The sequence below is a fragment of the Streptomyces rectiviolaceus genome (assembly GCF_039533825.1).
GTDB lineage: Bacteria > Actinomycetota > Actinomycetes > Streptomycetales > Streptomycetaceae > Streptomyces > Streptomyces rectiviolaceus.
This window is the reverse complement of the sequence record NZ_BAAAUG010000022.1, coordinates 348,936-403,745: the sequence shown is the minus strand read 5'-3', so window position 1 is coordinate 403,745 and position 54,810 is coordinate 348,936. Positions and strand designations below refer to the sequence as shown.

The 54,810-nt window shown below is 70.5% G+C and carries 54 protein-coding genes, 3 pseudogenes and 1 riboswitch (2 of these 58 running past the window's edge); of the genes and pseudogenes, 24 read left to right on the top strand and 33 right to left on the bottom strand.

Annotated features, from left to right (window positions below):
* The 7 genes from ABD378_RS07640 to ABD378_RS07610 form a co-directional block, all read right to left on the bottom strand.
* On the bottom strand, nt 1-215 hold the 5' end (the start) of the coding sequence (locus ABD378_RS07640; RefSeq protein WP_425583818.1) for an ABC transporter substrate-binding protein. It extends 865 nt beyond the left edge of the window; only the first 215 of its 1,080 coding nucleotides appear in the window; it begins with the start codon at nt 213-215; its stop codon lies beyond the left edge, outside the window.
* Nucleotides 216-304: 89 nt separating this feature from the next.
* A complete protein-coding gene (locus ABD378_RS07635) occupies nt 305-1,102 on the bottom strand; it encodes a bestrophin-like domain (RefSeq protein WP_344519685.1) in 798 nt (265 codons plus the stop codon).
* Nucleotides 1,103-1,281: 179 nt separating this feature from the next.
* On the bottom strand, nt 1,282-1,824 hold the full coding sequence (locus ABD378_RS07630) for a GNAT family N-acetyltransferase (protein ID WP_344519684.1): 543 nt from the start codon (nt 1,822-1,824) through the stop codon (nt 1,282-1,284).
* Nucleotides 1,825-1,849: 25 nt separating this feature from the next.
* Complete coding sequence (locus ABD378_RS07625) at nt 1,850-2,983, bottom strand: winged helix DNA-binding domain-containing protein (RefSeq protein WP_344519683.1); 1,134 nt, start codon at nt 2,981-2,983, stop codon at nt 1,850-1,852.
* Nucleotides 2,984-3,128: 145 nt separating this feature from the next.
* A complete protein-coding gene (locus tag ABD378_RS07620) occupies nt 3,129-3,815 on the bottom strand; it encodes a GNAT family N-acetyltransferase (RefSeq protein WP_344519682.1) in 687 nt (228 codons plus the stop codon).
* The gene (locus ABD378_RS07615; protein WP_344519681.1) at nt 3,812-4,675 is read right to left on the bottom strand and encodes a class I SAM-dependent methyltransferase; all 864 of its coding nucleotides are present in this window, start codon (nt 4,673-4,675) and stop codon (nt 3,812-3,814) included. Before ABD378_RS07615 ends, ABD378_RS07620 begins: the two co-directional genes overlap by 4 nt.
* Before the next feature lie 63 nt (nt 4,676-4,738).
* A complete protein-coding gene (locus ABD378_RS07610) occupies nt 4,739-5,779 on the bottom strand; it encodes an amidase family protein (RefSeq protein ID WP_386546533.1) in 1,041 nt (346 codons plus the stop codon).
* 114 nt (nt 5,780-5,893) lie between these two features.
* Between ABD378_RS07610 and ABD378_RS07605 the strand changes: the two are divergent.
* Nucleotides 5,894-6,235 (top strand): annotated as a pseudogene (locus tag ABD378_RS07605) (TetR family transcriptional regulator); the annotation flags it as partial.
* Here the strand turns inward: ABD378_RS07605 and ABD378_RS07600 are convergent.
* Nucleotides 6,190-7,824 carry an MFS transporter gene (locus ABD378_RS07600; RefSeq protein WP_344519680.1) on the bottom strand — a complete coding sequence of 545 codons (1,635 nt, stop codon included), beginning with the start codon at nt 7,822-7,824 and terminating at the stop codon, nt 6,190-6,192. The pseudogene ABD378_RS07605 and the gene ABD378_RS07600 overlap by 46 nt on opposite strands.
* Nucleotides 7,825-7,912: 88 nt before the next feature.
* Nucleotides 7,913-8,935, bottom strand: coding sequence for an NAD(P)/FAD-dependent oxidoreductase (locus tag ABD378_RS07595; RefSeq protein ID WP_344519679.1), 1,023 nt, complete (start codon nt 8,933-8,935; stop codon nt 7,913-7,915).
* 97 nt (nt 8,936-9,032) lie between these two features.
* On the opposite strand from ABD378_RS07595, the gene ABD378_RS07590 reads away from it, so the two are divergent.
* The 3 genes from ABD378_RS07590 to ABD378_RS07580 all read left to right on the top strand — a co-directional run bounded on the left by ABD378_RS07590 (nt 9,033) and on the right by ABD378_RS07580 (nt 11,043).
* Nucleotides 9,033-9,641: a helix-turn-helix domain-containing protein gene (locus ABD378_RS07590; RefSeq protein WP_344519678.1), complete on the top strand. Its 609-nt coding sequence runs from the start codon at nt 9,033-9,035 to the stop codon at nt 9,639-9,641.
* Between the two features lie 146 nt (nt 9,642-9,787).
* Nucleotides 9,788-10,657, top strand: coding sequence for a class I SAM-dependent methyltransferase (locus tag ABD378_RS07585; RefSeq protein ID WP_344519677.1), 870 nt, complete (start codon nt 9,788-9,790; stop codon nt 10,655-10,657).
* Nucleotides 10,658-10,839: 182 nt separating this feature from the next.
* A complete protein-coding gene (locus ABD378_RS07580; RefSeq protein ID WP_344519676.1) occupies nt 10,840-11,043 on the top strand; it encodes a hypothetical protein in 204 nt (67 codons plus the stop codon).
* A 132-nt stretch (nt 11,044-11,175) separates the two neighbouring features.
* Here the strand turns inward: ABD378_RS07580 and ABD378_RS07575 are convergent, their stop codons facing one another.
* Nucleotides 11,176-11,841 carry a histidine phosphatase family protein gene (locus tag ABD378_RS07575; protein WP_344519675.1) on the bottom strand — a complete coding sequence of 222 codons (666 nt, stop codon included), beginning with the start codon at nt 11,839-11,841 and terminating at the stop codon, nt 11,176-11,178.
* 124 nt (nt 11,842-11,965) lie between these two features.
* Nucleotides 11,966-12,397: a VOC family protein gene (locus tag ABD378_RS07570; protein ID WP_344519674.1), complete on the bottom strand. Its 432-nt coding sequence runs from the start codon at nt 12,395-12,397 to the stop codon at nt 11,966-11,968.
* A gap of 483 nt (nt 12,398-12,880) precedes the next feature.
* Between ABD378_RS07570 and ABD378_RS07565 the strand changes: the two genes are divergently transcribed.
* Nucleotides 12,881-14,173, top strand: coding sequence for a phosphatase PAP2 family protein (locus ABD378_RS07565; RefSeq protein ID WP_386542871.1), 1,293 nt, complete (start codon nt 12,881-12,883; stop codon nt 14,171-14,173).
* 75 nt (nt 14,174-14,248) lie between these two features.
* On the opposite strand, the gene ku is transcribed toward ABD378_RS07565, so the two are convergent.
* From ku to ABD378_RS07540, 5 genes are all read right to left on the bottom strand, one after another.
* A complete protein-coding gene (ku, locus tag ABD378_RS07560; protein ID WP_344519672.1) occupies nt 14,249-15,220 on the bottom strand; it encodes a non-homologous end joining protein Ku in 972 nt (323 codons plus the stop codon).
* 84 nt (nt 15,221-15,304) lie between these two features.
* Nucleotides 15,305-15,568: a GlsB/YeaQ/YmgE family stress response membrane protein gene (locus ABD378_RS07555; protein ID WP_344519671.1), complete on the bottom strand. Its 264-nt coding sequence runs from the start codon at nt 15,566-15,568 to the stop codon at nt 15,305-15,307.
* 87 nt (nt 15,569-15,655) lie between these two features.
* Nucleotides 15,656-16,909: a cation:proton antiporter gene (locus ABD378_RS07550; protein WP_344519670.1), complete on the bottom strand. Its 1,254-nt coding sequence runs from the start codon at nt 16,907-16,909 to the stop codon at nt 15,656-15,658.
* Between the two features lie 309 nt (nt 16,910-17,218).
* Nucleotides 17,219-18,427 carry an FUSC family protein gene (locus tag ABD378_RS07545; protein WP_344519669.1) on the bottom strand — a complete coding sequence of 403 codons (1,209 nt, stop codon included), beginning with the start codon at nt 18,425-18,427 and terminating at the stop codon, nt 17,219-17,221.
* A gap of 185 nt (nt 18,428-18,612) precedes the next feature.
* On the bottom strand, nt 18,613-18,768 hold the full coding sequence (locus ABD378_RS07540; protein WP_344519668.1) for a DUF6131 family protein: 156 nt from the start codon (nt 18,766-18,768) through the stop codon (nt 18,613-18,615).
* Nucleotides 18,769-19,071: 303 nt separating this feature from the next.
* Between ABD378_RS07540 and ABD378_RS07535 the strand changes: the two genes are divergently transcribed.
* Nucleotides 19,072-19,725 carry a YceI family protein gene (locus ABD378_RS07535; RefSeq protein ID WP_344519667.1) on the top strand — a complete coding sequence of 218 codons (654 nt, stop codon included), beginning with the start codon at nt 19,072-19,074 and terminating at the stop codon, nt 19,723-19,725.
* 90 nt (nt 19,726-19,815) lie between these two features.
* On the opposite strand, the gene cobN is transcribed toward ABD378_RS07535, so the two are convergent.
* Nucleotides 19,816-23,412, bottom strand: coding sequence for a cobaltochelatase subunit CobN (cobN, locus tag ABD378_RS07530; RefSeq protein ID WP_344519771.1), 3,597 nt, complete (start codon nt 23,410-23,412; stop codon nt 19,816-19,818).
* A gap of 69 nt (nt 23,413-23,481) precedes the next feature.
* Nucleotides 23,482-23,633: riboswitch (cobalamin riboswitch) on the bottom strand.
* 48 nt (nt 23,634-23,681) lie between these two features.
* Here cobN and ABD378_RS07525 point away from each other — a divergent pair.
* The 3 genes from ABD378_RS07525 (at nt 23,682) to ABD378_RS07515 (ending at nt 27,198) form a co-directional block, all read left to right on the top strand.
* The gene (locus ABD378_RS07525; protein WP_344519666.1) at nt 23,682-24,992 is read left to right on the top strand and encodes a precorrin-3B synthase; all 1,311 of its coding nucleotides are present in this window, start codon (nt 23,682-23,684) and stop codon (nt 24,990-24,992) included.
* 71 nt (nt 24,993-25,063) lie between these two features.
* On the top strand, nt 25,064-25,690 hold the full coding sequence (locus ABD378_RS07520; protein ID WP_344519770.1) for a precorrin-8X methylmutase: 627 nt from the start codon (nt 25,064-25,066) through the stop codon (nt 25,688-25,690).
* Entirely contained in the window at nt 25,687-27,198 is a 1,512-nt protein-coding gene (locus ABD378_RS07515) for a precorrin-2 C(20)-methyltransferase (RefSeq protein ID WP_344519665.1), read from the top strand. The genes ABD378_RS07520 and ABD378_RS07515 overlap by 4 nt, the downstream gene beginning before the upstream one ends.
* A 13-nt stretch (nt 27,199-27,211) precedes the next feature.
* On the opposite strand, the gene ABD378_RS07510 is transcribed toward ABD378_RS07515, so the two are convergent.
* The gene (locus ABD378_RS07510) at nt 27,212-27,967 is read right to left on the bottom strand and encodes a cobalt-precorrin-6A reductase (protein ID WP_344519664.1); all 756 of its coding nucleotides are present in this window, start codon (nt 27,965-27,967) and stop codon (nt 27,212-27,214) included.
* A gap of 11 nt (nt 27,968-27,978) precedes the next feature.
* On the opposite strand from ABD378_RS07510, the gene ABD378_RS07505 reads away from it, so the two are divergent.
* Complete coding sequence (locus ABD378_RS07505; protein WP_344519663.1) at nt 27,979-29,094, top strand: cobalt-precorrin-5B (C(1))-methyltransferase; 1,116 nt, start codon at nt 27,979-27,981, stop codon at nt 29,092-29,094.
* Between the two features lie 121 nt (nt 29,095-29,215).
* On the opposite strand, the gene cobM is transcribed toward ABD378_RS07505, so the two are convergent.
* Together cobM and cbiE are read right to left on the bottom strand one after the other, a co-directional pair.
* Complete coding sequence (gene cobM, locus ABD378_RS07500) at nt 29,216-29,965, bottom strand: precorrin-4 C(11)-methyltransferase (RefSeq protein WP_344519662.1); 750 nt, start codon at nt 29,963-29,965, stop codon at nt 29,216-29,218.
* On the bottom strand, nt 29,962-31,263 hold the full coding sequence (gene cbiE / locus ABD378_RS07495) for a precorrin-6y C5,15-methyltransferase (decarboxylating) subunit CbiE (RefSeq protein WP_344519661.1): 1,302 nt from the start codon (nt 31,261-31,263) through the stop codon (nt 29,962-29,964). Before cbiE ends, cobM begins: the two co-directional genes overlap by 4 nt.
* A 151-nt stretch (nt 31,264-31,414) precedes the next feature.
* On the opposite strand from cbiE, the gene tsaD reads away from it, so the two are divergent.
* A complete protein-coding gene (gene tsaD, locus ABD378_RS07490; RefSeq protein ID WP_344519660.1) occupies nt 31,415-32,512 on the top strand; it encodes a tRNA (adenosine(37)-N6)-threonylcarbamoyltransferase complex transferase subunit TsaD in 1,098 nt (365 codons plus the stop codon).
* A gap of 94 nt (nt 32,513-32,606) precedes the next feature.
* Nucleotides 32,607-33,263, top strand: coding sequence for a maleylpyruvate isomerase N-terminal domain-containing protein (locus tag ABD378_RS07485; RefSeq protein ID WP_344519659.1), 657 nt, complete (start codon nt 32,607-32,609; stop codon nt 33,261-33,263).
* A 58-nt stretch (nt 33,264-33,321) separates the two neighbouring features.
* Here ABD378_RS07485 and ABD378_RS07480 read toward each other — a convergent pair whose 3' ends face one another.
* Nucleotides 33,322-35,112, bottom strand: coding sequence for an alpha-L-fucosidase (locus ABD378_RS07480; RefSeq protein WP_344519658.1), 1,791 nt, complete (start codon nt 35,110-35,112; stop codon nt 33,322-33,324).
* Nucleotides 35,113-35,428: 316 nt separating this feature from the next.
* On the opposite strand from ABD378_RS07480, the gene ABD378_RS07475 reads away from it, so the two are divergent.
* Complete coding sequence (locus ABD378_RS07475; RefSeq protein ID WP_344519657.1) at nt 35,429-36,139, top strand: polysaccharide lyase family protein; 711 nt, start codon at nt 35,429-35,431, stop codon at nt 36,137-36,139.
* A 26-nt stretch (nt 36,140-36,165) separates the two neighbouring features.
* Here ABD378_RS07475 and ABD378_RS07470 read toward each other — a convergent pair whose 3' ends face one another.
* From ABD378_RS07470 to ABD378_RS07440, 7 genes and pseudogenes are all read right to left on the bottom strand, one after another.
* Nucleotides 36,166-37,908: an ABC-F family ATP-binding cassette domain-containing protein gene (locus ABD378_RS07470; protein ID WP_344519656.1), complete on the bottom strand. Its 1,743-nt coding sequence runs from the start codon at nt 37,906-37,908 to the stop codon at nt 36,166-36,168.
* A complete protein-coding gene (locus tag ABD378_RS07465) occupies nt 37,901-38,383 on the bottom strand; it encodes a cupin domain-containing protein (RefSeq protein WP_344519654.1) in 483 nt (160 codons plus the stop codon). The genes ABD378_RS07470 and ABD378_RS07465 overlap by 8 nt, the downstream gene beginning before the upstream one ends.
* Before the next feature lie 34 nt (nt 38,384-38,417).
* Nucleotides 38,418-38,537: pseudogene (locus ABD378_RS07460) on the bottom strand.
* 157 nt (nt 38,538-38,694) lie between these two features.
* Nucleotides 38,695-39,264, bottom strand: coding sequence for a DinB family protein (locus ABD378_RS07455; protein ID WP_344519653.1), 570 nt, complete (start codon nt 39,262-39,264; stop codon nt 38,695-38,697).
* A gap of 65 nt (nt 39,265-39,329) precedes the next feature.
* Complete coding sequence (locus ABD378_RS07450) at nt 39,330-39,716, bottom strand: VOC family protein (RefSeq protein WP_344519652.1); 387 nt, start codon at nt 39,714-39,716, stop codon at nt 39,330-39,332.
* Nucleotides 39,713-40,006 (bottom strand): ArsR/SmtB family transcription factor, encoded by a 294-nt coding sequence (locus ABD378_RS07445; RefSeq protein WP_344519651.1) that lies wholly within the window; start codon nt 40,004-40,006, stop codon nt 39,713-39,715. Before ABD378_RS07445 ends, ABD378_RS07450 begins: the two co-directional genes overlap by 4 nt.
* A gap of 77 nt (nt 40,007-40,083) precedes the next feature.
* Entirely contained in the window at nt 40,084-40,893 is an 810-nt protein-coding gene (locus tag ABD378_RS07440; protein WP_344519650.1) for an IclR family transcriptional regulator, read from the bottom strand.
* 130 nt (nt 40,894-41,023) lie between these two features.
* On the opposite strand from ABD378_RS07440, the gene ABD378_RS07435 reads away from it, so the two are divergent.
* The 8 genes from ABD378_RS07435 (at nt 41,024) to ABD378_RS07400 (ending at nt 49,160) form a co-directional block, all read left to right on the top strand.
* The gene (locus ABD378_RS07435; protein ID WP_344519649.1) at nt 41,024-41,983 is read left to right on the top strand and encodes a 5-dehydro-4-deoxyglucarate dehydratase; all 960 of its coding nucleotides are present in this window, start codon (nt 41,024-41,026) and stop codon (nt 41,981-41,983) included.
* 117 nt (nt 41,984-42,100) lie between these two features.
* Nucleotides 42,101-43,438 carry a gluconate:H+ symporter gene (locus ABD378_RS07430; RefSeq protein ID WP_344519647.1) on the top strand — a complete coding sequence of 446 codons (1,338 nt, stop codon included), beginning with the start codon at nt 42,101-42,103 and terminating at the stop codon, nt 43,436-43,438.
* A 118-nt stretch (nt 43,439-43,556) separates the two neighbouring features.
* Complete coding sequence (locus tag ABD378_RS07425; RefSeq protein WP_344519769.1) at nt 43,557-44,828, top strand: enolase C-terminal domain-like protein; 1,272 nt, start codon at nt 43,557-43,559, stop codon at nt 44,826-44,828.
* A gap of 238 nt (nt 44,829-45,066) precedes the next feature.
* Nucleotides 45,067-45,582, top strand: a complete 516-nt coding sequence (locus ABD378_RS07420; RefSeq protein ID WP_344519646.1) for a GtrA family protein — start codon at nt 45,067-45,069, stop codon at nt 45,580-45,582.
* Between the two features lie 247 nt (nt 45,583-45,829).
* A complete protein-coding gene (locus tag ABD378_RS07415; protein WP_344519645.1) occupies nt 45,830-46,402 on the top strand; it encodes an HPP family protein in 573 nt (190 codons plus the stop codon).
* 128 nt (nt 46,403-46,530) lie between these two features.
* Nucleotides 46,531-47,364, top strand: coding sequence for an aldo/keto reductase (locus ABD378_RS07410; protein WP_344519644.1), 834 nt, complete (start codon nt 46,531-46,533; stop codon nt 47,362-47,364).
* 174 nt (nt 47,365-47,538) lie between these two features.
* Nucleotides 47,539-47,727, top strand: coding sequence for a DUF6479 family protein (locus tag ABD378_RS07405; protein ID WP_344519643.1), 189 nt, complete (start codon nt 47,539-47,541; stop codon nt 47,725-47,727).
* Nucleotides 47,728-47,747: 20 nt separating this feature from the next.
* A complete protein-coding gene (locus tag ABD378_RS07400; RefSeq protein WP_344519642.1) occupies nt 47,748-49,160 on the top strand; it encodes an NADP-dependent succinic semialdehyde dehydrogenase in 1,413 nt (470 codons plus the stop codon).
* Here the strand turns inward: ABD378_RS07400 and ABD378_RS07395 are convergent, their stop codons facing one another.
* Nucleotides 49,161-49,565 (bottom strand): hypothetical protein, encoded by a 405-nt coding sequence (locus ABD378_RS07395; RefSeq protein WP_386546940.1) that lies wholly within the window; start codon nt 49,563-49,565, stop codon nt 49,161-49,163.
* Here ABD378_RS07395 and ABD378_RS07390 point away from each other — a divergent pair.
* Nucleotides 49,543-49,760 (top strand): annotated as a pseudogene (locus tag ABD378_RS07390) (FAD-dependent oxidoreductase); the annotation flags it as partial. The gene ABD378_RS07395 and the pseudogene ABD378_RS07390 sit on opposite strands and share 23 nt — an antisense overlap.
* A gap of 55 nt (nt 49,761-49,815) precedes the next feature.
* Here the strand turns inward: ABD378_RS07390 and ABD378_RS07385 are convergent.
* The 3 genes from ABD378_RS07385 to ABD378_RS07375 all read right to left on the bottom strand — a co-directional run bounded on the left by ABD378_RS07385 (nt 49,816) and on the right by ABD378_RS07375 (nt 52,332).
* Complete coding sequence (locus ABD378_RS07385; RefSeq protein WP_344519641.1) at nt 49,816-50,238, bottom strand: hypothetical protein; 423 nt, start codon at nt 50,236-50,238, stop codon at nt 49,816-49,818.
* A 120-nt stretch (nt 50,239-50,358) separates the two neighbouring features.
* Entirely contained in the window at nt 50,359-51,324 is a 966-nt protein-coding gene (locus tag ABD378_RS07380) for an LLM class F420-dependent oxidoreductase (RefSeq protein ID WP_344519640.1), read from the bottom strand.
* Nucleotides 51,325-51,426: 102 nt separating this feature from the next.
* Nucleotides 51,427-52,332 (bottom strand): glycoside hydrolase family 16 protein, encoded by a 906-nt coding sequence (locus ABD378_RS07375; RefSeq protein ID WP_344519639.1) that lies wholly within the window; start codon nt 52,330-52,332, stop codon nt 51,427-51,429.
* A 262-nt stretch (nt 52,333-52,594) separates the two neighbouring features.
* Here ABD378_RS07375 and ABD378_RS07370 point away from each other — a divergent pair, with 262 nt between their 5' ends.
* Nucleotides 52,595-53,410, top strand: a complete 816-nt coding sequence (locus tag ABD378_RS07370; RefSeq protein WP_344519638.1) for an SAM-dependent methyltransferase — start codon at nt 52,595-52,597, stop codon at nt 53,408-53,410.
* Between the two features lie 12 nt (nt 53,411-53,422).
* Here ABD378_RS07370 and ABD378_RS07365 read toward each other — a convergent pair whose 3' ends face one another.
* Entirely contained in the window at nt 53,423-54,130 is a 708-nt protein-coding gene (locus tag ABD378_RS07365; RefSeq protein WP_344519637.1) for an SDR family NAD(P)-dependent oxidoreductase, read from the bottom strand.
* A gap of 102 nt (nt 54,131-54,232) precedes the next feature.
* Between ABD378_RS07365 and ABD378_RS07360 the strand changes: the two genes are divergently transcribed.
* Nucleotides 54,233-54,810, top strand: the 5' portion of a protein-coding gene (locus ABD378_RS07360; protein ID WP_344519636.1) for a helix-turn-helix transcriptional regulator. 256 nt of this gene lie beyond the right edge of the window; only the first 578 of its 834 coding nucleotides appear in the window; it begins with the start codon at nt 54,233-54,235; the stop codon falls past the right edge of the window.

Sequence of the window (54,810 nt, the reverse complement as noted above, 5' to 3'; positions counted from 1 at the left end):
GCAGCCAATTCGTCCACGGCCGCCGCGGCCCTCTGTGGATCGGCCGCGGTGTCTCGGACGACGAGCTCGAGTGGTCTTCCCGCGATCCCGCCGGCGTCATTGACCTCGCGAACGGCCAGCTCGAGTCCGGCGAGCAAGTGCCGGCCCGCCTCGACCCAGCCGGGCCGAGTCAGCGGAACGAGAGCGCCGATCCGTGGGCGCACCTGGGTGACCATGCCGGACATTGGATCGGCCACCATCGCCGGCAGGCAACCGATTATTCGTTCACTGAGCTGCCAGGCTTCGAGCAACCTTCCCTTGGGGGTTACGTGGCCCGCCGGTTGCCGCTGTCGTCGCAAGGCAGGTCGGCTGCCTCGTGGTGCGCGAGGAAGTCTCGGGTGGCTTGCCGTTCGACCTCTGCGATCGCGGTGGGTTCGACACTGATGATGCCGCCGAAGGGCCGGTCGACGTCACGGATGATGCACAGGGTCACCGTCAGGAGGGCGGTGATCACAGTGAGCACGATGAGCTGGCCGCGGTTGTTCTTGCGGGGCAGGCAGATGGCGAGAGCAACGACGGTGATGGCGAGGGTGGCGAGCAGGAACCAGAAAATGGCGCTGGGGATGCTGGCGGTGGCCTGGGTGAGGCGTTCCTCGCGTTCGTCGGACCGTTTGTTGTCGGCGGCGATCAGCATGCCGAAGACAGGCTTGCCTTCCAGATCCCCGAAGGAGCGGCGGACGTCGGTCGACCACACGCTGGGTGCGTCCGAGCCGCTGCCTTCGGCCATGGCGGACCATTCCTGGGTGCGTACGGCACGGGCGTAGCAGACGGCGTCCGCCTGGATCCGTCCCCGCTCTGCCATCGGCGTGTATTCGCCGATCTCGGTGAGCTGGTCAAGTGCGCGGGCCTCGCCGCGCGATGCGACCTCGGCCTTGCCGTAGGACCCGGAGGCGGTGACCAGCACGAAGGCCAGCAGGAGGACGGTCAGGGTCAGCAACGGACCGACGAGGTCTTTGACGGCCATGCCGGTGTCGTCGTCGGGCATCAGGCGGGGCCGCAGGAATCGGTTCGCCGCAAGCCCTGCGAGCAGAGCGAGTACGGCGACGACGATGACTAGGACCACAGCAACCTCCTGAGCAGGCGAAAGACCCCGCCAGTTGCGAGAATCCGCCGTGATCATGACCGGTTCCGCGACGCCCGAAAGCGCGAAACGTCCGCTCGCCCTCGAACGAGCGAAGCACTTGCGCCGGAAGCCTCACCGCCGCGGGACGCCGTCGCGCGAGAGCAAGGGCTCAAGGTTGCTCAGAGCGGCGAAAGCACCATGAGGATCTCGTCGCGATCGTCGCCCGCGGCGAGCCGGAGGGCACCGGGCCACCGGCCGACTTCCTTCCACCCGAGCCGCCCGTAGAAGTCCTCCAGGCCAACGCCGCCGCGTGCGGCCAGGTGCAGCTGTTCCAGACCCATCTCGTCCCTGGCGACCCTGCGCACTTCCCGCATGAGGTCACGGCCGACACCACGCCCACGTACGGAGGTGCGGGTCTGGACGTGGTGCAGCGTGCCCCAGTGCGCGATCAACTCGAACCGGTCGCGACGGACGTTGAGCCAGCCTGCGAGTTCGCCGTCCACGGTCGCCGTGAGGAGTCGACTGGTGTCAGGGGACAGCAGGTCGACGATGCGATCGAGGGCCGGAACCGCCGTGGCGGCATCTACAGGGGGAAAGGGGAAACCGGCCGCCCCGCCCGCGTTGGTGACCTCGACCCAGCACTCGGCGAGTGCGTATCGGAGCCGGGAGGTGACGTCGCTCGGCGAGGTGAGCTGTTGGAAGGCGAGTGCGTCTGCGGCCATTCCGAGATCATGACACCCTCCTCGGCTACAGAACCCGGACCTCGGCCTCGGGGAGCTTCGCCCACCAGTGGTTGTACCGGCTGTAGACCGCCGCCTCGCGGTCGTCGAGGAGGGCCTTCAAGGACTGGGCCTCCGCGCCGAGTCCGTCCCAGGTTGCGGGTGTCAGGGGGTGGAAGGCCGTGGCCTCTATACCGGCGTCCACCGGGCGCCACACACCGGCGACATGACCGTCCACCAACAAGGTGGGCAGTACGTCGCCGTTGCGCCGGATCACCCAAGGCCGGTACGCCGGGGGTATCACCCGGCCGCGGTCGGCGTACGCCAGCAGAATGCTGTCCCACATGGCCATCAGTCGAGGAGGAGCGGGAGTTTCGGCGGGCGGCCGCGGAGCGCCCGGGAGGTCGAACAGCACGCCCCCGTCCGGACCTTGGAGCTGCTCAACGGCGTCGCCCAGGGCAAGGAGCGCCGCGCGGGCGGATGTCCGCTGCACCATGGAGAACTGCGCCACGTCCGCGACCGACGCGGGCCCGAACCCTGCCAGGTAGCGCAGGATCAGAGTCCGCAACGCAGGGGGGTCCACAGCCCTCCCCACAGGCACGGGGCCGCTCGGGGCCGCGACGAAGGACGGTCGGAGGCCGAAGGACCAAGGCGCGTCCGTCGGGGCATGGTGCAACGCCGCGTACGCCTTCAGCCCCCACCACGCCCCGTCCTTCTTCTCGGCTCCGAGCCGCTCCTCGACCCATGCCTGCATCTGTGCCGAGGTCCGCGGCCGCCGGGCGAAGTCCAGCAGCTCCGGCACCAGTTCGTCGGCGTCCGCAGGGCTCAGCCCCGTGGCGGCGAAGCGGTCGCCGAGCCGGGAGGCGTACAGCGTGGGCTGCATCGCTGCGCGAAAGGCGGGGTAGTCCTCGGCGTGCACCGCGTGCAGCGTGATCCGCATCAGGGTCGCCTTGACCACTGACCGCGCGGTGAACGCGGCGTCGAGATCGGCGGCAGCGAAACCGGTGAGCCGGTTCCACAGGGCGATGTACGGCGAGGCCGGGTGCTGCGCCTGGAGCGCGACCACGCGTCTTACCCCGTCCTGGACGGTCAATGGCTCACGTTCCAGGAGCAGTTGGCGGCCGAGTGTTGCGCGGTTGAGTTCGCGTGCGGTGATCATCACAGTTCAGGATTCTGCCCTCCCCGCACTCGTCGGACGTCGCACTCAGCCCATCAGGCGGATGCCCGCCGACCAGACGTCGGGCCAAGCGCGGCGCCCGGATCGGTGAACTGGCTCTACTCCGGGGCGACTTGACGACCAAGACCGCTCAAGCGCCGCGCAGAGCCTTCCAGTCGTCCTCGAGAATGGAGTACTGGACGATGTCATGCCACACACCGTCCACATGGCCGTAGTGTCGCAGCCGCCCCTCCCGCACCATGCCGGCCTTCTCGATGGCCCGCTGCGCAGCGATGTTGGACGGCATGAACCCCGACCAGACGCGGTGCAGTCCTAGCCGGTCGAAGCCCAGGACGCCCAGCAGGAAGCCGATCTCGACGCTGTGGCCCACGCTCACCCGGTCGGCGCGCAGAGCCAGACCCACCTCTGCGCTGCGGTAGCCGACGCGGACCATCCCGCCCTCGGCCGACTGGTCCTCGACGATCAGCTTCGCCGAGCCGATCAACTCGCCCGTGGCGATCTCGCTGACGCCAAGTCGGTAGTGCGTCCGAGGTGTCCGCCTGGCACCCGCCCTGGCCTGCTCGACCAGCGCCGCGGCGTCGGGGCGCCGAAAGGGCGGCATACCGAACTCGCGGGTCGTACGGGAGTCGCCGAAGATGCCGAGCACCCCCTCCACGTCGCTGGGCAGGAACTCCCGCAGTCGCAGCGTGGCGCCTTCGATGAGTACGGCACGCTGCTCCGACTCCCGCGGTGGACGTTCGTCGACCCGCGTCCGGCGCGGCTCTCGCGGAGCCCACAGGTGGGCTTGCGCCCGCTCGGCTTCCAGGCGGTCCGTCATCTGTTGACTCCTTGGTGATGGTCTGTCGGGCCGAACGACACGCGCGTGACCCAGAGTGGTTTGCGCGAGCGGATCGCAGGAAGAACGTTGGCCAGTGGCAGGACCCACCCGCAGAGGAAACCCCGGCCCCGTGGTTCGCGAACTGCTCGCACGGCGACGATGTTCGGGTGCACCGTGCGCAGCTTCCGCTGTTCGGCCGGTGTCATCCCCCAGAGCATCGGCGGCGGCCGGTACCCGGCGGGGTAGCGCCACCGGCCCCGTGCGGTGCGGGCGACCATCCAGGCGGGCGGGGTGTCGAAGACCAGCTCCGCTCCCGGGAAGTGAGCGGCGCACTGCTCGATGAGCCGGTGGACCACGTCCCGCGGGAGATACATCAGCATCCCCTGGGCGAGGATCAGCACCCCGCGCGAGGCGTCGACCTCGTCCATCCACCGCATGTCGGTGGCCGAACAGGACAGCGTGCGGTGGCGCGGCGCGTCCGGCAGCAGCCGCTGCCGCAGCGCCGCGACCTCGGGCAGATCGACCCCGAGCCAGCGCACCCTGCCGTTGTCCACCCGCCAGAACTGGGTCTCCAGACCCTCCCCGAGCGAAACGACCGTGCCGTCCGGGTGGTCGCTGAGGAAGCGGCGCACCTCTCGGTCGTAGCACCGTGCCCGTACCGCCATCCCTTGTGCCAGGCCCCAGTTGCCGGTGCCGAACCGCCGTTCAAAGGGGTAGTCGACGGCGTCGATCACCTCGATCGCCTTCGGGTCAAGCAGTGCCGAGCCAGGGTTCTTCGCGGCCAGAGCGCGGTGGTGCAACGTCCATAGCGTCGTCTCGGCGACGCCGTCCAACTCGGCCTTCCGCTTCTGTCCGTCCATCCGGCGATGGTCACAACACCGGCGGCGGCCCAGCAAGGAGCGTCACTCCTGCGAGCGTATAGATCACTCCTTCAGTTGGGATTTCTTATCGTGGAGGAACGTTCCCGGCCTTGAGCGCTCCGCTGCGGCGCGCTGTTGACCCGCGTCACACCGGCCCGTGTGGTTCCCTGCACAGACCGTGGGGGTTCGCTCCGACCATGGGCTTGCATCGCGGGCGTGCCCGCGACATTGAACGCCATGGTGAACGGCGAGCGGTCGTTGAGGCGTTCGACCCAGCCGTGGCCGTCCAGCGCCTCCCCGCCCGCCCTCGCCATAGGCGCCCAAGGGCATGGGAAGCTCCGGCAAGGTCGTCGAACCGAGGCCGTGAGATTCGCCGTCATCAGACGGGCGTTGGCCAGGACGAACTCCTGCCGGTCGACCCCGAGGCCGACCTTGGCCTCCTCCACCTGGTGGCCGAGGGATTCGAGCAGACGCACCGTACAAGAGAGAGCCTCGGCCACCGGTGTGGTGGTGCGGCGTCCGCCCCATGCCTGGGTGAGGACGCCGATCCGCAGCGTGCCCGGGTGGCGGGTGACTTCCTCCGCGTACGGCCGGGACGGCTCCGGGACGGCTCCGGGACGGCTCCGGGACGAAGTAGGGATCACCCGGTTCGGGGCCGCGGATCTGGTCGAGCAGGGCCGCGCTGTCGCGCACTGTGCGGCTGACGCTGCCGTGCACGGCCAGGCCGTTGAAGATTTCGTCGATGTCAGGGCCCATGGAGACGCGTCCGCGAGTGGGCTTCAACCCGAAGAGGCCGTTGTGGGCGGCGGGGATGCGGAGCGAGCCCGCGGCGTCGGTGGCGTGTGCGATCGGGACCACCCCGGCGGCGACAGCCGCGCCCGCGCCGCCACTTGACCCGCCCGCGCTCCGCTCCAGGTTCCAGGGGCTGCGGGTCGCGCCGTACAGGACTGGTTCCGTCGTGATGCTGTAGGCCATCTCCGGTGTCGCGGTGCGCCCGAACGTCACCAGGCCTGCGCGGCGGAAGCGCAGCGTCAGGGAGGAGTCGGCGCCCGCGACGGCGCCGGCCGCGAGACGACTGCCCAGCTCCGTTCGCCTCCCGGCCATGGAGACTCCGATGTCCTTGATCAAGAAGGGGACCGGCCAGTGGTGTGCTGCCGGGGCTGGGCCCGTCGTCCGCCTGCCATGTCTCCACGACGGTGTTGATCTGCGGATTGACCGCCTGCACGGCCTCGCGTGCGGCTGCTTCCAGTTCGGCGGGGGTCACCTCGCCTCGGGCCACCAGCTCCGCGAGCCCGACCGTATCGCTCCCACCCGGCGCGGCAGGTGATCGAGAAGCGCAAGGCCCACCAGACCCGCAGGCTGGTCGGCATGTGCGCCGAGGCCGGGCTGGCCGGCCCCGAACAGGCCGCGGCCGAGATCAGCTTCGTACTCGAAGGCGCGCAGGGCAGCACGCAGAACGGCAGCGTCGATCACGCCGGGGGTCGACTGATGAGGATCATCGAGGGGGTCGTCGATCAACTCCGTTCCCGCTTCGACGTATCCCGGTCGACCGCCCACTGACCTCCTTGCGGTCCTCGCGCGAGGATGTGGAGGAACAAGACGGCCATGACGGCGACGCCTGCCCACATGGCCTGCTGCCAGCCGTCGACGAACGACTCCTGGGCGGCGCGGATCAGCGCCTGGGCATGGGTCCCGGCTCCGTCCGCGGCCCCGATGGCGTTGGCGACGCCTTCGCGTGCGGTGTCGGCGGCGCCCTGGGGAACGCCCGCGAGCTGGGTGTCGATGGCGCTGCGGTAGCCGGAGGACAGCAGCGCGCCGAGCAGAGCGACGCCGAGCGCGGTGCCGAACTCCCGGGTGACGTCGTTGAGGGCGGAGGCGACGCCCTGGCGCGCACGCGGCAGGGAGCTGGTGATGGCCTCGGTCGAGGGCGTCATCGCAAGACCCATGCCGGTCCCCATGGCCAGCATGCCGGGAAGGACGGAGAGGTAGCCGCCGTCGACGGAGACGAAGGCCGCCATGAGCGCCAGACCGGCGCCGGCCGACGCGATTCCTGTCGCCATGGTCGACCGGGCACCGATGCGCGCGGCCAGCTTGGGGGCGAGGCCGGAGGCCATCATCATCAGTACGGCCATGGGCATCAGTGCCAGCGTGGACAGCAGACCCGACCAGCCGAGCACGGCCTGGAAGAACGGGAAGAGGACCACGAAGATGCCCGCCTGGACGCCGAAGACCACCAGGAGCGTGATCGAGCCGCCGGCCAGCGAGCGCTCGCCGAACAGGCGCACGTCCAGGAGCGCGGCATCCCGGCGGCGCAGCTCCCAGGCCACGAAGCCGACGGCGGCGACGAGACCGATCACGAGGCCGAGCAGGGTTGCCGGGGCTGTCCAGCCCCGCTCGGGCCCCTCCTGCAGTACGAAGATGAGTCCGACCACCGCGACGACGGAGGTCACCGCGCCGACGGTGTCGAAGCTGTGCCCGGACTTCTCGCGGGAGTTGGGAACGGACCGCAGCGCCATGACGAGGGCCACGACGACCAGCGCGACGGGCAGGACGAACAGCCATCGCCAGCTCGCCACGTCGACCAGGGCGGCAGAGAGGAACATGCCCAGGATGCCACCACCACCGGCGACGCCGGTCCACACACCGATCGCCCGGCCGCGTTCTTCCTTGGGGAACGTCGACGTGATGACGGCCAGCGTGATGGGCATGATCATTGCCGCACCGACGCCGCTGAACAGGCGTGCGGCGAGCATGACTTCGGCCGACGAGGCCAGGCCGGCCACCACGTTGGCGGCGCCGAAGACGGTCAGCCCGGCGAGCAGCATGGGTTTGCGGCCCCAGCGGTCGCCGAGCGCGCCGAGCGGCAGGAGCAGGGCGGCCAGGGTGAGGGTGTAGATGTTGATGATCCACAGGATGGTGCTCTGCGATGCGCCGAAGGCGAGCGCGAGGTCGGGCTGGGCGACGTTCAGCCCGGACACCGAGGCGATCACGGCCATCAAGGCGATACAGACAGCGATCAGAACGGTGCGGCGCCGGCGCGCGTCCGGCACGCCCGCTCCCGTGACCGCTCCTGTGACCGCTCCCGTGATCGCTCCCGTGACGCCGCTGGGATCAGCAGCACTCAGCTGTGGAGGCTGGTTCGTACTCATGGATTCCTCTCCAAGGGCATGCGGAAATCAGCGCCGGATCAACCGATGGGCGGCGGGGTGATGGGCCAGGAGTTGAGCGCGCGAGGGCTCAGGTGCGGGTGAGGTCGCGCTGTGCGGCGGCGAGGGCCGCCTCGGTGTCGGCGGCTACCAGGTCGGCGTTCATGCGGGCGCCGGCCAGGGCGCCGGCCGCAGCGGATGCGCCGACCTGGGCGGTCAGGTCGGTGGCGTTGCCGGCCACCCACACCCCAGGTACGTGGGTGGCGCCGGCCATGCCGGTGGCGAAGTGGCGGCCCATCCCGCCGGGCAATTCCTGTGTCGACAGCGCCAGTTCGTCCAGGCCATCGGTGCGGGCCTGCATGGTGGTGGCGACCGCGAGGACGCGCCGGGGCACCAGCTGCCCGTCGCTCAGGCGCACGCCCGCGATGCCGCCACCCTCGGCGGTCACGACCTCGCTCACCGGAGTGTCGACGATGCGGATGCCGCGCGCGGCGAAACGCACACGGGTGTCCTCGTCGAGTTCGGTACCCCGGGTGAAGTAGACCAGGTCGTCGGTCAACTGCCGGAACAGCAGGGCGTGGTGGACGGAGGCCGGGCCCACGGCGAGGATCCCGATGGGCTCGTCGCGCACCTCCCAGCCGTGGCAGTAGGGGCAGTGCACCACACCGTGCCCCCAGTGCTCAGCCAGCCCTCGAACGTCGGGCAGCACGTCGCGCAGTCCGGTGGCGATGAGCAGGCGGCGCGCCGACAGGGTGCTGCCGTCGTCGAGAGTGACCGTGAAGCGAGGATCTCCCTCGGCGGAGGGGGCGGCCGGGGCAGCGGAGATCACTTCCCCGGTCACGACCAGGCCGCCGTGACGGCGCACCTCGTCGCGCCCCCTGCGCAGCAGTTCGGCCGGCGGGATGCCGTCCAGGCCGAGCAGGCCGTGCACACCGTCGGCGGGTGCGTTGCGCGGGGTGCCACTGTCGATCACGACGACCGCACGGCGGGAGCGGGCGAGCATCAGCGCGCCGTTCAAACCCGCGGCGCCGCCGCCGATCACCACGGCGTCGACGGTCTCTTCCAGCAGGTGGTCAGTCGCATGGGCGGCAGTGGTCGCAGTGGTCACAGACATGGCGTCGCTCCCTTTCCTTCACGCGAGCCCCCGGCGGTCCGAGGGCTGCGCTCACGACGATAGGCACGTCTTGCGGGCAGGGCATATGATGTTGCCTATGACGCAAGACAATGGCGAGATGGACAGCCTGGTACGCAAACGGATCCGCGCCCTGCGCGTGGCACAAGGCTGGTCCCTGGAAGAACTGGCCACCCGCGCCTCGGTCAGCCAGTCCACCCTCAGCCGCATCGAGAACGGCCAACGCCGCCTGGCCCTGGATCAGCTCGTCACCCTCGCCCGGGCCCTGGACACCTCCCTGGACCAGCTCGTCGAGACGGCCACCGACGATGTCATCACCAGCCCGACGATCGACGCATCCCATGGGCTCATGCGCTGGCCGATCAAGGCGGAGCCGGGCATGAGCGTCGTACGCCAGCGCATGACGAACCCGCCGCCCGACAACCCCTCGCGCATGCGTGCCCATCCGGGCCGCGAATGGCTCGTCGTCCTGTCCGGCACCGCGGTCCTGCTCCTTGGCAACCGGCGCCTGCGGATCGAGACCAACCAGGCCGCGGAGTTCCCCACGATGCTTCCGCACGCCATCGGCGCCGAGGGCGGGCCGTGCGAGATCCTGGGCATCTTCGACCGCGACGCCCGTCGAGGCCACCAACGCGAGGACAGCGAGGACAGCGGCGACAGCGGCGACAGCGGCCGACCCAGCCTGTGACGCACCGGGCGGCGCCCCCCTGCTCAAGACCGCAACCCCCACGCGACAGCCGGTCGGTTGCGCGTGCGGCAGCGCAGTCGGTCATCTTCTTGCGCACTCCGGGATTCATGGCGCCGCCACGGAATGATCGACTTAGCGTCGCTGTCATGACCCATGCTTCCTCGCACACAGCACACGACGGCGCCCACTACCTCCCTCAGCAGCAGCCGGACAGCGACGGCCAGGCGGAGATCCTCGATCTGGACGCGGAGGTGCTCGCCGAGCACATCGCGTCCATCACCGCATGGCTGCCGCTCGAGACGACGCCGCGCCACATCGTGGACCTGGGATGCGGGACGGGGGCCGGCACCTTCGCTCTGCTCACGCGCTTTCCCGAAGCGCGGGTGACCGCGGTCGACGCTTCAGCCAGTCATCTGAACCGGCTGCGGGCACGGGCCGAGACGCTCGGGCTGGCCGACCGGGTGCGCACCGTACCGGCCGATCTCGACGCGGACTGGCCCGAGCTCGGACGGCCCGAGCTGGTGTGGGCGTCGGCATCGATGCACCACATGGCCGACCCCGACCGCGCCCTGCGCGAGGCCCATGATCTGCTCGCGCCCGGCGGCCTGTTCGCTGTCGTGGAGCTGGCCGACTTCCCGCGCTTCCTGCCCGCCGACGCCCCGAAGGAACGGCCCGGCCTCGAGGAGCGCTGCCACGCCGCCTTGGCGCACCACGGCACCGAGCACGTGTCGCACCGCGGCGCCGACTGGGGCCCCAAGCTGGCGGCCGCCGGGTTCACCGTCGAGGGCGAGCGCACGATCACCGTGAACGTCGACAGCTCCGGCAGCAAGGCGGTCGGCGCGTACGCGCTCAGCAGCCTCAAGCTCCTGCGTGCCGGAGCCGCCCACGCCCTGACCGCGGAGGACCTCGACGCCCTCGACCAACTGCTCGACGCCGACAGCCCGTTCAGCGTTCTGCGCCGCAGCGACCTCGCGGTGCGCACCGAACGCACCGTGTGGGCCGCACGCCGCGCCTGACCCGAGCATGTCGGCGGCAGCCGACCAGCAGCCGTACCGCTCACCTGACCGGTCCGAGCACGCACGCTTCCGGCAATGGCCCACGTGAACTTGTGCGTTCGGCGCGAGCCTCGTAGCAGGGCATACGCGGAAGTTGTCGCGCAGGTCCAGAAGATGGGCCGATCGCCGACCAGGCCCAGCGGATGCTGGAGCTGACGCGAGACGCCTTTGGTGCGGCGTCTGACCTGCTGGCAGTGACGGTGGACGCGTCCGACCTGTCCGATGACTTCGCCGAACACGAAGAGGAGTTGTGGCTGAGTCGCGGCGCCATGGGAGAACTCAACATGGGGTTGGGTCGGTTCCTGGAACTCGCCCGGCTGGCTCTGGACGACGCCGGAAGCTACTGATCGGCGACGGTCAGCCGACCGTGCCACGGCCGTGGGTTCTGGTGGTGCTGCGTCATATGCGCGAGGGTCTGAGTGGCGCTGTCGGGGGCAAGGCACCGCCGAGGAGGGTGACGCCGGGTCCCGGGCTGTGGCTCAGGTCGCCGGAACGGTGGCCTCTCCTGCCGGGCCGCTGTCCTCGGGCGAGTCTCCTTCCGGGCCCAGCGGGCGTCCCTCCCATACAAGGGCCTGCCAGCCCTCGTCGGGCGAGCCCGTGAGGACGACCACGCCGGTGTTGCCCAGCGGGTGGCTCGACGCGTACGCCACGTCGACGTTGGCCGCCCGGGCGGCCACCCACATCCGGATCGCGGCACCGTGGCTGACCATCGCCACCGTCCCCGCTCCCGTCGCGGCGGCCTCGGCGACGACGGCGTCGAAGCGCCCCAGGGCCTCCACGCCGTTCTCACCACCGGGCATCCGGCGATCGGTGTCCCCCGAGGCCCAGGCGAAGGCGGTGGTGAGGTAGACGGCGGCGGACTCGTCGTCGCCGCGCATCTCCAGGTCCCCGGCGGACAGCTCCCGGATCCCGTCCCGGATCTGGACCTCCAGCTCAGTCGCGGCGGCCAGGGGCGCGGCGGTCAGCTGCGTGCGCAGCAGCGTGGAGGCGTACATGGCATCGATCTTCTCCGCCGCCAAGGCCTGCGGCAGCGCCGCCGCCTGGTCCTGCCCCAGCGGCGTGAGCCCCGGGCCCGGCGCCCCCGTGTCCAAGAGGTGCTTGAGGTTGGACGGGGTCTGACCATGACGTATGAGCAGCAGGCGCATGCGGGACTACCTCCACGGGACGGAACAAGCTCTTCCACTCTGCCACCAGAACCCCCCGCCCCGCCGCGTTCACGATCACGATCACGATCACGAGCCTTCAGGCCAGGGGTGACCTTGCCACCGGTCAGGCGGCGAAGACCTGGGAGTCGTCGGCGAACGCCTTGAACTCCAGGGCGTTGCCTGCCGGGTCGAGGAGGAACATCGTCCACTGCTCGCCCTTCTGGCCCTCGAAGCGGACGTAGGGCTCGATGACGAACTCGGCGTCTGCCGTGCGCAGCCGCTCGGCGAGCCCCTGGAAAGCGGGAATCGTCAGGATCAGACCGAAGTGCGGCACCGGGACGTCGTGGCCGTCGACCGGGTTGTGCATGCGCTGGGCGCGCTCCGGTGCGAGGTGCGTCACGAACTGGTGGCCGTGCAGATTCCAGTCCACCCAGGTGTCCGCGCTGCGGCCCTGCTCCAGGCCCAGCACCTCGCCGTAGAAGCGTCGCGCGGCGGCCAGGTCGTCGACCGGCATGGCCAGGTGGAACCGCGGGATCGGGGAGTCGAGAGCGCTCATGGCGTTGCCTTCCTGCCGGGGAATGGAGCGGGCCGGGTCGATCAGCAATCTCTTGTCGCAATGGTGACATTGCGACGTTGCTCGAGGAGGCGTGAACCGGACATGCGCGATCAGGGCACGACAGCCTGCGCACGATCGGGTTCAGCTCGGCGGTCGGCATGCGTACGCAACGTTCAATGCCCGCCTTGCGTCCAGAGTTTTGGGGCGCCACCAAGGCGCTGGACCATCGACCTCAGAATCGGCCGACCTTCACGCACCCGTAACCCGCTTAACCCACCCGCATCGCTCAGTTAACATGATCGAACTCACAACGAGTGCCCTGATCGCCCGTACTTCACCAGAAAACCACGCTATCTAGCACGAAGAGTGAGCTATTAACTAACATCTAACAAATCGGCCAAACCATTGATATCTATAACATCTCAAATGTTCTCGCGAAAAAACTGCAAAGCGCTGTTCGACGCGTGGCGTCAACCACGGGCGATGCTCTGGACCGTGGCAGCTGTGGTGGCCCTCGGGTTCCTCATCGCGCTGGAGATAGCCGCACGTCACTACGGCGTGCGGGGGCCGATCACCAACCAGGTGCTGGAGGTGGTGTTCGCCCCCAAGTCAGGGCCGCTGCTGTACGCCGCCATGGCGTTGATGATGGTGGTGCTCACCTGGCGGCAGCGGTTCATCGCGATGGGTGTCGCGATCGGCATCGACGTCGTCTTCTTCCTGGTGCGCTGGGCTCTCGACGCCAAGATGATGTTCGGCAACGGAGCGTTGTGGGTGATGCTGGGCTACGCGGTCATCGCCCTCACGCGCCGCACCGGCCAGGAACGTGTCCTGCTGCTGAAGGGCGTCGGCCTTGGCCTGCTGCTTGTGGCCGGTCGCAAGACGGGGGACATCTGGCTGCTCATCACGTCGAAGACCCGCCCCGCGGTGCTCGACCAGTACGTGGCCACCGCCGATCACGCGCTGGGCAACCCCTCGTGGGTGGTCGGCCGGATGGTCTCGGCCACCGGCCCGATCGGCGCCCATGTTCTCGACTACGTCTACATCCAGCTCGCCGTGGCCGCGGTCATCGTCGCGCTGTACCAGCTGCGTAACGTAGCGGTCGAGCGCCGCTTCCCGGGTCACCATCTGGTGCGTACGTTTCTGGTCATCGGCCTGGTCGGGCCGGCCATCTACATGATCTTCCCGGTGGTCGGACCGATCTTCACCTACGGCACCGGCGCCTTCGGCACGGGTGGCGAACACTGGGCTCTGGCCAACCTGTGGCCGAACACGCCGCCGCCGCTCAGCACTCCGCATTCGATGCCGTTCGACGAGATCACCCCGCGCAACTGCATGCCCAGCCTGCACACCGCATGGGCGACCACGATCTTCATTCATTCCCGCAAGGGCCCACGGCTTCTGCGATACGCAGGCGTGTTCTGGCTGGTTGCCACGCTCGGCGCGACGCTGGGATTCGGCTATCACTACGGCGTGGACATCATCGCCGGTGTGGTGTTCGCGTTCACGATCGACGCGGCGCTGCGCTCGCTCGCCCAAGGCTGGGACCGGGCGGGAATCCAGCTGGTCGCCTACGGCACAACGGTCTTCGCTCTGCTCTTGGTGTCGTACCGCTATCTGCCGATGCAGATGGCCAAGCACCCGTGGCTGTTCGGACCACTGCTCATTCTGGCCATGATCTCAGTGGTCCACGGATATGTACGGGCCACCAAGCTGTGGGAGCCGAAGGTCGCGCGGGCGCAGCAACCGGAAGTGGAACCGCAACCCGAAATGGTTTGAGGCGTGTTGCGGTGTTGCAGTAGGCGGTGAGGTGTCCGCTTCCCGGGCGTGGCCGGGAAGCGGAACCCGCGGGTCTCAGGCCCCGCGCTTCTTCGCTGTTGTCTTCTTCCCGACGGCCGTCTTCTTCCCGGCCGCTGTCTTCTTCCCGGCTGCCGTCTTCTTCGCCGTTGCCTTCTTTGTGGCGGTCTTCTTCCCGGTCGTCTTCTTGGCTGCCCGCTTCTTCGGCAACTCATGGACGGTGGCGTCCTTGCCGGTCTCGCCGCGGGCGGCCTGCGCCTTGGACACGGACTCCTGGAGCGCGGCCATCAGGTCAAGGACCTTCCCTGCCGGCGCTTCCTCCTCGTCCGGCTTGGGCGGCTTCTTCCCGCCGACCTTCGCCCGGATGACCTGTTCGAGCGCTTCGGTGTAGCGGTCGGTGGCCCAGTCCTGGTCGGCGATGCCATCGGCGGTCATGGAGTCGATGAGGAGCACGGCCCTGTCGATCTCCTCGTCGCTCACCTCGACCGCCTTGGGCACCAGCTCCTGCGGATCCCGGACTTCGTCGTCCCACTTCATGGCGTGCAGCAGGATCACACCGTCCTGCACGCGGAGCAGACCGAGGCGCTCTCTTCCGTGCCAGGCAAATTTGGCGACGGCCGCCTTGCTGTTCCGCTCGAGAGCCTTGCACAGGAGCATGTAGGGCTTGGCGGCGACCTGCCCGTCGGCCTGCAAGTAGTAGCCCTCCCCCATGCGGATCGGATCCACGCTCTCGTAGGGCACGAACGCTGCGATCTCGATGGCCTTCGCGGTCGGGAGCGGCATCTCGTCGAGCTCGGCGTCGGTGACCGCGACGATCGTGTCCTTGCTGACCTCGTAGCCCTTACCGATCTCGGCGTTCGTGAGCTGCTTCCCGTCGAGATCGCAGATCTTGCGCGTGCGGACCCGGCTCATGTCCTCGAGGTGGTACTGGTGGAACGAGATCGAGTGGTTCTCGGTGGCGGGCAGAACCTTGATCGGGATCGTGACCAGGCCGAATGAGATCGCGCCGGACCAGACGGGGCGGGGCATGAGCTACCTCCGTGACAGCCCCGAGAGGGCCAGGCTATTGCGTACATCCGAGGGAGGCATGTCGAGGTGAGGGGCTCCGCATCGTCAATCGAGGCGCTTCACCCTGCTCAACGCGGCAACGCCCAACGCCGCCAGCCCGATCTGGATGAGCCATTCGATCCAGTCGACGCCGTCGGTGTCCGCCACGTCCAGGCCCGCGGCGACGGCCGTCCCGGCCAAGGCCGCCGCGATGCCGACGACAAGTGTCCAGAGAATGCCGATGTGCTGTCGCCCCGGAACGACGAGGCGCCCCAGGATCCCGATGACGATTCCGATCACCACAGCACTGATGAGACCCGAGATCTCCACGATTTCCCCTCTGTTGGTGTCCTTTCACCAACCGAGTGCCCGTGGGCCGGGCGGACAGACACCACCGCCCCGGCCCCCGCCGCGCCGTCAGCGGGAACCGGACCTGTCCAGGCGCTTGAGCACGGGCGAGGCCGCGGCCCCGTGCAGCATCACCGACAGCAGGACGATGAACGTCACCACCGCCCACAACTCCTCCTGGTACGCCCGAAGGTCCTCCGCTCCCAGGGCGTACGCCAGGTAGAAGACGGACCCGATCCCCCGGATGCCGAAGAAGGACGTCACCGCGCGTTCCCCGAGGGTCGTCCTCCCCCGCAGCTGGGCGATCCAGCCGGTGAGCGGGCGGATCACGAGGAGCACCAGGACGGCCGTCATCGCGCTGCCCCAGGTGAGGGCGGAAAGCCCGCCGCAGGCGATGAAGCCCCCGATGAGGAACAGCACACCCGCCGTGAGCAGCCGCTCCACCTGTTCCATGAAGGTGTGCATCACCACCTGGTACCCGTGGGCGCGCTCGGCGGACCGGATGGCGCAGGCCGTCGTGAACACGGCGAGGAAGCCGTAGCCGTGCAGCACTTCCGTGAGGCCGTACGAGAGGAAGGTCGCCGCCAGCGCGACGAAGCCCTCCCTGTGCTCGGACAGCCGCAGCGCTTCCCAGCCCGCCCGGAAGAACATCCAGCCGAGCAGCTTGCCGACCAGCAGGCCGACCGCCACGCCGACGGTGACGCGTACCGCCACGTCGCTCCACAGCCAGTGGCCCACCCACTCGCCCGACCAGCCCGTCCCCGAGGCGGCGAACATCGCGAGAGCCGCCAGGACCAACGGGAAGGCGAGTCCGTCGTTGAGGCCCGCTTCGCCGGTGAGGGCGAAGCGCACCTCGTCCTCGTCGTGCTCCCCGTCGGTCGGTTCACCCACACGTACCTCCGCTGCGAGCACGGGGTCGGTGGGTGCGAGCACGGCGCCCAGGAGCAGGGCGACGGCAGGCGGCCAGCCCACAAGGCCCCAGGCGACGAGGGCGGTGGCCACGACGGTCAGCGGCATCGTGATGCCCAGCAGGCGCCATGCGGTGGACCAGGACCGCAGGCCGAAGGGTCTGTTGATCGCCAGTCCCGCCCCCATCAGGGCCACGATCACAATCACCTCGGTGAGGTGCTCCCGCCACGCCCTGTGCTGGTAGGGGTCCAGGTCGGGAAGCCCGGTCGGCAGCAGATAGACGAGGAACCCCACGGCCAGAAAGACCATCGGCATGGACATGGGCTGCCGTGCCACCAGCCTGGGCAGGACCGCGGCGAGCAGGGCGCCGATCCCCACGCAGGCGTACCCGAGGTCCGCGGCGGTCACTTCCATCTGCCTGCACCTGTCCTCGCGTTCAGCTCCGCGGACTGCTCGATTCGTCGGTGACGGGATTCGTTGCCCTGTGAGGCCTGCCCACTCGGAGAGGCGTGCCCACTCGGGTCAAACCTAATCAGGTAGCAGCGGGGCGTAGCCGCATGACCGACTCCCTTGCGATTAACCCGCCGAGACCAAATCCGAAACCAACGCCGAGGCCAATACTCACCAATTCCTGGGCTACGGCCTTTTACGTTTCCTTCGTCGCCATCAGGGCAACCGGCGGACAACAGACTGTGCGGCAGTTAACGAACTGACGACGAGCAACTAAAGCTCTTGACCGGCGTACCGCTGGAGCACATCGGAGGCGTGCTGGAACTCCTCCATGAGGCGGGTGCACTCCACGACGAGAACTCCGTAGGGGCGAGTCGGGTCGGCGAGCGGGAGCCCGGCCCTGCTCGCCCCGTCGGTCACGGTCCGGCAGCATCGCTGGGCCTCGTCGGCCAGCCGACGCAGTTGTCGGGACTGTTCGGCGAGGGAGTCCTCGTCCACCGTGCCGAGCACCTGGGCGATCTGGGCGAGGGCCTCGAGGAAGTCGGCGTAGCCGAGGAGGAAGGCCCGGTCGTCGTGCCGGCCCTCCTCATCCTCCTGCCACTGGTGCAGGCTGCGCGTCAGGGACGCCACTTGGTACAGCGAGCGTTCGAGGGCTCCCAGCACCGCCCCGTACCCCTCGAAGGAGGCCCGGCCCCTGTGCCTGCGCAGCAGTCGGCGAGGGTTGTAGTAGAGGCTTTCCTCCGCGGTACGGAAGCCGTCCCTCGCCTGCGCGATCAGCCCTCCCGTCTGCTCGGCCCTCGATCGCCAGTGCCGGCAGCGCTCCTCGTCCAACTCGCCCTCGCGCAGCGCCGGGTACATGTCGCTCACCAGCTCGACCAGAGCGGTGGACAGCGAGCGGATCCCGTACTCGGCGCTGCGATAGCGCATCGGCGGGGCCACCGTGACGTTGACGACGACGCCGATGCCGCAGCCGATGAGGACCAGCAGGATGATCTGCCCGAGCTGGGTGACCTTTTCGGTCCCGGACGTGGCGGACGCATAGGTGGCGAAGGCGAAGAACGCCGCCGTGGCGACCTGCGATCCCTGCACGCCGAGCGCGGGCCAGCGTCCGATGGCCAGGCCCACCAGCGCCACAAGCGCGAACGTCAGGAGGTCGGGGCCGCCCAGGAAACCCAGGGCCGCCACCATGGCCACACCGGCCGCCACCGCCGCCAGGTAGCGCAACGACTGCAGCAGGGACTGGTACACCGTCACCTGCATGATCAGCACCGCGGAGAACGGCGCGAACGCCGGGGACGACGCGTCGAGCACGTAGTAGGAGACGACCCATGCGAGGGTCGCCGCCAAGGTGCTCTTGAGGACCAGAAGCAGGGTGTGGCGTTCGTAGCCCGGCACCCCCCGGGCCCGCTGCCACCATTGCCACGCACGGTCGAACCACCCCTGGGCCGCGACTTCCCGCGGTCCTCCGCCCTCGCCGGCCATGCACCGACTCCGTTCCGTTCAGCAGGTCACCGAGTTCAGCCTGCTACCCGGCGGAGCCGTCCGCATGCGGGCCCCCGGGCCGCGAGGGGCGACCCGGGCGCACGGAACACACAAGGAAGTAGTTGCCACTGCGAACAGCAGGGCCATGGCGCTTACGAGGCCGACCCGCGCCGACCTCGATACACCTACCAATAATGCTTTCGCCCGCCCACCGAGCGACCGACAGAACCGAGAATCCACAGGATCGCACCGACGACGAGAAGAATGACGCCGATGGTCCACAGGATGGAGATGCCGGCCACAAGACCGATGACGAGCAGAATGATTCCGAGTGCGATCATTGCGCCCTCCGACCCTCAGGATTATTTCAAGTATGCGCCTTCCGCATGCCGATGACAGAACGGCGGCGCACCACCTCACACCGCCGCACACCGCCCCACACCGCCGCATCTGCGCGCCACACAGACACCGATGTGACCGTGCGTGACACCAGAGCACCCGCCGGTGCATCCACATCCGTGCCGATCTTGTGCATCTTTGCAGTCAGCAGCATGGAACCCGGACGAGACCTCCCATCTTGCTGAGCAGCGCCTGTCAGCAGCGTGATAACACGGAGTGATCAAATCCAAGGAGACGACGACATCATGGGTATCTTCAGCCGTCGCCAGCCCGCGACCCTCGAGCCGACGCCGCCTGTCGGCTCCGCCACGCCTTTCCCGGCGGCCGCCGGTACCGCGCTCGACCCGGCGCTTCGTGCGCTGACCGGGCAGTGGACCATCGACCGCCCGCACAGCCGCATCGGGTTCTCCGTGCGGCACGCGATGGTCACGACGGTGCGAGGTGCCTTCGCCGACTACGACAGCACGCTGTACTTCGACGGAGCCCGGCCCTCCGAATCGCGGGCCGAAATAGTCATCCGGGTCGGCAGCGTCGACACGGGTGTCGAACAGCGCGACGGGCACCTCGTCGGCGCCGACTTCTTCGACGTGCGCCGCCACCCGGAGATGGCGTTCCGCAGCACCGCCACGGTCCATGAGGGCGGGGAGACCTTCCGCATGGCGGGAGACCTGACCATCCGCGGCATCTCCCGGCCCGTCGAACTGCAACTCGACTACCTCGGCTCGGTCGTGGACCCGTTCGGCTTCGAGAGGGCGGGCTTCGACGGCACCACCACCATCGACCGCACCGACTGGGGCCTGGTCTACAACCAGCGCCTGGAGACCGGTGGCTCCATGGTGAGCGAGAAGGTCCGGCTGCAGTTCGACATCTCCGCCATCCGGTCCACGCCCGTGGCGTAGCTCGACGACGGCCCGAATGGCAGAGGGAGGGCCCCATCCCGACACCGGGATGGGGCCCTCCCTCTCGTTCGCAGGCCTGGAGGCCGGTGCTCAGTCCTCGCCCTCCAGATCGCCTTCCGTCTCCAGGTACGCCTGGCGCAGGGCCTCGATCACGGCCGGGTCCGGCTTGGCCCACATGCCGCGGGACTCGGCTTCCAGGAGGCGCTCGGCAATGCCGTGCAGGGCCCAGGGGTTGGCCTGCTTGAGGAATTCACGGTTGGTCGGGTCCAGGACGTACGTCTCGGTGAGCTTGTCGTACATCCAGTCGGCGACCACGCCCGTCGTCGCGTCGTACCCGAAGAGGTAGTCGACCGTGGCGGCGAGCTCGAAGGCCCCCTTATAGCCGTGGCGGCGCATCGCCTCGATCCACTTGGGGTTGACCACGCGGGCCCGGAAGACGCGCGATGTCTCCTCGACCAGGGTCCGGGTGCGGACCGTCTCGGGACGGGTGGAGTCGCCGATGTACGCCTCCGGGGCGCGGCCCTTCAGCGCGCGGACCGTGGCCACCATGCCGCCGTGGTACTGGAAGTAGTCGTCCGAGTCGGCGATGTCGTGTTCGCGGGTGTCGGTGTTCTTCGCCGCGACCTCGATCCGCTTGTACGCCGTCTCCATCTCCTCGCGCGCCGGGCGCCCGTCGAGTTCACGGCCGTAGGCATAGCCGCCCCACACCGTGTAGACCTCGGCGAGGTCGGCGTCGGTGCGCCAGTCGCGGGAGTCGATGAGCTGGAGCAGGCCCGCGCCGTACGTGCCGGGGCGGGAGCCGAAGATGCGGGTGGTGGCGCGGCGTTCGTCGCCGTGGACCGCCAAGTCCGCCTGGGCGTGGGCCCGTACGAAGTTCGCGTCGTCGGGCTCGTCGAGCGAGGCGGCAAGGCGCACCGCGTCGTCCAGGAGGCCGATGGTGTGCGGGAAGGCATCACGGAAGAAGCCGCTGATGCGCAGGGTGACGTCGATGCGCGGGCGGCCGAGCTCGTCCGCGGGGATCGCCTCCAGGCCTGTGACGCGGCGCGACGCGTCGTCCCAGACCGGGCGGATGCCAAGGAGCGCGAGGGCTTCGGCGACGTCGTCACCGGCGGTGCGCATCGCACTCGTACCCCACAGGGACAGGCCCACCGAGGTCGGCCAGTCGCCGTTGTCGGTGCGGTAGCGATCGAGGAGCGAGTCGGCGAGGGCCTGGCCGGTCTCCCAGGCGAGGCGGGACGGCACCGCCTTGGGGTCGACGGAGTAGAAGTTGCGGCCGGTCGGCAGGACGTTGACCAGGCCGCGCAGCGGGGAGCCCGAAGGTCCTGCGGGGACGAAGCCGCCCTCCAACGCGTGGACGGCGTGGTCCAGTTCGTCGGTCGTGGCGGCAAGGCGCGGTACGACCTCGCGGGCGGCGAAGTCGAGGATGTCGGCGACGGACTGCGGGTGCCCGTCGGCCACCCTCGCCACGGCGTCCGGGGCCCAGTCGGCGTCGTCCATCGCCTGGACCAGGGTGCGGGCCTTCGCCTCGACCTCGTCGGCGGTGGTGCGGGTGGCCGCCGACTCGTCGAGGCCCAGCGCCTCGCGCAGGCCGGGGAGCGACGCCGTGCCGCCCCAGATCTGGCGGGCGCGCAGGATCGCGAGGACGAGGTTGACGCGGTCGGCGCCGGCCGGGGCGCCGCCCAGGACATGCAGGCCGTCGCGGATCTGGGCGTCCTTGATCTCACAGAGCCAGCCGTCGAGATGCATGATGAACTCGTCGAAGCCCTCGTCCTCGGGGCGGCCTTCGAGCCCCAGGTCGTGGTCGAGCTTGGCGGCCTGGATCAGGGTCCAGATCTGGGCGCGGATCGCGGGCAGCTTCGCCGGGTCCATCGCGGCGATCTGGGCGTGCTCGTCCAGGAGTTGTTCGAGGCGGGCGATGTCGCCGTAGCTTTCGGCGCGCGCCATCGGCGGTACGAGGTGGTCGACGAGGGTGGCGTGGACGCGCCGCTTGGCCTGCGTGCCCTCTCCCGGGTCGTTGACCAGGAACGGGTAGATCAGGGGGAGATCGCCCAGGGCCGCGTCGGGGCCGCAGGCCGCGGACAGGCCCGCGTTCTTGCCGGGCAGCCATTCCAGGTTGCCGTGCTTGCCGAGGTGGATCATCGCGTCGGCGCCGAAGCCGTTGTCGTCGGCGGATGCGGCGATCCAGCGGTAGGCGGCCAAGTAGTGGTGCGAGGGCGGCAGATCGGGGTCGTGGTAGATCGCGATCGGGTTCTCGCCGAAACCGCGCGGCGGCTGGATGAGGATGAGCAGGTTGCCGCGGCGCAGGGCGGCAAGCACGATGTCGCCCTCCGGGTTGCGGGACCGGTCGACGAACATCTCGCCGGGGGCGGGGCCCCAGTGCTGCTCGACGGACTCGCGCAGCTCGGCGGGGAGGGTGGCGTACCAGCGGCGGTAGTCGGCCGCCGGGATGCGGACGGGGTTGCGGGCCAGCTGCTCATCGGTGAGCCACTCCTGGTCGTGGCCGCCCGCCTCGATCAGGGCGTAGATCAGCTCGTCGCCGTCGCCGGAGGCCAGGCCCGGGACCTCCTCCGTACCGAAGTCGTAGCCCTCTTCGCGGAGTCGGCGCAGCAGGGAGACGGCACTGGCGGGGGTGTCGAGGCCGACCGCGTTGCCGATCCGCGAGTGCTTGGTCGGGTAGGCGGACAGGACGAGCGCGATGCGCTTGTCGGCGGCCGGGATGTGGCGAAGGCGCGCGTGCCGGACGGCGATGCCTGCCACGCGGGCGGCGCGCTCGGCGTCGGCGACGTACGCGGGCAGACCGTCCTCGTCGATCTCCTTGAAGGAGAACGGCACCGTGATCAGGCGGCCGTCGAACTCGGGGACCGCGATCTGGCTTGCGGCGTCCAGCGGCGAGACGCCCTCGTCGTTGTCCTCCCAGTCGGTACGTGAGCTGGTGAGGCACAGCGCCTGGAGGATGGGCACGTCGAGGCCGCTGAGGGCGCCTGCGTCCCAGGACTCGTCGTCGCCGCCCGCCGATGCCTCGGCGGGCCGCGTGCCGCCCGCCGCGAGGACCGTGGTCACGATCGCGTCGGCGGCGCGCAGTTCATCGATGAGTTCGGGCTCGGGGGTGCGCAGCGAGGCGACGTACAGCGGCAGCGGGCGCGCTCCGGCGTCCTCGACCGCGCGGCACAGGGCCTCGATGAAGGCGGTGTTGCCGCTCATGTGGTGGGCGCGGTAGTAGAGCACCGCGACGGTCGGTCCCTCGACCTGACGGGCGGTGCGCTCCAGCGGGCCCCACGAGGGTGCGGGGGCGGGCGGCTCGAAGCCGTGGCCGGTGAGCAGGACGGTGTCGGAGAGGAACCGGGCCAGCTGCTCCAGGTTGCCGGGTCCGCCGTGGGCGAGGTAGGCGTGGGCCTCGGCGGCGATGCCGATCGGCACGGTCGATGCGGCCATCAGCTGGGCGTCGGGGGCCTGTTCGCCGGTGAGGACGACCACGGGGCGTCCGGTGGCCAGGACTTGGTCGAGTCCTTCCTGCCAGGCGCGCACGCCGCCGAGGAGACGCACGACGACCAGGTCGGCGCCGTCCAGGAGCTGCGGGAGGTCCTCGAGCGGGAGCCGGGAGGGGTTCGCGTAGCGGTAGTCGACCGGGCCGGCGGCGGCGCGGGCGCTGAGCAGGTCGGTGTCGGACGTCGACAGGAGCAGGATCATGCGGCGTCGGGCCTTCCTCGGGGTGTCCACGCCCCGGGTGGTGTCGATGGCGTCTCCCCTGCTCGAGCGGACGAGAGCTCGGGGAAGGGAGTTCCTGACTCACCCGGCATGTGCACCGGGCTCACAGTGGCGGGACCGCGCCGGAATCGCACCGGGCTTCCTCCCCTTGTCGCCGTCTGTGGCGACGACGGGCCGGCTGGCCCGTCGCTAGGAATACTAAGGGCCGATCAACTGCCGGGGGGCAGGCGGACCTGCTGCGATGGGTCGGTATGCTCGCCGCCATGCCCCCATCGGTCCCCTCGCCCGCGCTCTCGGGAGACGAGTCTGCCCGCGGCCGCGGCGACGCATGCCCCGGGACGCTGCGGCTGCACCGGGCGGACGACGGGGCGCTGGCCCGCGTCCGCGTCCCGGGTGGCCTGCTGACCGTGGGGCAGGCTGACGTGCTGCGGGACCTGGCAGAGCGTCTTGGAGACGGGGAGTTGCATCTCACATCGCGCGGCAATGTCCAGCTGCGCGGCCTTGGTGCGGACTGCGGGAGCGAACTGGCTTACCTGCTGGGCGAATCGGGGCTTTTGCCCTCAGAACTCCACGAGCGGGTACGCAACGTGGTGGCCTCCCCGCTCTCGGGACTCGACGACCGGGGCGAGCGCGACATTCGTCCGTGGTTGTCCGCCCTGGACGAGCTGTTGTGCACCAGCGACCGGGCCGCCGCCCTGTCAGGGCGGTTCTTGTTCGCGCTCGACGACGGCCGCGGCGATGTCGGAGCGCTCGGCGGCGATGTGACCCTGACGGCGCGGGGCGATGACGAGGCGCTGCTGCGGATCGGCCCGGTGCACGATGCCGTCCTGTTGTCTGCCGCGCAGGCACCGCGGGCCGCCCTCATCGCGGCCGAGACCTTCCTGGAGCAGGCGCCCGACGCGGGTTCCTGGCGGGTGACGGATCTGCCCGGCGGCGTCGGCCCCCTCCTCGACGCGGTCCTGCGCCGCCTGCGGGAGGCCGGGTTCCGCGTCACCCCCACCACCGGCCCGCTCCCCCGGGATGCGGCCGGGCCCGCCCTCGGTGTCGTGCCCGGCCCGCGCGACACGGCCGCGCTCTCCCTCGGCCTGCCCCTGGGCCGCATCAGCGCACCCCAGTGGCAGACACTGACGGACACCGCCCGCCACCGCGGCGGCGGCGAGCTGCGGCTGACCCCCTGGCGCGGAGTCGTCCTGCCGGGAGTCGACCGGCGCGAGGCCGCACAGCTCCTGGAAGATCTGGGGGCCGCCGGCCTCATCACCGGACCCGGCTCTCCCTGGACCGGAGTGGGTGCCTGTATCGGCAGGCCCGGCTGTGCCAAGTCCCTGGACGACGTACGCGCCACGGCGACAGCATCGTTGGGGCCCGTGGGGGCGCTGCCGGTGTACTGGTCCGGGTGCGAGCGCCGGTGCGGACACCCTCACGGGGAGTGGATCGACGTCGTCGCCACTCCCGACGGGCATCAGATCTCCCACGTACGCGGCGAGAAACGGGACGCTCCGGCGAGCATCCCCGGCAGCCCGGGCGCGGCGCTCGCCGCCGCCGTGGCCGCGGCCCGCCGCTGACCACACATGAACACATGATCAACCCCGCAACACCTGACTGTTCCATGCCCTATCAAGAGAGCGAACGCACTGTGCACCAGTACGAGAAGGACGGACCGGCGATCTACCGCCAGTCCTTCGCCACGATCCGCGCGGAGGCGGATCTGGCGGGCCTGCCCGCCGACGTCAGCCAGGTCGCGGTCCGCATGATCCACGCCTGCGGCATGGTCGACCTCGTACGCGACCTCGCTTTCACCCCGGACGTGGTGGCCCGTGCCCGCGAGGCCCTGCGGGCGGGCGCTCCCATCCTGTGCGACGTGGCCATGGTCGCGAGCGGCGTCACCCGCAAGCGGCTGCCCGCCGACAACGACGTGGTGTGCACCCTGTCCGACCCGGCGGTGCCCGATCTCGCGGCCAAGCTCGGCACCACTCGCAGCGCCGCCGCCCTGGAACTGTGGCGCGATCGCATGGAAGGCGCGGTCATAGCCGTCGGCAACGCGCCCACCGCGCTGTTCCGGCTGCTCGAAATGATCGAGGAGGGCGCACCGCGCCCCGCCGCCGTCATCGGTGTGCCCGTCGGCTTCGTCGGCGCCATGGAGTCCAAGGACGCCCTGGCCGCGCACGCGTCCGGCCTGGAGAACCTGATCGTGCGGGGCCGTCGGGGCGGAAGCGCCATCGCGGCCGCCGCACTCAACGCGATCGCCAGCGAGGAAGAATGAGCGTGAGCGAGCACACGACAGGCCGCCTTTACGGCGTCGGGCTCGGCCCCGGCGATCCGTCCCTCATGACCCTGCGGGCGGTGCAAGTCATCGGCGAGGCCGATGTCGTCGCCTATCACAGCGCCCGGCACGGACGGTCCATCGCGCGGTCCATCGCGGCCGAGCACCTGCGCGCCGACCACATCGAGGAAGCCCTGGTCTACCCCCTCACCACGGAGACCACCGACCACCCCGGCGGCTACCGGGGCGCGATGGAGGACTTCTACACCGAGGCGGCGGCCCGCCTTGCGGTGCACCTCGACGCGGGACGCACGGTCGCCGTCCTGGCCGAGGGCGACCCGCTCTTCTACGGCTCGTACATGCACATGCACAAGCGGCTCGCCGACCGCTATCCCACCGAGGTGATCCCCGGCGTCACCTCCGTCAGCGCCGCGGCCGCCCGGCTCGGCACCCCGCTCGCCGAGGGCGAGGAGGTGCTCACCATCCTGCCCGGCACCCTGCCGGAGGAGGAGCTGACCGCCCGTCTGGCCGCCACCGATGCCGCGGTGGTGATGAAGCTTGGCCGTACGTTCCCCGCGGTGCGCCGCGCCTTCGAGGCCTCCGGGCGGCTGCCCGAGGCCCACTACGTCGAGCGCGCCACCATGGCCGGCGAGCGCATCGACGATCTTGCCGCGGTCGACGCCGACTCCGTGCCGTACTTCGCGGTCGCGGTCCTGCCCAGCAGGATCGATGCCCCGCGGCCCGAGCGCGCCCCGGACGCCGGTGAGGTGGCCGTGGTCGGTACCGGTCCCGCCGGGCCGCTGTGGCTCACGCCCGAGACGCGCGGGGTCCTTGCCGCCGCCGACGATCTGGTCGGCTACACCACCTATCTGGACCGGGTGCCGGTCCGTCCGGGGCAGGTGCGCCACGGCTCCGACAACAAGGTCGAGTCGGAGCGCGCCGAGTTCGCCCTGGATCTCGCCCGGCGCGGGCGTCGCGTCGCCGTGGTCTCCGGCGGCGACCCTGGCGTGTTCGCCATGGCGACGGCCGTACTTGAGGTGGCCTCGCAGAAGCAGTACGCGGACCTGCCGGTGCGGGTGCTTCCGGGGGTGACCGCGGCCAACGCGGCCGCCGCCCGCGCGGGCGCTCCGCTGGGCCACGACTACGCGACGATGTCGCTCTCCGACCGGCTCAAGCCGTGGGAGGTGATCGCGCAGCGGCTGCAAGCCGCGGCCTCCGCGGACCTGGTGCTCGCGCTGTACAACCCCGGCTCCCGCAGCCGGACCTGGCAGGTCGGCAAGGCCCGCGAGCTGCTCCTGGAGCACCGCTCGCCGGACACCCCCGTGGTCCTCGGCAGGGACGTCGGCGGGCCGACCGAGAGCGTACGCACCGTGCGCCTCGCCGACCTCGACCCCGCCGAGGTCGACATGCGCACGATCCTGCTTGTGGGGTCATCGCAGACCCGCTGGGAGCAGCGCGGCGACGGACAGCAGATCGTGTGGACGCCCCGCCGCTACCCCGAGGACTGAGCCTGCGGTTCCGCTAGGCCTGGCTGCCGCCGTGTGCGTGCAGCCAGGCCAGGGCCTGCTCCGGAGTGTCGGCCACCGCTACCCCGTCGGGCACGGGCGGCCTGCGCACCACGACCACCGGGATCCGCGCCTCACGGGCCGCGGCCAGTTTGGGGGCGGTGGCGGCGCCGCCGCTGTCCTTGGTGACGACGACGTCGATGCGATGGCGGCGGATCAGCTCGCGCTCCCGCTCCAAGGTGAACGGGCCGCGGTCGAGCAGCACCTCCATCCGCAGGGGGTGCGGTGCGTCCGGGGCGTCCACCGAACGCATCAAGAACCACAGCTTGTCCAGATCGGCGAAGGCGGCAAGACCCATGCGCCCGGTGGTGAGGAAGACGCGCCGCCCCAGCGCGGGCAGTGCCGTTGCCGCCTCGGCCAGGGAGCCGACCGCATGCCAGGCGTCGCCGTCGCCGGGCACCCAGCCGGTCCTGCGCAGCGCCAGCAGGGGAACATGGGCGGCAGCGGCGGCAGCGGCCGCATTGAAACTGATCGTCTCGGCGAAAGGATGGGTGGCATCGATGAGCGCGCTCACCTGGTGCGTACGCAGCCATGCGGCCAGGCCGTCGGCTCCGCCGAAGCCGCCCACGCGCACCTCGCCCGGCGGCAGTCTCGGGCTTGCCACGCGTCCGGCCAGCGAGCTGGTCACCCTCGCTGCGGCGGGCAGCGTGTCCACCAGGGCCTCGGCGATGCGGCGGGCCTCCGTCGTCCCGCCAAGTACCAGTACGTGCATCGGATCCATCCATGAGTGAGGCGAAAGGCGGGCGCAGCGCCCAACTCAAGCACACCGGCCTGCGGCCCGGCTGGACGACCGGTGCCTGCGCGACCGCGGCCGCCACGGCCGCCTACACGGCCCTGCTCAGCGGCGACTTCCCCGACCCGGTGACCATCACCCTGCCCAAGGGGCAGACACCGGCCTTCGCCCTGGCGATCGAGGAGCTGGCCGAGGGGCGGGCGACAGCGGGTGTGGTCAAGGACGCGGGCGACGACCCCGACGTGACGCACGGCGCGCTGGTGCGGGCCACCGCGCGGCGGCTGCCGCCGGGTTCGGGTGTGGTCTTCAAGGCCGGACCCGGCGTGGGCACGGTCACCCTGCCCGGTCTGCCGCTCGAGGTCGGTGAACCGGCGGTCAACCCCGTACCGCGCCAGATGATCCGCGACCACATCGCGCGGGTCGCCGCGGAGCACCGGGGCTCGGGAGACGTCGAGATCACCGTCTCCGTGGACCACGGCGAGGAGATCGCCCGCTCCACCTGGAACCCCCGCCTCGGCATCCTGGGCGGCCTGTCGATCCTGGGCACCACCGGCATCGTGGTGCCCTACTCCTGCTCGGCGTGGATCGACTCGATCCGCCGCGGCGTGGACGTGGCACGCGCTGCGGGGCGTACGCATGTGGCGGGCTGCACGGGCTCGACCTCGGAGAAGACGGTGGTGGCCGAGTACGGGCTCCCGGAGATCGCTCTGCTCGACATGGGGGACTTCGCGGGCGCGGTGCTCAAGTACGTGCGCCGGCACCCGGTGGACCGGCTCACGGTGTGCGGCGGATTCGCCAAGCTGTCGAAGCTCGCCGCCGGACACCTCGACCTGCACTCGGCCCGCTCCCAGGTCGACAAGTCCTTCCTGGCCGAACTTGCCCGCCGGGGCGGCGCGGACGAGGCGCTGGCCGCCGAGGTGGCAGGCGCCAACACGGGCCTTGCCGCGCTCCAGTTGTGCCAGGCGCGGGGTGTGCCGCTCGGGGACCTGGTGGCCGTGGGCGCGCGTGACGAGGCACTGGCGGTCCTGCGGGGCGCGCCGGTCGCCGTGGACGTCATCTGCATCGACCGGGCGGGCACGGTCGTGGGGCGCAGCAGCGTGCGCTGAGCGGTCCGGTGCGGTATCGCCCCGTAAGGGGCGCGGGGCTGTGACACATGCGGCTCCGCCGCGTGGGCGCGACCAGCCCCCACCGGCCCGCAGGTCTATCACCGCCCATCCAGCAGAGCCCTCAGCAGACGTGCCGATCGCGTCCCGGCGAGTAAAGGTGGCTGTCGCGGAACTGCTCGGCGCCCAACGTGCGGCCCACCATGATGACGGCGGTACGGATCACCCCTGCCGCCTTCACCTGCTCGGCGATCTCGTCGAGGGGCCCGCGCAGGATGAGCTCGTCCGGACGCGAGGCCAGCGCCACGACGGCCGCCGGGCAGTCGGCCCCGTAGTGCGGCAGGAGTTCCTCGACCACCCGGTCCACGTACTTGGCGGCCAGGTGGAGGACGATCAGGGCCCCGCTGCGTCCCAACGTGGCCAGGTCCTCGCCCTCGGGCATGGCGGTGGCACGGTGGGCGATCCGGGTGAGGATGACGGTCTGGCCGACGGTCGGCACGGTCAGCTCCCGCTTGAGCGCCGCCGCGGCGGCCGCGAACGCGGGGACACCCGGCACCACTTCATAGGGCACGCCCGCCTCGTCCAGGCGCCGCATCTGCTCGTTGACGGCGCTGAAGACGGACGGGTCGCCCGAGTGCAGACGGGCCACGTCGTGGCCCTGCTGGTGCGCGGTGACGAGCTCGGCGGTGATCTGGTCGATGTCCAGCTGCGCGGTGTCGACCAGGCGGGCGTCCTCGGGGCACTCGGCGAGCAGTTCGCGGGGCACCAGGCTGCCTGCGTACAGGCACACCCCGCAGGCGGCGAGCATGCGTGCGCCGCGCACCGTGATCAGGTCGGCCGCACCGGGCCCCGCGCCGATGAAGTACACGGTCATGTGTTGTCTCCTGAGGGTTCTGCGGGGGCTTCTGCTGAGCGTTCCGCGGTGGGGGGCGTCGAGGGTTTGCGTACGGACCACTGGGTGACCGGCATCGCCTGGCGCCAGCCGGTGAAGCCGCCTACGGGCACGGCGTGCGCGACGGCGAGGCGGACCAGGTCACCGCCGTGGCGGCGGTACCGCTCGGCGAGCAGTGCCTCCGACTCCAGCGTGACGGTGTTGGCGACCAGCCGGCCGCCGGCGGGCAGCGCCTCCCAGCAGGCTTCGAGCAGGCCGGGCACGGTAAGGCCGCCGCCGATGAACACGGCGTCGGGCGTGGGCAGTTCGGCCAGGCTCTCGGGGGCCGGGCCGGTGATCACGCGCAGGGCGGGGACCCCGAGGTGTGCGGCATTGCGCTCGATGCGCCGTGCCCGCACCGGATCGCGCTCCACGCTGATGGCCCGGCAGGAGGGGTGGGTGCGCATCCACTCGATGGCCACGGACCCCGAGCCGCCGCCGATGTCCCACAACAGCTCGCCGGGGGCAGGTGCGAGCACGCCGAGCGTGGTGGCCCGCACGTGACGCTTGGTGAGCTGCCCGTCGTGTTCGTACGCCTCGTCGGGCAAGCCGGGAACGGCGCCGAGGCGCAGGGCGTCGGGGTCACGTCGGCATGCGACCGCGATGACGTTCAGCGGGTCTCCCGGCGGGTGCGCCCAGGTGTCCGCCGTCCCTTCCGCGCAGGCCTCGTCCTCGCCGCCGAGCTGTTCAAGGACGCGGATCCGGCTCGGCCCGAAGCCGTGTTCGCGCAGCAGCGCGGCGACCACGGCGGGCGTGGTGGCGTCCGCGCTGAGCACAAGGAGCCGGCGGCCGTCGTGCAGGGCCGCGGCAAGGCGGGCGGCGGGCCGCCCGACCAGGGTGATGACCTCGGTGTCCTCCAGGGGCCAGCCGACGCGGGCGCAGGCATAGGAGACGGACGACGGGTGCGGCAGGATGCGCAGCCCGTCGGCGCCGAGTACCTCGGTCAGGGCGCGGCCGATGCCGTAGAACATCGGGTCGCCGCTGGCCAGGACGGCGATCCTGCGGCCCTCGTGCTCGGCGAGCAGGCCGGGTACGGCGGGCCGCAGCGGCGATGGCCACGGCACGCGTCGCCCTGTGCATTCCGGCGGGAGCAGGCCCAATTGGCGCTGAGCGCCGATCAGGACCTGCGCCTTGACGAGTTCCGTGCGTGCCGCGTCGGGCAGTCCTGCCCACCCGTCGGCTCCGATGCCCACCACGCTCAGGGCAGGCGGGGCGGGGGGTGCGGCGGGTGCGGGGGTCACGGACGGTACCTCGGTCTTCGGGGGCTGACGCACCCGAACTCTACTGTCCGGCCGTGACCGGACACCGGCCAGGTTGGTCTTCGCCGTACCCTTATTGCACATAACTTGCAACTAGGCTTGCAACTGGGCAGGAAGTGCGGGAGGGCGGGACGTGGAGTCTCCAGTAGTGCTGGGCATCGAGTCCTCGTGCGACGAGACCGGCGCGGGTCTCGTACGCGAGGGACGTCTGCTCGGACATGCCGTGGCGTCGAGCATGGACGAGCACGCCCGGTTCGGCGGAGTGGTGCCGGAGATCGCCGCGCGTGCGCACGTGCACTCCTTCACGCCCGTCGTCCGGGAGGCCCTGGAGCGGGCCGGACTGAGGACGGCGGACATCGGGGCGGTGGCCGTCACCACCGGGCCCGGCCTCTCGGGCGCGCTCCAGGTCGGCCTGGCCGGGGCGAAGACCCTGGCGTTCGCGCTCGGGGTGCCGCTGTACGGGGTGCACCACCTGGCCGGACACGTCGCCGCCGACACCCTGGAGCACGGTCCGCTGCCCGATCCCTGCATGGTGCTCATCGTCTCCGGCGGGCACACCTCGCTGCTTCTCGTACGGGATCTGGCGCGGGACCCGATCGTGCACCTGGGCGACACCATCGACGACGCGGCGGGCGAGTGCTTCGACAAGGTGGCCCGGGTGTTCGGTCTTCCGTACCCGGGCGGGCCTGCCGTCGACCGCGCCGCGCGGGAGGGCGATCCGGGCGCCGTGGCGTTCCCCCGGCCGCTGACCGGGCCACGAGACGCGCGCTACGACTTCTCCTTCTCCGGGCTCAAGACGGCCGCCGCACGCTGGGCCGAGCAACACCGGCTGCACGGCGAGGAGTTGCCGCTCGCCGACGGGGCGGCCTCGCTGCAGGAGGCGGTGGCCGATGTGCTGACACGCAAGGCGGTGGCCGCCTGCCGTGAACACGGCGTGGGCACGCTGGTCGTGGTGGGCGGCGTGGCCGCCAACTCACGCGTGCGGGCGCTGGCGGAGGAACGCTGCCGTGGCGCCGGGATCGCGCTGCGGGTACCGCCGTTGAAGCTCTGCACCGACAACGGCGCGATGATCGCGGCCGTCGGCGACCTGCTGGTCCGGGCGGGAGCCGAACCCGCCCCGCTGGACGTGTCCATCGACCCGTCGGCGCCCCTGCACCACGCCGCCCTGCATCCCGTCGCCACGTCGTATCGCGATCACGTCGGGCGGACAGCCCGGGCTCGGCAGACATGACAGTGGCTTGCCGATACGGGACTGGCACCGGGACCTGGGGCCGCCCGCCCAATTGCGCTTGTCCGGCTTTGCGGCACGGCGCTACCTTGGCGATGTGGATCTCTTCTCCCGCTCTTGGGCGGCATTGCGCACGGCGGTCGCCGAACTCCCGGACGAGGACTTCGCGCGCCCGTCCGGCTGTACGGGCTGGCTCGTGCGGGACTTGGTCTGCCATCTGGTCATCGACGCCCAGGACGTCCTGATCACCCTCGTGACCCCCGCCGACACGGAGCCGACCCGCGACGCGTTGACCTACTGGGACGTCACCGAGACGCCGCCGACCGGCGAGGACCCGCTCGACGCGCTGACCGTCCGGCTCGCCGCCGCGTACGAGGAGCCCTGGCTGCTCAAGTTCCACCTCGACGACGTCGGCTCGGCCGCCGGCCGCGCCGCCGAACTCGCCGACCCCGGCGCCCGGGTGAGCACCCGCGACGAGGTCCTCACCACGGGCGACTACCTCATGACGTACGTCATGGAATGGACCCTGCACCACCTCGACCTGATCGCGCACCTCCCGCATGTGGCGGGACCGCCCGCGCAGGGGCTCGCCCGGAGCCGCGAGATGCTGGAGAAGATCGCCGGCGCCGCGTTCCCCGCGTCGTTCTCCGATGCGGACGCGCTGCTGGTCGGCACTGGACGGCGTGCCCCGACCGACGCGGAGAAGGCCGACCTGGGCGAGCAGGCAGCGCGCCTCCCGTTCGTCCTCGGGTGATCGTCACCCGAGGACGAACGGGGTTTTCGGCGTGTCCTGAAGACCGCGAGGGTACTGGTCACCCGCCGCCCGTCACCGTGGCCTTGAGTGTCTGCGGTCCGGTGGCGCTGCCGGTGGGCGCGACCAGCAACGAGTCCAGGCGCAGGCCGAGTTCCTCCCCCGCGTGCTTCGGCGCTGCCAGGGTGATGGTCACGGGGGTCACCTTCCCGCCGCGTACGGAGAAGGGGCCGACGGCGCGTCGGGTCAGGTCCGCGCCCTTCACCAGCCGGGAGTGCTTGCCGACCTCGACGCGGTAGAGCGCCTCCGGTCGCGCCTCGCCGCGGACCGCCACCGACAGCCTCTCGCCACGGTCGGCGCTGATGTGGGCGGTGTGCCGCACCGTGGTCCGGTGGGTGCTCGAGTAACTGCCGTCGTCGGCATAGCTGTAGCCCTGCTCGATGTCGGCGGCGTCAAGGACGGCGGTCCTGTCCGGGCCGAGCGCGACCGTGCGCTCCGGGATGATCCGCAGCTCGCCGCCGAGTTCGACCTTCACGACGGGCAGCACCTCCTCGCGCGGCCGGTCGGGCAGCGTCACCACGAGGTCGTCCCCGTCCCGGCGCCACTTGAGCCGGCCCGTCGAGCCGTCCTCGCGGACAGAGCGTACGGAGGTGGCCAGGCCCGGCAGCCTGAGCTCCCCGGACTTGGGCCACCGGCTCACGTGCAGGAACAGGTCGCGGTCGTTGACGGTGACCTCGCCCCAGGGCAGGCCGCCGAAGCGGGTGGCCGATGCGCCGAGCACGGCCCCGGGGTGGCGGCGGAGCCAGTCGCCCATGCCGCGCAGGACGTCGGCCTCGAACTCGACGACCGAACCGTCGCCGCGCGGACCGATGTTGAGCAGGTAGTTGCCGCCCCGGGCACGCACGCCGGTCAGGCCGCCGACCAGGTCCCTGATCTTGCCGGGCAGGTCCTCACGCTTCTGCCAGCTGCGGTAGCCCCAGGTCTCGTGATAGATCGACGCGGGCGTCTGCCAGGCGCCGTCGAGTGCGACCGTGGGAATCTCGTTGTCGCCGAGGGTGCGGAAGTCGCCCTGGTTGTTCCACACCCGGCTGTTGATGGCCGCCTTCGGCTGGAGTTCGCGGACGATCCCGGCGAATTTCCGGCTCTGGGCGGCGGTGGGCGATGACATGTCGAACCACACCTCGGCGATGTCCCCGTACCGGGTCATCAGCTCACGGAGCTGTCCCTCGATGACGGGTTCCATCGACGCGGGGATCGGATTGTTGTTGTTGCCGTCGAACTCGTGGCCCTGGTGCCAGTCGACGAGCGAGAAGTAGAAGCCGAACTTCAGCCCCTGGCTGCGGCATTCGTCAGCGAGGGCCTTCAGCGGATCCTTGCCGTAGGGGGTCGCGTCGACGACGTCGTAGCCGGTGGTGTCGGTGTCGAACATGGAGAAGCCGTCGTGATGCTTGCTGGTGATGACCACGTAGCGCATCCCGGCCCGCTTCGCGAGGGAGCAGATCTCCGCGGGGTCGAACCGGTCCGGCCTGAACCGCTGGGCCACTTCGAGGTACTCCTCATCGGAGATGTCGGCCCACATCTGGATCTGTTCGCTGTAGCCCTTGGTGACCGGCTTGCCCTTCCACACGCCTCCCAGTTCGGAGAACAGCCCCCAGTGGATGAACATCCCGAACTGGAGCTCCTGCCAGGCCGCGAGGTCCTTGTCGTCGCTGGGCTCGATCTCGCCGGGTATGCCTTGCGTGCGTGGGTCGCCTGCCGGGTCCGCCTGCGTGGCGACCGCTGCGGGAGGGCTTGCCACGGCTGCTCCGACGGCGAGCAGGAGCACGAGCATGACGCCGATCATCTTGCGCATCACGAATCTCCTCTACAACTGCCCCTGTCGATTCGATTCATCCGACGTTAAGAGCTCATACGGACGCTCTATGTGTCAGGAGGGAGGAATGGGGGCGGGTACATCGGATGTTAGATGCGCGAGGGCGCGGCGTCACCACCCCCGACAGGCTCACTTGCGAGAGATACCGGTTTCTACGCAGCAACACTCAACTGGCGCTTCCCTATTGAGTGTTCAGCCACGGCCATGCTAGAAACCGCTTACTCTCCGCCCGCCGCACGAACGGCACACAGCCACGCGAGCCCCTCCTCCCCCCCCACTCGCAAGGAGCCCCCTCATGCGCAAGCGAACCGGAACACTCACAGCCGCCGCCTCCTCCCTGGTCCTGCTCACCGCAGCCCCCGCCGACGCCTCCGTCATCTGGGACGGGGACGCCTCCGCGGGGACCGGGGTGTTCTCCTCAACCCTGTGCGACTCACCCGGCAGCGTCGTCGCCCAGGACAACAACGACGGCCGCGGACAGGTCTTCAAGTTCAACAAGCCGCTCGGCCTCGAGCGTTGCGAGGCCCACGGGATCAGCGTCGGCGGTTCGCGGTACACCTTCAAGAACAACTCGACGTACTGGATCGGCTGGGACACCTCCACCAACACCCCGGACGCGGGCACGATCTTCCAGTGGAAGTCGTACGGCACCAACGACCAACACCAGCAGAACTACCCGGTGTTGATGAAGGTCGAGGGCGGCGTCCTCAAGCTGTTCCACATCGAGGTCGGCGAGAAGTGGACCCTGAAGTGGTCGACACCCGTCACGACCAGTACGTACAAGCGCATCGTGCTCGGCATCCACACCTCGTCCGACGCATCCGCCGGATGGGTGTCGGCCTTCTACAACGGCACCAAGGTCGCCGAGTTCTCCGGCCGCACGTGGGACGACCTGGGCAACGACACCCGCTTCGGCACCTACGGCTCCGAGGTCAAGGACAAGCGGGTCATCAACTGGATCGACGGGCTGAAGGTCGGCACGACGTACGGCGACGTGGACGGATAGGTCTCAGGCCCGCCGACGGATAGGCCTCACGCCCGCCGCCGGACCAACCGCCCGCCCGCAAGCTCCAGCAGGCTGTCGCGATGGCGTTCACGCAGGGCCCGGTCATGGGTGACCATTAAGACCGGCCCCGTGAACTGCTCCACCGCCTCCTGCAGTTGCTCGACCAGGGCCAGGCTGAGGTGGTTGCCGGGCTCGTCGAGCAGCAGCAGGTGCGGGCGCCGCGAGAACAGCAGCGCGAGTTCGAGCCGCCGCAGCTGGCCCACGGAGAGCCGATTCACCGGAACGTCGAAATCCGCGGTCCCGAACAGGCCGAACCTGGTCAGTTCCCTCGCGGCGTCCTCGACGTAGGCCGCGCGGTGCGCGGCGAAGGTGTCAAGGACGCCGCGCCGCTCCCGGGTGAAGTGACTCTCCTGCGGCAAGTAGCCGATGCGCAGCCCCGGTTCACGTACGACCACCCCCGCGTCGGGCGTCCGGAGGCCCGCCAGGACGGACAGGAGCGTGGACTTGCCCGCGCCGTTCGCCCCGGTGACCACATGCAGCGCACCGGGAGCGAGCTCCAGGTCCACACCACACACCACATCCCCGACAACCAGGCCCTCGGCCCGCAGCAGCACCCCGTCGGGCAGTTGCGCACTCTCGCTCTCCGGCGCCCGGAAGGCCAGCGGCTCGGGCGGGCGTCGCACTTCCTCGTCAAGCAGCAGCCCCAGTTGCTGCCGGGCCGCACGGGTCGCACGGGCGGCGGCGGCCTGTGCACCGCCGCCCGCGAGGTTGTAGGACAACTTGTCGCCGTCCCGCATCCCGCTGAAGGTGCGGCCGGACCTGCCCGCCTTGTCGAGCCGCCGCCGCGTCTCCGCAAGCGCCTGGCGCCAGTCGCGGTACTCCTGCCACCACCGTGCTTGTGCCGCGGCGCGTTCGTCGAGGTAGTCGCGGTAGCCGCCGCCGTAACGCACGGTGGAGCCGCGTGAGCCGTCCAGGTCGACGATGGCGGTGACGGCGGTGTCGAGCAGCAGCCGGTCGTGCGACGCGATGAGGCACGGCCCCTGGTACTGAGCCAGCCACTGGACGAGCCAGTCCACCGCGCGGTCGTCGAGGTGGTTCGTCGGCTCGTCGAGCAGCAGCCCCGCGGGTTCGGCGAGGACCAGCTCGGCGAGCGCCAGGCGGGATCGCTCGCCGCCCGACAGCGTTTCGGTGGGCCGAAGCCGGTCCAGGGAGCCAAGGCCGAAGACGTCAAGGACCTCGCCGACGCGGGCGTCCAGTTCCCAGCCGCCGCGTCGGGCGAACTCGTCCTGGAGTCGGCCGTACTCACTGAGCACCTCGCTCAGATCGGCCTTGTCTGATTCGCCCTTGCCTGAATCGTCCATGCCTGAGTCGTCCATGCCGGAAGACATCAACTCCTCGGCGGCGCGCATCCGTTCGGCCATGTCGCCGAACTCGGCGGTCGCCCGCGCGAGCACCGTCTCGATGGTCGCACCGGCCGGGAAGCCGGGCTGCTGGGGCAGGAAGCCCACCTGCCCCGCGACCGCCCGTAGGACCTGGCCGCGCTGCAGCGGCAGTTCACCGGCGATGGCTCGCAGCAACGTCGACTTGCCACGGCCGTTCTCGCCGATCAGGCCCACCCGCTCGCCCCGGGACACCTTCAGCGAGACATCGCGCAGCACGAGGCGGTCCCCGAGCGCGCAGTGCACGTTCTCGGCCAGGAGGTGCGCGGAACGGTGGTCGCCGGACACGACGTCCTGCGTACCGGGATGACCGGCCTTCGCCTCAGACATCGTGCGGCGTTCCGCAGTGGGCGCAGTAGCGGGCGTCACGTTCGGCGGCGAGGCGGCCGCACTCGGGGCAGACACGGTCGAGCAGACAGACCGGCTCACCCGCGTCGGTCCCGTCGGCGGGACCGGCAGCGGGGGCCGGGCGGCGGTGGACGGTCGTATAGATGAGCCCCTCGTCACCCGCGTCCACGCAGCGGATGATCCCCGCGGGAAGCCAGGCGAGGGCGCCGGGCGTGAGCTGCCAGGTCGCGTCCGGGGTGCGGAGTTCACCGGCGCCGCTCAGCACGGTGAACAGCACACCGTACGCATCCTCCGTGTGCTCGCCGATACTCGCGCCCGGAGCCAGCCGGACGGCGTCGGCGTCCAGATCCCTCGTACGGTCGCCGAGCGACCACAGGACGCTGATCTGCCCTCGCCCGACGGCTGCGGTCTGGTCCGGCCCGACGAACACCGGAGCGGCGGGGGCGGGCATGCTCATGCGAACTCCAGGCTCTCGTACCGGTGGTCGGCTGCGGCGCCGGCGGGATTCGAACCCGCGGACAGGGAAGGGCAAGGCCCGCCCGGCTCCCGTCAGTCGGCGCGGGAGGGGCTTCTCCCACGCCGATCGCAATGGGCCGCTCTGCCACGGCTCCGCAACCTGCGGGACCGCGCGATCCCGCTCCGGTGAGGATAGGGACAGCGCACTGTGGGGGGCGAGTTCATTTCTGGGATGCGGGGCCGCGGCCCTCGCCCTAGCCCTCGCCCTAGCCCTCACCTGCGGCATCGACCCTTGAGGCATCCGGACCTCGGCTACTGGCCCACCCTGCCGTCGATGCACTCGCGCAACAGGTCGGCCTGCCCGCAGTGACGGGCGTACTCCTCGATCCGGTGCACCATCAGCTCCCGGACGGCGAAGCCGTCCTTCCCCAAACGCTCGCCCAGGTCCGGGTGTTCGGCCAGTTCGGCGTCCATCGCGGCCTGCTCACGCCCCAGGTCGGCGTATGCGGCATCGACAAGGGCCTGCTCACCGACAGCTCCGTTGAAGTCCGCGTCGCGCTCGCCGTAGAGCTTCGGCAGCGGCTCGCCTTCCCTGATCCAGTTGCGCCAGTCCCGTTCCACCTCGGCGAGGTGCCGGAGCAGGCCGAGCAGCGACATCGTCGACGGCGGAACCGACCGGAGCGCCAGTTGCTCCGCGTCCAGGCCCTCGCACTTCATCCGCAGGGTCATGCGGTAACTCGTCAGGAAGTCCTGCAGCGTCGCCAGCTCGCCGTCCGGGCTGACTCCGTCGCTGTTGCGGGGGTCGTCGTCCGGGTCCGCCCACATGTCGGGGTAGGTGGTCGCTTGGCTCCATCGTTCGGGTTGGTCGCTCATGCGGGCCATGTTCGTCGGTGAGGACCCGGGATCGCCACCGACTTATCGATCGCGGCGGGCACCGCGCCGGGTCCTTACGCGCTGTGGATGATCTGGATCAGGTTGCCGCAGGTGTCGTCCAACACCGCGGTGGTGACCGGGCCCATCTCCAGCGGCTCCTGGGTGAACTGCACCCCGAGCTCCCGCAACCTGCTGAACTCCGCCTTTACGTCGTCCACGGCAAAGGCGGCGAGCGGGATACCGTCCTTGGCCAGCCCGTCCTTGTAGGCCTTCACCACAGGGTGGCCGGAGGGCTCCAGCAGCAGTTCGGTCCCGTCGGGAGCCTCCGGCGAGACCACGGTCAGCCATCGGTCATCGCCCAGCGGGACGTCGTGCTTCTTCACGAAGCCGAGCACCTCCGTGTAGAAGCGCAGGGCCTTTTCCTGGTCGTCGACGAAGACGCTGGTCCGGTGGATCTTCATTGGGCGCTCTCCGAGGTGTCGGTCCTGAGCCACCGGGTCGCGATGCGCTCTAGGGGTTCGGTGTTCAGATCATGGAATTTGTAGCGGCCTTGGCGCCGTGACACGACAAGGCCCGCTGATTCCAGTACGGCCAGGTGCTGGCTGATCGCCTGACGGGACAGCCCAAGACCGTGCTTGGTCACCAGTCGGGCGCAGATCTCGAACAGGGTCTGGCCGTCCCGTTCCACCAGCTCATCAAGGATGCGCCGACGGGTGGGGTCGGCCAGCGCCTTGAAAACATCTTCCGCCATGACCCCACCATAGGCAAGTCACGACTTACCTATCAAGGTGGATCTTGCCATTGGCCGGTCGACTCGAGGGCAGGCCGTCAGCGCCAGTCGGGCGCACCCGAGACGGGTGAAAGCAGGCTTTCGATCTTCGTCTGGATCTCCCGCATCACTGACACCACGCGACTCTGGTGCTCGTCGGTGAGCCGGACCACCGGCACCGAGCAGCTGATGGCATCTACGGCCGGGACGTCGTACCGCAGGGCGAACCCGAAGCCCGCGATGCCGCTCACCGTCTCCTCGCGGTCGATGGCGTAGCCGCGCTCACGCACTCGCCCGAGGTCGGCGAGCAGGGCGGCGCGGCCGGTGTGCGTGCTCCGCGTGAAGGCGGTCAACGGGGTTTCAGAGAGCGGGAGTTCGGCTTCCGGACGCTCGGCGAGCAGCGCCTTCCCGAGGGCTCCGGCGTGCGCGGGGACGCGGCGGCCGACCCGGCTGATGGTGCGTAGGTACTCGTGGGACTCGCGGGTCGCGAGGTACACGACGTTCGGGCCGTCGAGCCGCGCCAGGTGGATCGTCTCGCCCAAGGCGTCCGAGGCCTCGTCCATGTACGGGCGGATGGCGCGCACCCGCACGTCGCCGTCGAGGTAGCTCGTACCTGTGAGCAGCGTGCGGATCCCGATGCCGTAGAGGGAACCGGTGGTGTCCGTGCGCACCCAGCCGCAGTCGACGAGGGTCCGCAGCAGTTGGTACATGCTGCTGCGCGGTACGTCCAACTCCTCGGCGAGCTCGTCGAGACGGGCCGGACGGTCGGCGCGCTCGGCGAGCAGCTCAAGGAGCGCGACGGTGCGCAGCGCCGACTTCACCCCGCGAACACCCGCGCCCGCCCCGTGGTCCGCTCCGCTCTCCGACATGCGCCCATCGTAGATCCGCGTAGATCCGCGGCGCCTGCCCATTGACCCCCGATCGTTCATGACTCTAGCCTCCATTCTCATACGTGGACGCCATCTGCATATAGAGATGAGATTCATGAACGAGCTCGGCATGAACAGACTCAGTACGAGGCCCCAGGACGTTGCCCAGCGGCTGCGGCTGGGCATGGCGCGCGGCGTGCTGTCCTTCCCGCTCACGAGCATGGGGAGCGACGGCAGCCTCGACGCGGAGGCCTACCGCTCTTATCTGACGGCCCAGTTGGCGACCGGACCGGGCGCGGTGTTCCCCGCGTGCGGCACCGGCGAGTTCTTCTCGCTCGACGAGGAGGAGTACCGCGCGGTCATCCGGGTCACCGTCGAGGTCGCCGACGGCCGGCTGCCGGTGGTGGCGGGCACCGGATACGGCTGGGCCCAGTCGCTGCGGTTCGCCCGGATCGCGCAGGAGGAGGGCGCGGACGCCCTGTTGGTGATGCCCCACTACCTGGTCGAGGCGTCGCAGGACGGTCTGGTGGAACAGCTTCGCCGCATCGCCGCAGGCACCGCGCTGCCCCTCATCGTCTACCAGCGCGGCCAGGTCACCTTCACCGCCGAAGCCCTGCGCCGGATCGCCGGGATTCCCGCCGTCATCGGCCTCAAGGACGGGCACAGCGACCTCGATCGGCTGCAGCGCCTCACGCTTGCCGCCCCCGACGACTTCCTCTTCTTCAACGGCGCCGCCACCGCGGAGATCCAGGCCCGGGCCTACGCCACCGTCGGCGTCCCGGCCTACTCCTCCGCCGTCCACGCCTTCGCCCCCGAGATCGCCGACGCCTTCTTCACCGCGCTGCGGGAGCGGGACGATTCGGCGGTGGACCGGCTGCTGCGGGAGTTCTACGTCCCGCTGGTCGAGCTGCGCGACCGGGCGCCGGGGTACGCCGTCTCGCTCGTCAAGGCGGCCGCCCGGCTGCGCGGTCTCCCGGTCGGCCCGGTGCGCACGCCCCTCACCGATCCCGGTCCGGACGATGTCGCCGACCTGGAGAAGGTGCTGAACGCCGGGCTCGACCTGGTCTCGGCCGCGCGGCACAGGGCCTGACCGGCCCACCCCCACAACCCCCACAACCCCACGGCCCTACCCGCCCGCTCCGCCGTCCCGGACGACAACCGGCGGAGTCTTCCGGCGACTTGATCCACAGTTCAAAGGGGAACTGAAATGCCGCTCGTCGTAGTCGGGGTCAGCGTCTTGATCCTGCTGTTCCTCATGACCCGGCTGAAACTGAACGGTTTCGCCGCCCTCCTGTTCGTGGCGGTCGCCGTCGCGCTGGTGCAGGGGATTCCGGTGGCCACGATCCCGGACGTCCTCTCGGAGGGCATCGGCGGCCAGATCGGCGACACGATGCTCGTCATCGGGCTCGGCGCCATGGTCGGCCGCGTCATGGGGGACTCCGGTGCCGCACAGCGCATCGCCAACAAGATGCTGGACGCCTTCGGACCGCGGTGGGTCCAAGTGGCCATGGTGGTCACGTCCATGCTCATCGGCGTCACCATGTTCTACGAGGTCGCCTTCATCATCATCGTGCCCATCGCGTTCACCCTCGTACGCGTCACCGGGGCGAAGCTGCTGTGGATCGGCCTGCCGATGTCCATCACGCTCTCCACGATGCACAGCTTCCTGCCACCGCATCCCGGCCCCACCGCCGTGGCCGCGACGTTCCACGCCTCCGTCGGACTGACGCTGGTCTACGGCCTGTTCATCGCGATACCCGCCGGTGCGCTGATCGCGCTGGCGTGGCCGAGGCTTCCGTTCATCAAGGCGATGAACCCTTCCATCCCCAAGGGCCTGGTCAGCGAGCGGGAGTTCACCGACGAGGAGATGCCCGGCATCGGCTGGGCCCTGGCCGTGGCGCTCTTCCCCGTCGTACTGATCGCCGGTGCCTCGGTGACCGAGATGGCCACCTCCGGCGCGAGTCCGTTCCTCCACTTCATCACCTTCATCGGCTCGGCACCGATCGCACTGCTTCTGACTCTGCTCCTGGCGATCTGGGCGTTCGGGCCGCGCATCGGCCGCAGCCTGGCCGACGTCAGCGCTTCCTGTACGTCGGCGGCCCAGGCCATGGCCATGATCCTCCTGGTAATCGGGGCGGGCGGCGCCTTCAAGAACGTCCTCGTCGAAGGGGGCATCGCCGACCACATCAAGGACACCACCGACAGCTGGTCCGTCTCACCGCTCATCCTCGCGTGGCTCATCGCGGTGATCCTCCGCATCGCCCTCGGCTCGGCCACGGTCGCCGTCGTCACCGCCTCCGGCATCGTGCTGCCGCTCCTGGCGGGCAGCGGCGTCCACCCCGAGATCCTGGTGCTCGCCGTCTCCTGCGGATCGATCGCCTTCTCGCACGTCAACGACCCCGGATTCTGGCTGTTCAAGGAGTACTTCAACCTCTCGGTCATCGAGGCGATCAAGGTCCGCACCACCTATACGACGGTGCTCGCGATCCTCGGTCTCGGCGGCGTACTCGCGGTGGAGTGGGCCCTGGACGTCCTCAGCCTCTGACCCACCCGACCAGCACCGCGCTCCCCCACTACATCTGACACCTGAGGAATCTGTGAACGTGAACAGGCAGCCGACCGTCACCGCGTTCAGCGTCTACCCGGTCGCCGGCCGGGACTGCATGGAGCTCAACCTCTCCGGCGCACACGGCCCCTACTTCACCCGCAACATCGTGGTCCTGCGGGACTCCGAGGGCCGCACCGGCCTGGGTGAGGTACCGGGTGGCGAAAAGATCACCCAGACCCTGCGCGACGCCGAGTCCCTCGTCGTCGGCGCCCGCCTCGGTGACTACAAGCGCGTCCTGCGCGAGATCGGCGACCGTTTCGCCGACCGCGACGCCGGCGGGCGGGGCGCCCAGACCTTCGACCTGCGCACCGCCGTCCACGCCGTCACCGCCGTCGAGTCCGCGCTGCTCGACCTCCTGGGCCGGCACCTTGAGGTGCCGGTCGCGGCGCTGCTCGGGGACGGACAGCAGCGTGACTCCGTCCGTGTCCTCGGCTACCTCTTCTACGTCGGCGATCCCGACCGCACCGACCTGGAGTACGTCCGCGAGCCCGACTCCCCCGTCGACTGGCACCGCATCCGGCACGAGCAGGCCCTCTCCCCCGAGGCGATCGTCCGGCAGGCCGAAGCGGCCTACGACCGCTACGGCTTCCGGGACTTCAAGCTCAAGGGCGGCGTCCTGGAGGGCGCGGAGGAAGTCGCGGCCGTACGCGCCCTGAAGGACCGCTTCCCCCAGGCCCGCATCACCCTGGACCCCAACGGCGCGTGGTCCCTGCGCGAGGCGATCGAGCTGTGCGCCCCCCTGACCGACACGCTCGCCTACGCCGAGGATCCCTGCGGCGCCGAGGGCGGCTACTCCGGCCGCGAGGTCCTGGCCGAGTTCCGCCGCGCCACGGGACTGCCGACCGCCACCAACATGGTCGCCACGGACTGGCGGCAGATGACCCACGCCCTGGCCCTGCAGTCGGTCTCCATACCCCTCGCCGACCCGCACTTCTGGACCATGCAGGGCTCCGTACGCGTGGCGCAGCTGTGCAACGCGATGGGGCTCACCTGGGGTTGCCACTCCAACAACCACTTCGACATCTCCCTGGCCATGGTGACCCACTGCGGAGCCGCGGCCCCGGGCGACTACAACGCATTGGACACTCACTGGATATGGCAGGAGGGCCTGGAGCGCCTCACCACCGCCCCGCCCCGCATCGTCGACGGGGAGATCGCCGTGCCCGACGCCCCTGGTCTGGGCGTCGAGCTCGACATGGACCGTCTGCTGGCGGCCCACGACCTCTACCTGCGGAAGGCACTGGGCGCGCGCGACGACGCCGCCGGCATGCGCTACCTCATCCCCGACTGGCAGTTCGACAACAAGCGCCCCTGCCTGGTGCGTTGATGGTCACGGCCGGTTCCCGGCCTGGGGCGTCCCTCGGGGTTCTCCTCGACATGTACGGCCTGACCTGCGCATCAGCAACACCCCTCAACCATGGCACCACCGTCGAACGTAGATGGCACCACTAATGACTACCGATGGCACCACGCGTGTGCCATGATGGCGCCATCGGTAGCGCACTCCGGCCTCGCAGGCTGAGTGGCGCGCGTTTCGCGCAGTGAGCATCCACGGGGGTCGGATCATGGAGACAGCGCAGAGCCAGGAGCATGCGGCGCCCGGCGCCCTCACCGCCTTCGCCCGCTTCGTGCTCTGCGGCGGCGGGGTGGGGCTCGCCTCCAGCTTCGCCGTGGTGGCCCTCGCCTCCTGGGTTCCCTGGGTCCTGGCCAACGCCCTGATCACGGTGGTTTCCACGCTCTTCGCCACCGAGCTGCACGCCCGCTTCACCTTCGGTGCGGGCGGGCGGGCCACCTGGCGCCAGCATGGGCAGTCGGGCGGGTCCGCGGCGGCCGCGTACGCGGTGACCTGTGCAGCGATGCTTGTCCTGCAGCAGCTGGTGGCGGCGCCCGGTGCGGTGCTCGAGCAGGTCGTCTACCTGTCCGCCTCCGCACTCGCCGGTGTCGCGCGGTTCGCGGTGCTGCGCCTGGTCGTCTTCGCGCGCAGCCGCTCGCAGGCCGCGACCACGGTCCGCCCCGTGCACGCGACCGTGGCCCGCACCTCGGCCCCCGCCGCCCCCGCGGCGCTCTGCCACGCCGCCTGACCATTCCACCGGCACGAGTGCCGTGATCACTGTATTGGTCCTGGTCAGCACAGTGATCACCGGACCTGGCCGCAGGCCGCGCGGCAGGGCTTCGTAGGATCTTGGGTGAGTACGCGGACGCCCCGACCCCGGGCCGCCGATGCTGCCCGCGCCCCCTGCCGACCGCACGGGCGGCCGTGGCGACTCCTGCCCTCTGTCACCCCGCCGTCCGGGTCCCCCGCCGGCTGAAGTCCGGAACGTCCTTCTCTTGAGCACCGACGAAATCATCGAGGCGCCGCCCGCGCCTGCCCAGCAACGCCCCGGCACACGGCAGCGGCCACGCCTCCTGCCCCGCCTCGCGGGCCGCGCCCCCGCCCCGCCCCCCGCGGGCACCGCCCTGCACAACATCAGTGCCGTCACCGCTGTTCTGCTGGCCCTGGTCGCTGTCGGCTCCGTCGTCCACGAGCCGGTGCTGATACCCCCGCTGGCGGCATCCGCCGCGATCGTGCACAGCGTGCCCCTGCTGCCGCTGGCCCAGCCGCGCAGCGTGATCGCGGGCCACCTGCTGTGCGCGGGCGTCGGCTACGCGATCCTCGCCGCGCTGGGCAGCGCACCCTGGGCGGCGGCGCTGGCGGCCGGCATCGGTCTGGCCGTGATGACCGCGGCGCGCACCCCGCACTCGCCGGCCTGCGCCACCGCCGTCGTCATCGTCCTGCACCATCCCCGGCCCGCGACGTTCGTGCCCCTGCTCGCCGGGGCTGTCGTCGTGGTCGTCCTGGCGGGCTGGGCCGCCTCGTGCGCCCGTCCCGCCGCGCCGCGCTATCCCGCGTACTGGTGGTGATCAGTCTCGCGGCGTGCGCGTGCGCGTGGTGAGGTTCTTGGCGTGACGGCCGGGCATGAAGCCGGATGAATCCGGGCACCTGCGCACGCAGAGGGCAGAGAGCAGAGTTACGAGAAGGGATGTACGCGATGGCAGCGGCTGAGACAGTGACGTTCCCCTCCGGTGTGAGCGTGCCGGCACTGGGCCAGGGCACCTGGCGCATGGGCGACGATCCTTCGCGCCGCGCCGAGGAGCTCGCCGCCCTCCGCAGGGGCCTGGACCTGGGCATGACGCTGATCGACACAGCGGAGATGTACGGGAGCGGCGCCTCGGAGGAGTTGGTCGGCGAGGCGATCCGCGGGCACCGCGACGACGTGTTCCTGGTGAGCAAGGTGTTGCCGTCGAACGCCGACGCCCGCGGCACCGTCGACGCCTGCCACGCGAGCCTGCGCCGTCTGGGCACCGACCGGATCGACCTGTACTTGCTGCACTGGCGGGGCGGAGTGCCGCTCGCCGAGACCGTCGAGGCCCTGGAAGGGCTGGTCAGCCGCGGCAGCATCGGCGCCTGGGGCGTGAGCAACCTCGATGTCGACGACCTGGCGGAGCTGCCCCGGGATGCCCGCCCGCAGACGGATCAGGTGCTCTACAACCTCACCCGCCGCGGCCCCGAGTACGACCTGTTCCCCTGGTGCCGTGAACGCTCGATGCCCCTCATGGCCTACTCCCCGCTGGAGCAGGGGCGGCTGCTCGGCCATCAGGCCCTGGAGTCGGTGGCATCGGCGCACGGCAGCACACCGCTCCAGGTGGCGCTCGCCTGGGTCCTGCGGCACGACGACGTCATCGCCATCCCCAAGGCCTCCACCGCGGCGCACGTGGAGGAGAACCACGCGGCCCTCGACCTCAGCCTCACCGACGAGGACCTCAAGACGCTGGATGCCGCGTTCCCCGCGCCGGTGGGCAAGGAGCCTCTGGAGATGCTCTGACGGGCCCGCCCGAGGATCCCGACCGGCCGATGGACGTGTGGGACGTGTGCGCTCCGCATGCCAGGGCACCCGTGACGTCGCTGCGCATGCTTCCCCGAGCATGTCGCTCTAGGGTGAACCCCGGGGCCCGCAACGTCCGGAGCCAGGGGCTTCGGGCCTTACAGGAGGCACTTAATGCCCCTCGCCGCCAGCGGAACCTCGTCGCTGATGCTGATCATCGGCGTGGTGATCGTCGTCGTACTGCTCGCCCTCTTCTATTTCGGACGGCGACAGGTCACCCGACGCCCCAACCCACCGCAGTCGCCCCAGCCGCGCGCGGACTCCTGGGAGGAGCCCCACGAGGAGCCCCCCGAGTCGCGCTGAGCGTTCCGAGGAGGAACGGCATGCCCATCGCCACGGTCGATCCCGCCACCGGCGAGACGCTCGAGTCCTTCGAGCCGCTGGAGGACGCGAAGGTCGAACGCCGTCTGGCCGCCGCCCACGCCGCGTTCGGCCAGTACCGCACCAGCGACTTCAGCGAGCGCGCCCGGCTGATGAACCGGGCCGCCGACCTGCTGGAGGAGGACAACGCGTTCATCGCCCGGACCATGACCACCGAGATGGGCAAGCCCGTCAAGGCGGCAAGGGCCGAAGCCGCCAAGTGCGTCAAGGCCATGCGCTGGTACGCCGAGCGGGCCGAGGCGCTGCTCGCTGACGAGCACCCCGCCGAGGCCGACGTGGCGGATTCCGGCGCGACCCGCGCGATCGTCCGCTACCGCCCGCTCGGCGTCGTGCTCGCCGTGATGCCGTGGAACTTCCCGCTCTGGCAGGTCGTACGGTTCGCGGCCCCCGCCCTCATGGCGGGCAACGTCGGTCTGCTCAAGCACGCGTCGAACGTGCCCCAGACCGCCCTCTATCTGGAGGACCTCTTCAGCCGCGCCGGGTTCCCCGAGGGCTGCTTCCAGACCCTGCTGGTCGGCTCGGGCGCCGTCGAGGGCATCCTGCGCGACGAGCGGGTGGCGGCGGCGACCCTCACCGGCAGCGAACCGGCAGGCCGCTCGGTGGCGTCCATCGCGGGCGACGAGATCAAGAAGACGGTCCTGGAGCTGGGCGGCAGCGATCCCTACCTCGTGCTGCCGAGCGCCGACATCGAACGTGCCGCCGCGACCGCGGTGACCGCCCGGGTGCAGAACAACGGGCAGTCCTGCATCGCCGCCAAACGCTTCATCGTGCACGCCGACGTCTACGACGCCTTCCGCGACCGATTCGTCGCGGGCATGCGGGAGTTGACCGTAGGCGACCCGGCGAGCGAGGACACCGACGTCGGCCCGCTCTCCACCGAGCAGGGCCGCAAGGACCTGGAGGAACTCGTCGACGACGCGCTCGCCCACGGCGCCACCGCGCTGTGCGGCGGACAGCGCCCCAAGGAGCAGGAGCGGGGCTGGTACTACTCCCCCACCGTCCTCGCCGACGTGACCGAGCAGATGCGCATCCACCGTGAGGAGGCGTTCGGCCCGGTGGCCACGCTCTATCGCGTGGCGGACCTGAACGAGGCCGTGGCCCTGGCCAACGACTCGTCCTTCGGGCTCAGTTCCAATGTGTGGACGCGCGACGACGCCGACGTCGAACGCTGCGTACGGGACCTCCAGGCGGGCGGCGTCTTCTTCAACGGCATGACCGCCTCCCATCCCGGCCTGCCGTTCGGCGGCATCAAACGCTCGGGCTACGGACGGGAGCTCGCGGGGCACGGCATCCGCGAGTTCTGCAACGCCACGACGGTCTGGTACGGCCCGTCAGATCCGGACGTCAAGAGCTGACTACGACGACGCCGGGTCGGTCGTCCATCGACGGGCGCTGATTCCGGCGAGGATGAGGTCGATTCCGGCGAGGAACTCCACCCGGTCGTCGTGATCGCGCAGTTGGCCTGCGACGCTCCGGGTGAACGCGTACTCGTCGGGGTCGAGGTCCGCCCATGTGGCCGCGGCGGAGTCGAGGAACTCGGTCCGGCCCGTGTCCGGCCGGCGTGCGTGGTGTGCACGGGCGTCGGCCGCGTTCTGTCGGCCCACTCCGAGGATGTAGTTCAGCAGCGCGGACGCGGCGGTGAACCGGCCGGTGTCCGGCACTCCGAGCGCCTGGACCTGACGTCCGATGCGCTCGAAGACCCGCAGCAGCGGTGACTGGCCCGGGGCGCGGGCGAGTTCCGCACCGGTGCCGCGCGCCATCCACTCCCTGCCCATGGGGCACCGGTGGGCCGCGTGCCCGGCGTGACCCTGATCGGCGACGCCGCACACCTGATGGTCCCGTCCGGCGAAGGCGCCAACCTGGCCATGTACGACGGCGCCGAACTCGGCAGGGCCATCGCCGCGCACCCCGATGACGTCGAGGCCGCACTGAGTGAGTACGAGCAAACCCTGTTCACCGGAGACGAGTAGCCCCATCCCATCCAGCTCTGCCCGAGGTCAAGACGCGAGCTCAGTGGCCTTGCGGCGGCGGCTCCCCCTGCTCGGCGCCCGTCAGGCGCAGCTGCACCTGTACCTCCTGGTCGCCGGATGCGGAACCGGCACCCGTCACGACGAAGGCCGATTCGAGCGTGGCACGCAGCCGGTCCACCGCCACCGGTCCGCCCTGCAGATCGGCGGTGACCGGGCCCGCCAGCAACACGCCCCGGACCGACCCCGGGCTGCGGGCGGCAAGGAAACCGCCGGTCCAGACGGCGGGGCGGGGCTGCTCCGTCCGGTGCGGCGCGTCCTCGCCGCGGTCGGAGGGGAAGTGGGCGCGCAGCACACCGAAGACGGCGTCCGCGTCGGCGGCGGAGCACTCTCCGAGTACTACTTGGACCACGTCGGGGGAGTCGGACTGCGCGGTGGGGGAAGCCGGGCCGGGTGTGTCGTTCACGCTGTGCTCCAGTGGGGTCGCGGGTACCTGACGTGTGGTCACGGGTACCCGATGTGAGGGCAGGTAACTGATGTGGCGGCCGGTGCCTGGCGTCGTGGCCGGCAGCGGCACATGAGGGGCTCAGAGGTCGCGCAGGGCCGGCAGCAGCTTCTTCTCCGCCCAGTCGATGAAGGGGCGTTGATGGTCGCCGCCCACCTGGACGAGGGCGACTTCCGTGAAGCCCGCCTCGACGTAGGGGCGTACGGCGTCGACGAAGGCGTCGACGTCGTCGCCGCACGGGATCTGGTCCGCCATGTCCTGCCGGGTGACGTACTGGGTGGCGCCCGCGAAGCCGGAAGGGCCCGGCAGCTCGGCGTTGACGGGCCAGCCGCCGACCGACCAGCGGAACTGGTCGTGCGCACGGGCGACGGCCGCGTCCTTGTCGGTGTCGTAGCAGACGGGCAGCTGGCCCACGCGCGGCTTGCCGCTGCCGCCGTGCCGGTCGAAGGATGCGAGCAGCTCGCCCTTGGGCTCGGTCGCGATGACCAGGTCGGCGAGGCGTCCGGCCAGCGCGCAGGAGCGTCCGCCGGAGACCGCCACCCCAATGGGGGGCAGCTCGTCGGGCAGGTCCCACAGACGGGCGTTCGCCACGTCGAAGTGGGTGCCCTGGTGGTTGACGTTGTCGCCGGTGAACAGCGCGCGGATGATGCCGACCGCTTCCTCGAGCATCTCAAGGCGGACCTGCGGGGAGGGCCAGCCCTCGCCGACCACATGCTCGTTGAGACTCTCGCCCGAGCCGAGACCGAGCCGGAAGCGGCCCTCGGAGAGCAACTGCATCGTCGCGGCCTTCTGCGCCACCACGGCGGGGTGGTATCGGACCGTCGGGCAGGTCACGTACGTCATGAGCGGGATCCGCGAGGTCGCCTGCGCCGCCGCCCCGAGCACGCTCCACGCGTAGGGCGCGTGTCCCTGCGAGTCGAGCCAGGGGAAGTAGTGGTCAGAGGTGACGGAGAAATCGAACCCGGCCTGCTCCGCCGCGACCAGGTCGTCGACGAGGGCACGGGGGCCCGCTTGCTCGGTCATCATCGTGTAGCCGATTTGCACCATATTTGTACGCTTTGCCGAACTGCTGCCGCTGAAACATCACCGTCCGCGGGCGCGTGCGGCCGCTGCCCACGCGGCGCGGCGGTACTCGAGTGCCCTCCGGCCCTACTTCCAGTCGTACGCGTACGCGGCCACCCAGGTGATCTCCAGCTGCGCGCTGCTGCCGGGCGCCGCGCCCGGGCCTTCGAGCGCGCTCTCGTTCTGCAGGACCCAGGACAGCGGGTGGTCCGGCACGCCGCGGGTGTCGTGGCCGGTCTGCCGTCCGTCCACGAAGAAGCGCACATTCCCCGGGGTCCATTCGGTCGACACCGTGTGCCATTCGGTCCACTCGTCCGCGCCTTGGAACGAGCCCTGTTCGCCGCCGCCGCACGGATGGTGGAAGGCGGTGAGGTCTCCGGACCAATTGCCCTCGGGGTGGTCCATCTCGCAGCCTCCGCCATAGTGCAGCCAGGCCGACTTGTATCCCGGGGCGGGCTTGGTCACCTTGATACGGGCGCTGTACTTGCCGTACTTCATCTGCATGACGGCACGCGGTACGACCGCCGCGGCGTGCACCGGCCCTCCGTCGTCGGGCCGCCACATCCGGACACGCATCCGGCCGTCGCCGTTCTCCGCAGGGCCCACGCTCACCGTGTCCTCCGGGTGGTAGACACCGACGACGCCACGGCCCCGGTCGTTGGACGTGTCGCGCCAACCGGCGGGGTAGGCCCACCAGTTGTCACGGTACGAGCCCTTGAGACCGCCGCAGTACGCGGCGGAGGTGTCCGCGTGGTGGTCGCAGTCGCTGAACCCGCCCAGCGGCACCCGGTCACCGTTGAAGTCCTCGGCGACGACCTGCCAGAACGGGCCGCAGTCCCCGCGCGGCAGCTCAGCGCCGACGCCGCCGCAGGCGTCCGCCGACTGCGGCGCTCCCCCGGCGCTCGGGATCGACAGCAGGGCGGCCAGCAGGGTGGTGCCGAGCGCCGCGAGCACGACCGGCCTGCGCCGTCTCGCCGCCGCGTGTGATCCCATCGCGATGCCTTCCTCCTGGCCGCACGCGCCCACCGAAACCGGCGGACGCCTCCCGCGAAGGGGGTCATCCTCGCGGAGGCGGGAAGGCCCCGCCATACCGCTGACGCGTTTCCCTCGCCACCGAGGGCACGCGGAAGTGCAACCGAATCCCAGGAGTAAACGGAACTCGCCGAGATCATGAACTGGTGTACACGTTCGACCGGTTGGGACATAGGTTGTGCGTTGAACAGTTCATGCCTCGGTGGAAAGACGGACGCTACCCATGACCGACCACGCCACGACGCCCGGATCTGCGGCGCGTCAGAAGATCGACACATCGGTGCCGCACTCGGCCCGGATCTGGAACTACTGGCTGGGCGGGAAGGACAACTACCCCGTCGACGAGCAGGCCGGCGACGCCTACAGCGCCGTCTTCCCCGGCATCGTCACCGTCGCCCGCAGCAGCCGCGCCTTCCTGCGCCGCAACATCACCCACCTGGTCACCGAGGCGGGCATCGGCCAGTTCCTGGACATCGGCACCGGCCTGCCGACCGTCGACAACACCCATGAGGTCGCCCAGCGGCTCGATCCCCGGACCAGGATCGTGTACGTCGACCATGACCCGATGGTCCTCGCGCACGCCCGCGCCCTGCTCACCTCGACCCCCGAGGGAGCCACCGCGTACGTCGACGCCGATCTGTCCGACCCCGACCGCATCCTGGCGGCCGCAGCCGAGACGCTCGACCTCACCCGTCCCACCGCCCTGATCCTCAGCAACATCCTGGGCCACGTCGCCGACTACGAACAGGCACGCGCCATCGTCACCCGTCTGATGGAGGGCCTGCCCTCCGGCAGCTACCTCTCCATCAACGACGGTTCACGGGGCACCGACGCCGACTACGAACAGGCCCAGGACGCCTACAACGAAACCGGCGCGGTCCCGTACTTCCTGCGCCCCGTCGACCAGATCAAGGCGTTCTTCGACGGCCTGGAACTCCTGGAGCCCGGGGTCGTCTCGGTGCCCTTCTGGCGCCCGGACCCCTCCTCCCCCGCTCCGCAGCCCATCGGCGAACACGGCGGCCTCGCCCGCAAGCCGTGACGCCCTGACCCGTCACCAGGGCAACGGGCCCTCGGCGTCGACGTAGCAGCCCGTAGGTCCTTCGGGGTCCGCCTGCGCCATGCGGACGATGATCTCGGCGCCCTGTTCGACGGTCTGGACCCCGGTGTTGCCGTTCAGGTCGGTCTTGGTGAAGCCGGGCTCCACGGCGTTGATCCGCATGGCAGGGAAGGCCTTCGCGTACTGCACGGTGATCATGTTGACCGCGGTCTTCGACGCCGGGTAGGCCACGCCCGGGTACGCGAACGCCGGGGTGCCCGCATCGGCGACGCGGTGCAGGGAGGCCAGGCCGCTGCTGAGGTTGACGATGACGGGGGCGGACGAGCGTCGCAGCAGCGGCAGGAACGCCTGGGTGACGCGGACCAGGCCGAAGACGTTCGTCTCGAACACCTCCCGCATCTGGTCGGCGGTCACGTCGGCGGCGCCGGGCACGGTGTTGTCGGGGGTGCGGCTCTCGATGCCCGCGTTGTTGATCAGTACGTCGAGGCCTCCCTCGGCCTCGACGGCCTTGGCCGCGGCCGCCACGGACGCGTCGTCGGTGACGTCGATCCGGACGGTCCGCGCCCCCACCCGCTCGGCTGCGCGGCGGCCCCTTTCGGCGTTCCGGCTGCCGATGTAGACGGTGTGGCCCGCGGCGACGAGCCGGCGGGCGGTCTCCAGGCCGAGGCCCTTGTTCGCTCCGGTGATCAGTGTCGTAGTCATGCCTCCAGGCTGCGGCGGTCGGCCCGGAGCAGCCAGGAGTCCCCGCTTCCTGGGACTGCCGGTACCAGGAAGTTCCGCGTGCCGCGGTGCACAGTGGTGGGCATGGCGAGCACGGAGTTCGGGCGGGTGGTGCGGCGGTGGCGCGACCGGGTCCGCCCCGAGGCGGCGGGGCTGCCCGCGGGCGGACAGCGGCGCGCGGCCGGGCTGCGCCGTGAGGAACTCGCGATGCTGGCGGGGATCTCGGTCGACTACGTGACCCGCCTTGAACAAGGCCGGGCGACCCACCCGTCGGAACAGGTGGTGGAGGCCCTCGGACGGGCGTTGCGCCTGTCCGCGGCCGAACGCGAGCACCTGTTCCACGTCGCCGGGCTCGTACCGCCGGGGCAGGGCACGGTGCCCGCGTACATCACGCCGAGTGTGCACCGGATGCTGGATCGGCTGACCGGGACGCCGGTGGCCGTCTCCGACGCATCGTGGACGTTGCTGCTGGCCAATCCCCTGTACACGGCGCTGATGGGCGAGCGGCACGGCCGCGAGCGCAGCGGTGCCCGGCGGGCCTTCCTCGGTTCGGGCGGCCGCGTGCGCCACACCTCGCGGTCCCAGCTCGCGATGGAGACCGCGGTGGTGTCGGACCTGCGCGCCGCAGCCGTCAGGTATCCGGCGGACCAGCGGCTGCGGCA

What these genes read in the sequence shown, in the direction of transcription:
- ABD378_RS07630 (WP_344519684.1), bottom strand. Translation starts at nt 1,824, where the DNA reads ATGGCCGCAGACGCACTCGCCTTCCAACAGCTCACCTCGCCGAGCGAC.
- ABD378_RS07620 (WP_344519682.1), bottom strand. Translation starts at nt 3,815, where the DNA reads ATGACGGACCGCCTGGAAGCCGAGCGGGCGCAAGCCCACCTGTGGGCT.
- ABD378_RS07615 (WP_344519681.1), bottom strand. Translation starts at nt 4,675, where the DNA reads ATGGACGGACAGAAGCGGAAGGCCGAGTTGGACGGCGTCGCCGAGACG.
- ABD378_RS07610 (WP_386546533.1), bottom strand. Translation starts at nt 5,779, where the DNA reads ATGGCCGGGAGGCGAACGGAGCTGGGCAGTCGTCTCGCGGCCGGCGCC.
- ABD378_RS07600 (WP_344519680.1), bottom strand. Translation starts at nt 7,824, where the DNA reads ATGAGTACGAACCAGCCTCCACAGCTGAGTGCTGCTGATCCCAGCGGC.
- ABD378_RS07595 (WP_344519679.1), bottom strand. Translation starts at nt 8,935, where the DNA reads ATGTCTGTGACCACTGCGACCACTGCCGCCCATGCGACTGACCACCTG.
- ABD378_RS07590 (WP_344519678.1), top strand. Translation starts at nt 9,033, where the DNA reads ATGACGCAAGACAATGGCGAGATGGACAGCCTGGTACGCAAACGGATC.
- ABD378_RS07585 (WP_344519677.1), top strand. Translation starts at nt 9,788, where the DNA reads ATGACCCATGCTTCCTCGCACACAGCACACGACGGCGCCCACTACCTC.
- ABD378_RS07580 (WP_344519676.1), top strand. Translation starts at nt 10,840, where the DNA reads ATGCTGGAGCTGACGCGAGACGCCTTTGGTGCGGCGTCTGACCTGCTG.
- ABD378_RS07575 (WP_344519675.1), bottom strand. Translation starts at nt 11,841, where the DNA reads ATGCGCCTGCTGCTCATACGTCATGGTCAGACCCCGTCCAACCTCAAG.
- ABD378_RS07570 (WP_344519674.1), bottom strand. Translation starts at nt 12,397, where the DNA reads ATGAGCGCTCTCGACTCCCCGATCCCGCGGTTCCACCTGGCCATGCCG.
- ABD378_RS07565 (WP_386542871.1), top strand. Translation starts at nt 12,881, where the DNA reads ATGCTCTGGACCGTGGCAGCTGTGGTGGCCCTCGGGTTCCTCATCGCG.
- ku (WP_344519672.1), bottom strand. Translation starts at nt 15,220, where the DNA reads ATGCCCCGCCCCGTCTGGTCCGGCGCGATCTCATTCGGCCTGGTCACG.
- ABD378_RS07550 (WP_344519670.1), bottom strand. Translation starts at nt 16,909, where the DNA reads ATGGAAGTGACCGCCGCGGACCTCGGGTACGCCTGCGTGGGGATCGGC.
- ABD378_RS07545 (WP_344519669.1), bottom strand. Translation starts at nt 18,427, where the DNA reads ATGGCCGGCGAGGGCGGAGGACCGCGGGAAGTCGCGGCCCAGGGGTGG.
- ABD378_RS07540 (WP_344519668.1), bottom strand. Translation starts at nt 18,768, where the DNA reads ATGATCGCACTCGGAATCATTCTGCTCGTCATCGGTCTTGTGGCCGGC.
- ABD378_RS07535 (WP_344519667.1), top strand. Translation starts at nt 19,072, where the DNA reads ATGGGTATCTTCAGCCGTCGCCAGCCCGCGACCCTCGAGCCGACGCCG.
- cobN (WP_344519771.1), bottom strand. Translation starts at nt 23,412, where the DNA reads ATGATCCTGCTCCTGTCGACGTCCGACACCGACCTGCTCAGCGCCCGC.
- ABD378_RS07525 (WP_344519666.1), top strand. Translation starts at nt 23,682, where the DNA reads ATGCTCGCCGCCATGCCCCCATCGGTCCCCTCGCCCGCGCTCTCGGGA.
- ABD378_RS07515 (WP_344519665.1), top strand. Translation starts at nt 25,687, where the DNA reads ATGAGCGTGAGCGAGCACACGACAGGCCGCCTTTACGGCGTCGGGCTC.
- ABD378_RS07510 (WP_344519664.1), bottom strand. Translation starts at nt 27,967, where the DNA reads ATGCACGTACTGGTACTTGGCGGGACGACGGAGGCCCGCCGCATCGCC.
- ABD378_RS07505 (WP_344519663.1), top strand. Translation starts at nt 27,979, where the DNA reads ATGAGTGAGGCGAAAGGCGGGCGCAGCGCCCAACTCAAGCACACCGGC.
- cobM (WP_344519662.1), bottom strand. Translation starts at nt 29,965, where the DNA reads ATGACCGTGTACTTCATCGGCGCGGGGCCCGGTGCGGCCGACCTGATC.
- ABD378_RS07480 (WP_344519658.1), bottom strand. Translation starts at nt 35,112, where the DNA reads ATGCGCAAGATGATCGGCGTCATGCTCGTGCTCCTGCTCGCCGTCGGA.
- ABD378_RS07475 (WP_344519657.1), top strand. Translation starts at nt 35,429, where the DNA reads ATGCGCAAGCGAACCGGAACACTCACAGCCGCCGCCTCCTCCCTGGTC.
- ABD378_RS07470 (WP_344519656.1), bottom strand. Translation starts at nt 37,908, where the DNA reads ATGTCTGAGGCGAAGGCCGGTCATCCCGGTACGCAGGACGTCGTGTCC.
- ABD378_RS07465 (WP_344519654.1), bottom strand. Translation starts at nt 38,383, where the DNA reads ATGAGCATGCCCGCCCCCGCCGCTCCGGTGTTCGTCGGGCCGGACCAG.
- ABD378_RS07455 (WP_344519653.1), bottom strand. Translation starts at nt 39,264, where the DNA reads ATGGCCCGCATGAGCGACCAACCCGAACGATGGAGCCAAGCGACCACC.
- ABD378_RS07450 (WP_344519652.1), bottom strand. Translation starts at nt 39,716, where the DNA reads ATGAAGATCCACCGGACCAGCGTCTTCGTCGACGACCAGGAAAAGGCC.
- ABD378_RS07445 (WP_344519651.1), bottom strand. Translation starts at nt 40,006, where the DNA reads ATGGCGGAAGATGTTTTCAAGGCGCTGGCCGACCCCACCCGTCGGCGC.
- ABD378_RS07440 (WP_344519650.1), bottom strand. Translation starts at nt 40,893, where the DNA reads ATGTCGGAGAGCGGAGCGGACCACGGGGCGGGCGCGGGTGTTCGCGGG.
- ABD378_RS07435 (WP_344519649.1), top strand. Translation starts at nt 41,024, where the DNA reads ATGAACAGACTCAGTACGAGGCCCCAGGACGTTGCCCAGCGGCTGCGG.
- ABD378_RS07430 (WP_344519647.1), top strand. Translation starts at nt 42,101, where the DNA reads ATGCCGCTCGTCGTAGTCGGGGTCAGCGTCTTGATCCTGCTGTTCCTC.
- ABD378_RS07425 (WP_344519769.1), top strand. Translation starts at nt 43,557, where the DNA reads ATGGAGCTCAACCTCTCCGGCGCACACGGCCCCTACTTCACCCGCAAC.
- ABD378_RS07420 (WP_344519646.1), top strand. Translation starts at nt 45,067, where the DNA reads ATGGAGACAGCGCAGAGCCAGGAGCATGCGGCGCCCGGCGCCCTCACC.
- ABD378_RS07410 (WP_344519644.1), top strand. Translation starts at nt 46,531, where the DNA reads ATGGCAGCGGCTGAGACAGTGACGTTCCCCTCCGGTGTGAGCGTGCCG.
- ABD378_RS07405 (WP_344519643.1), top strand. Translation starts at nt 47,539, where the DNA reads ATGCCCCTCGCCGCCAGCGGAACCTCGTCGCTGATGCTGATCATCGGC.
- ABD378_RS07400 (WP_344519642.1), top strand. Translation starts at nt 47,748, where the DNA reads ATGCCCATCGCCACGGTCGATCCCGCCACCGGCGAGACGCTCGAGTCC.
- ABD378_RS07395 (WP_386546940.1), bottom strand. Translation starts at nt 49,565, where the DNA reads ATGGCGCGCGGCACCGGTGCGGAACTCGCCCGCGCCCCGGGCCAGTCA.
- ABD378_RS07380 (WP_344519640.1), bottom strand. Translation starts at nt 51,324, where the DNA reads ATGGTGCAAATCGGCTACACGATGATGACCGAGCAAGCGGGCCCCCGT.
- ABD378_RS07375 (WP_344519639.1), bottom strand. Translation starts at nt 52,332, where the DNA reads ATGGGATCACACGCGGCGGCGAGACGGCGCAGGCCGGTCGTGCTCGCG.
- ABD378_RS07370 (WP_344519638.1), top strand. Translation starts at nt 52,595, where the DNA reads ATGACCGACCACGCCACGACGCCCGGATCTGCGGCGCGTCAGAAGATC.
- ABD378_RS07365 (WP_344519637.1), bottom strand. Translation starts at nt 54,130, where the DNA reads ATGACTACGACACTGATCACCGGAGCGAACAAGGGCCTCGGCCTGGAG.